A 53,744-nucleotide genomic window follows, 5' to 3' on the forward strand; every position below is an offset into this window, starting at 1 on the left:
ATTATTCCGGATGAGGATGCGGAACAATTGAAGGCCATGGGCGTCGCAAAAGTCTACACCCCCAAGAATTTCGAACTGAATTCGATCATGGGCGATATTGTGGAATTGGTGGACCCGAAAAACCTGGCCGCTGAATAACGGACGTTTTAACCAATTATTTCCCCGTTTCTATTCCCAATTCATTGGGAGTAGAGTATCGCGTTGTTTGCAATTGCGGTGCGCCTTGGCGCACGCGGTAACACTTATCAGGACGGAGACAAGATTATGGGGATAAACCTGGAAACGATGTCGCGAAAAGAGCTGGTATCTCTGCGCGAAAACGTCGAAAAAGCCCTTGTAAACGCTGAGAAACGTGAACGTCAGGAAGCGCTGAAAGCGGCGGAAAAAGCAGCCGCTGAATTTGGCTTCTCGCTATCCGAATTGTCCGGCGACGCGCCGCGTTCCGTAAAAGGAAGCAAGGCACAGGCCAAATACCGCAACCCTGCAAATCCGGACCAGACATGGACAGGTCGTGGCCGGAAACCGCAATGGGTTCATGATGCGCTTAAATCGGGCGCGGATATTTCCGATCTGGAAATCTAATCAGGACAGGTGCCGAAATGACGATTCATATTGGCGCGGAAAAAGGTGAAGTCGCCGAAACCGTTCTTTTGCCCGGCGATCCGTATCGCGCGAAATGGGCCGCTGAGACGTTTCTGGACGATGTAAAGCAGGTCAACAACGTTCGGGGCATGTTGGGCTTCACCGGCAGCTGGAAGGGCAATCCTGTCACCATTCAGGGCAGCGGTATGGGAATGCCGTCTTTGTCGATCTACGTGAATGAACTGATCCGGGACTATGGCGCGAAAACGCTGATCCGCATCGGGTCCTGCGGTGGGATGCAGGACAGCGTGAATCTGCGCGACGTCATTCTGGCAATGACTTCGACAACGCTCAGCACCCCTTCGCGGGGCATCATGAAAGAGATGAATTTTGCCCCCTGTGCGGATTGGGATTTGCTGCAGGCCGCCGCAGTGGCGGCCAATGCAAAAGGCACGCCCACCCATATCGGCGGCATCTATTCCTCGGATGTGTTCTATGACGAACGCCCTGATCTGAACGAACAGATGGTGCGTCACGGCATTCTGGGCGTCGAGATGGAAGCGGCCGAGCTTTACATCCTCGCCGCCCGCCACAAATGCCGGGCCTTGGCCGTTTTGACCGTGTCCGATCATCTGCTGACCGGTGAGGCGCTGCCCTCATCCGACCGCGAAAGCAGTTTTGGTGATATGGTCGAGATTGCCCTGCACGCCGCCTTTCCGGACGCGGGCTAAACTGGAACGGGCAGAGGACCCCTCTGCCCGGTTTCTATCGGCCTGAAGACTGGCGCAAACATTGGGTTGGGCTGTCAGAACTTTCCGTTTTTGCGCCGCAATAGGCGCAGACCCACAGACCTTCATCGCGATGTTGCCGCCATCGGCACTCGCGCGTCAGTGAAGACGTGCGCGACCGCCAGAAGAAATAGGCAAAGACCCCGGCGGCCAGAAGTATCAAGAGAACGGGCATGGTTCTGTTTCGCCCATACCGTCGGCTACTGGCAAGCCGTCAGGCGGCGTTTGCGTATTCAAACAGCTCGGGCTCTCGCGCCTTTAGGGCCAGCGCCGGTTCCGGCGTGTAATAGGCCCAGGCCTGCTCAAGCATGTCCAGCGTTTCTTTGGCGGTCACTTTCGGGGTTTGTGGTTTTGTTGTCATCGGAGTGATCCTGATTTGATCCCATCACTCCTCCCTACTGCAAATCTAGACCGTGTCGCGCCGGGCTGCATCGCCTGATTTTGCAATAGCGGCATGCGCTTGCCGCAACCCGGCAAGCGCTGATTCAAAAACGCCTTAAACCGAGCGTTCGATCATCATTTTCTTGATCTGCGCAATCGCAGCCGCCGGGTTCAGACCCTTGGGGCAGGTCTTGGCGCAATTCATGATCGTGTGGCAGCGATACAGCTTGAAGGGGTCTTCCAGCTCGTCCAGACGCTCACCCGTGGCCTCATCCCGGCTGTCAATGATCCAGCGATAGGCGTGCAGCAGGGCGGCGGGGCCAAGGTAGCGGTCGCCGTTCCACCAGTAGCTGGGGCAGGATGTCGAGCAGCTGGCGCACATGACGCATTCATAAAGACCATCCAGTTTCTTGCGGTCTTCGATGGATTGCTTCCACTCTTTCGCCGGGCGGTTGGTCTTGGTTTCCAGCCACGGCATGATGGATGCGTGCTGAGCGTAGAAATGGGTCAGATCGGGGATCAGGTCCTTGACCACCGGCATATGCGGCAGCGGATAGATTTTCACGTCCCCCTTGATCTCATCCATACCGTAGATACAAGCCAGCGTGTTGATTCCGTCGATATTCATCGCGCAAGAGCCACAGATCCCTTCCCTGCACGAGCGGCGGAAGGTCAGGGTCGGGTCGATCTCGTTCTTAATCTTGATCAGCGCGTCCAGGATCATTGGACCGCAGTTGTCCATATCGACAAAATAGGTGTCGACGCGCGGGTTTTGCCCGTCATCCGGGTTCCAGCGGTAAATCTGGAACTTGCGCAGGTTTTTCGCACCCTCCGGTTTGGGCCAGGTCTTGCCGGTGGTGATCCGGGAATTCTTGGGCAGGGTCAGTTGAACCATGTCAATTCTCCATTCAGCCTGTCCGGGCGCGCTTGGACGCGCCGCGATTATAGTGCCCCCAATGGGCAATGTTCACGTCAAAATCCGGAGACAGCCAGTCGGCAACGGCCTTGGGGTCGTCCCGGTCGATATCAAATCGCAAAAACCTTGGGTTTCCGTCGAAATAGTCCTGCACTTCGGCATGGTGCACGTCGTACATATGCGCCCAGCCCTGTTTCACTTCGTCCGCCGACTGACCGTTGGCCTGACAGCAACGGTCCAGATACCGGCCCTGGTTGTGGCGCACGCGGGATGTGATCCAGTCGTCCCGATTGCGCGTGTTCAGCAGGAAATAGGCATCCGGGTAGCCCGCGTGCAGCTCGCGAAAGAACCGTGCTCCGTCCAGCATGAAGCGGACATTGACAAAGGCAATGTCGGTAAAAGCCCGAACAGCGCCAAACCCGTCCAGAGGTTTGCGGCCCATGGAGATATTTGTCACCATGCGATGCGCCAGGTTTTCGCCCTGCTCGTCCACCCAATGCACCGACGGGATGCCACTGTCCTGAAACAGCCGGTGCAACGAGGTCGTCGCACAGCGGTTGAGACCGACCAGAATGATCTTCGGATCGGCCTGAGCAGAGCGTAACGCCTGAACCGTCATACCAGCCCCCAGACACAGCACAGTGTCCAACGGCCATAGGTCGCAGCGTTGTCCGTGGGTATTTGGCGTTTGCACACCATTGCCTGGTCAATACGCTCCTTAGAAGGTCCGCGCCTTGGGCGCGATTTTCTTGAGGCTGATGCCGCCTTCGTCCTCGTTGGTCAGCGGATCGACGATGACCGGACGATAGCTGAGCTCGACCTTGTTGCCCTCGACCCGGCTGACAGTGTGAACGCGCCAGTTTTCGTCATCGCGTTCGCTGAAATCCTCATGCGCGTGGGCGCCGCGGGATTCCTTGCGCGCCTCGGCGCCGACGATGGTGGCCAGCGCGCTTGGCATCAGGTTGGTCAGTTCCAGCGTCTCCATCAGGTCGCTGTTCCAGACAAGGCTGCGGTCGGTGACTTTCAGGTCGTCCATCTTGGCGGCGATGGCGGTCATCTTCTCGACGCCCTCGGCCATAGTCTTGGCGGTACGGAACACGGCGGCGTCGGCCTGCATGGTCTTCTGCATCTCAAGCCGCAGATCGGCGGTTGGGATCGCACCGCTGGCGTTGCGGACCGTGTCGAAGCGGTCAAACGCCTTATCAACCGACGCCTGGTTCAGAACCGGGTTCGGAGCATCGGCATCGACAACCTTGCCCGCCTTGATCGCCGCCGCGCGGCCAAAGACCACAAGGTCGATCAGCGAGTTCGACCCCAGACGGTTCGCGCCGTGGACCGAGGCACAACCGGCCTCACCCACAGCCATCAGGCCGGGAACAACCGCCGTCGGGTCATCGGCGGTGGGGTTCAGAACCTCACCCCAATAGTTGGTCGGGATACCGCCCATGTTATAGTGCACGGTCGGCAGAACCGGGATCGGTTCTTTGGTGACATCGACACCGGCGAAGATCTTGGCACTTTCCGAAATGCCCGGCAGACGCTCGGCCAAAGCTTCCGCAGGCAGGTGGCTGAGGTTCAGGTGGATGTGATCCCCTTCGCCGCCAACACCACGGCCTTCGCGGATTTCCATGGTCATCGAACGCGAGACATAGTCGCGCGGCGCGAGGTCCTTGTACTGGGGCGCATAGCGCTCCATGAACCGCTCGCCTTCCGAGTTGGTCAGGTAACCACCTTCGCCCCGTGCGCCTTCGGTGATCAGGCAGCCCGAGCCGTAGATGCCGGTCGGGTGAAACTGCACGAACTCCATATCCTGCAGCGCGAGACCCGCGCGGGCCACCATGCCGCCACCGTCGCCGGTGCAGGTATGGGCCGAGGTGGCGCTGAAATACGCCCGACCATAGCCGCCGGTCGCCAGCACCACCATCTTGGCGTTGAAGACATGCATGGTGCCGTCGTCCAACTTCCAACAGACAACGCCCTGACATTGCCCGTCCTCGGACATGATCAGGTCGATGGCGAAATATTCGATGTAGAACTCGGCATTGTTCTTCAGCGACTGGCCATACAGCGTGTGCAGGATCGCGTGGCCGGTCCGGTCGGCGGCGGCACAGGTGCGCTGCACGGCGGGGCCTTCGCCAAACTCGGTGGTGTGACCGCCAAATGGGCGCTGGTAGATCTTGCCTTCTTCGGTGCGGCTGAACGGAACGCCGTAATGTTCCAATTCATAAACCGCCTTGGGCGCTTCACGCGCGAGGTATTCCATCGCGTCCGTGTCACCCAGCCAGTCCGAGCCCTTGACGGTGTCGTACATATGCCACTGCCAGTGGTCCGGCCCCATGTTCGACAGAGATGCCGCGATACCGCCTTGTGCTGCAACCGTGTGCGAGCGGGTCGGGAAAACCTTGGTCACACAGGCCGTGCGCAGGCCCTGTTCCGCCATACCCAGCGTTGCGCGCAGACCGGCGCCGCCTGCCCCGACAACCACGACGTCATATTCGTGGGTTTCATATTCATATGCTGCTGTCATTTTCTCTGATCCTTAGCGCGTCATCACAGGGCCAGCTTGACGAGGGCAAACAGCCCCGCAGCCATCAGCGTGTAGCCAAAGGCCCACATCGCAACGAGTGTGATCTTTTCCGCGATCCCGTGCACGTAATCCTCGATGGTTTCCTGCGCCTCATACATGAGTTGCAGCAGACCCACGACCAAAGTCAGACCGGTGACAATGGCCGGGAAGGGACGGGCGAAATAGGCCAGAACCTCTTCGTAGGTTCCGCCGATGCCATAGCCAAAAGTGAAGATGAACAGGGGCACCAGAATGGCCAGGATCATCGCCCGGATCATGGTGCGCCAATGTGTTTGCGTTCCGGATTTCCCCGCGCCCAGGCCTTGCGCGCGTTTGCGGTCGGTGAGGTATTGCATCGCCATTCTCCTTACACCAACAGCATGGTGATGATGGTCAGAACGGTCGCCCCGACAAACATGCCAATGCCCATCTTCTCGGACACATCAACGTCGAGGCAATAGCCGAAGTCCCACACCACGTGACGCAACCGCCCCAGCGTGTGGTACCACAGTGCCCAGACCCCACCCGTCAGGATGAGTTGACCGAACCAGCTGCGCAGAAAGCCGTCGATGCCAGCAAATGCGGCCTCGGACGTGGCCGCGGCAAGCAGCCACCAAACCACAAGTGCTGCGATGGCAAATACCGCAAGACCCGACAGTCGAACCATGATCGACGACAACGAGGTCATCTGCGGGCGGTAGATCATAATATGTGGCGAGAGCGGGCGATTGCCCCGATTGACATCGGCCATGGCGGCTCCTCTTACTTTGGCTACCAGTCGTTTTACCTTTTTTTCCTGTGCTGTCACGTGCTGCACCCGCAAAAACGGGTAATTTTAGTGCAAAATGGACGTTTTGCCCCATATGTGATCACACTAAATAATACTGTGATCACAAATCACATGCAGCCATCTCAATGTTAGCGTTTTCACTGATCAATCAATGTGATCACGAATCTTCCCCACCTATTCCAGGGCGGCAGATTGCTGGGTGACTTCGCGCAGCAGCTTTTTGCGAATGCGTTCGGGGTAGTCCGCAAACCTGGCTGCGGACACGACAAACGCCCCTTCTCCGACTATTACGTTTTCGTAGAAATAGGCTGTCAGATCAGGCTCACTTTCTTCAATGGCGATGGCATTCACGGTCACGCCGCGATCCTTCAGCAGCCCATGGATTTGCGTGGGTTCGACCCCTTCGTTCGAGATTCCGTCGCCCGAGATGTCGATCAGCAGCCGCTTGCATTCCGACACCGTATCAAATCTGGAAACCGTGGTCTCCAATGCCTCACCAATCGCGGTTGAAAAATTGCGCCAGACGCGTGGATCTTGCGCCACCTGATCGGCAAACCGGTCGAGCGCATCGAAACTGTCGATCCGGGTCCAGGGGATCGTTACCCTTTGGCGCGATGCCCCGGTCCACTGCACCAGCATCAACTGGGCCTGCCCACGCACCAATGCCTCGGACACAATCGGGTCGCGCAGACCAGCCGCCAACCCATCCATCTGAATGCGGAACTCGTTGCTGTCCACAGACCCCGAGACATCCACCGCCAGCGCCAGCGCCAGATCACAAGACCACGCAGGGGGCGCAAGGCAAAGGCAGGCGGCAAGTGTGCGAAGCAGGGTCATGCCGCCAACCTAGCACGGAAATTCAACGCTGTACTCACATCAGCGTCATCAGACCCGCGCGATCTCACCGGGTCACATCACATTGGGATCAGGGCCCAGTAGTCGAGGTCCAGCAACACATCCGGGTGATACTTGCCGTCTTCATTGCGCAACTCAAACGGCGCGCCGCCTTTGGTCGCGACCAGCCGCAGGCGAAGGGCACCGACGCCCGGAACATCGGTTTCGGCTTTGTCCAGAACCTCGGACCAGGCCTTGATCGTGTCACCTGCAAAACACGGGTTTGCATGCGCACCACCGTTCAGACCCACGATCATCTGCGCATTGGCCAGACCGTTGAAAGACAGGGTCCGCGCCATCGAGATCACGTGACCGCCATAGATCAGCCGCCCTTCGGGCCGGAAGGTCAGGTCGAAATGCACCTTGGCGGTGTTCTGCCACAGGCGAGTTGCCAGCATATGCTCGGCTTCTTCGACGGTGACGCCATCCACGTGGTCGATCTTTTCTCCGATCTCATAATCGCCCCAGCGATGGGGTTCACCCGACTGCATGAAATCGTAGTTCGAGAAATCCAGCCCCTCGGGTACAACCAGATCCTGTGGCTCCAGAACCTTTTTCAGCTCGGGCACAACGGTGTCCGGCGCGGGTGCATCCAAGTTCGACTTACGAACCATGACCCAACGCACATAGTCGATGACAACTTCATCCAACTGGTTCAGGCCACGGGTGCGCACCCAGACCACGCCGGTTTTTCCGTTCGAGTTCTGCTTGACCCCGATCACTTCGGAAACCGAGCGCAGCGTGTCGCCGGGATAAACCGGCTTCAACCAGCGCCCTTCCGCATAGCCCAGATTGGCGACCGCGTTCAGCGACACATCCGGCACGGTTTTGCCAAAGACCACATGAAACGCCGCCAGATCATCAAGCGGGCTTTCCGGCAATCCGCAGCTGCGCGCAAATTCGTCCGAGGAATAAAGCGCATGCCGCGCCGGATACAGCGCATGATACAACGCCCGTTCGCCATCCGTTACGGTGCGGGGCACTGCATGAGTCAGCACCTGCCCGACGGAATAATCCTCAAAGAAGCGGCCCGGATTGGTTTTTGCCATTATTGCTGTCCCAGTTTCATTTCAGGGGAATAGTCGCCTTCGACCTCTTTGGTCACGGCCTGCGCACAGCGCATGACACTGTTTGCCGTGTCATAGGCATAGGATGGGTCGCCATACAGCTCCCACCCTTTGGCCAATGCGTCCGACACTTTGTGGCAGAAGGCGGATGTGTCTTCTTCCGTCAACAGACGATAAAGCTTTGCCATTATTTCAGTTCCTTATCCGCCGAAGGGGGACGGGCCGACCAGCCCGTGGATATAACCGATGATGCCCAGCAAGACGATCGAGGCGACAAAGAACATCGCGTCCTTGCCATAGGTGCCAGGCTCGCCCGGGGTCCAATCAGGTTCGGACTTGTTGATCACGATCACTTCGACCACCGCCCAGGCCAGCAATCCACCGAACAGGACAATGGACGCCAAATCGCCATTGACCAGCAGATGCGCAAAAGCCCACAGCTTGAACCCGCCCAGCATCGGGTGGCGAACCTTGTTCAGCAGGCGACCTTTCGCGCCGGCCGGGCTCATCAGATAGATCGCGATCAGCACCAAGAGGTTGTTGACGTGGATCAGAAAGGTCGGCGGGGCCCAGACATGGATGAAATCGGTCATGCGATAACCGAAGATCATCAGCAGGATCGCCGCGACCAACGCCAAGGCCACCGCGCCCTTGCCCGCATCGCCCAACGCGGCGCGTTGGTCCGGCATGACGCGTTTGAACAGATGTGCGGCCCACCAAAGCGCCACCCCGAGGATCAGAAGTACAAAACCCATTGCTGGCTTACCCCGCTTGCAAAGCTGTAATCGCCTCCGCTTTTGCCAGAATTTCACGTGCGGTTACAACATGCAGGTTTTCGACAATCTTGCCGTCCACGACAGCAACGCCCTGCCCTTGCGCCTCGGTCTCTTCAAAGGCGGCGATCTGACGGCGGGCCAGATCGATCTCGGCATCCGATGGGGCGAAAGCCTCATTCGTGACCTCGACCTGCGCCGGGTGGATCAGAGTTTTGCCGTCAAAGCCCATATCCCGGCCCTGTGCGCATTCTTCGGCCAAACCTTCGGTGTCTTTGAACGCATTATATACGCCGTCCACAATGATCAGACCTTCGGCCTTGGCGGCCAGCAGGCACAGGCCCAAAGACGTCATCAGCGGCAGGCGATCCGGGCGGAAGCGTGTCTGAAGCTCTTTCGCCAGATCGTTGGTGCCCATGACAAAACCCGCCATCAGGGGATGGGCTGCAATCTCGGCGGCGTTCAGCATCCCGCGCGGGGTTTCCATCATCGCCCAGATCGGCAGATCCCCGGTGATTGCGGCCAAAGCGTCGACATCAGCGGCCGAGCTCACCTTGGGCAGCAGAACCACATCGGCATCCATGTCCCGCACGGCCTCGGCATCGGCGCGGCCCCATTCGGTGTCCAGCCCGTTGATTCGAACGATCTTGACCCGCGAACCATACCCGCCAGCGGCCAGGGCTGCCTTGAGCGTCTCGCGTGCATTCTCTTTCTCGTCCGCTGCAACTGCATCTTCCAGATCGAAGATGATCGCATCAACAGGCAGAGTGCGTGCCTTGTCCAGGGCCCGATCACGCGAGCCGGGAATATACAGAACCGAACGATACGGGCGTTGACGCGGATCCATCGATGCCTCCCTAAGAAATAAAGTTGCGCGGAATGGGCCATTTTTTTCGGGAAACTTCAAGGTCAAAATCGCCGCAATGCAGCATTCGACCCGCCGCGTGACGCAACGCACTTTGGTTTAACCGGATTTCCGGTCCCCCCCCCGCAAGCTGACTTGCACACCAGACAAAAGGGGTCGGAGATGAAAAAGACAGTTGCGAATATGACCATCGGGCTTGGGATCATGGTGTTGGCGGCCCAACAGGTGCAGGCGCAGAACCGCAACTGCGCCCCGCGCGCGGACGTGATCGAGCGTCTGGCCGGAACCTATGGCGAAACCCGCAAGGGGATCGGCATTGCCCGTCAAGGCGCGGTGATGGAGGTGTTTGCCTCGGACGAGACGGGAAGCTGGACGATCACCGTCACCCTGCCGGACGGCATGACCTGCCTTGTGGCCTCGGGCCAGTCTTACGAGGCGCTTGCCGAAGCCCTGCCGCCCAATGCCTAAGTCAAAGCGTCCCAGATCAGTTTTGATCCGGTCAGGGTCAGCAAAACATAGGTGATGCCAAAGAACACGCGTTCGGACAGCATAAAATGCGCCCGAACGCCGAGCCAGGCCCCTAAGACGGCAAACGGAGCCAGCAGAAGATTGGCCCAGGCCGTTTGCAGGGTGAAAAGCCCCAGATAGGCATAGGGCACGAACTTCACGATATTGATGACCCAAAAGACCAGCACGGTCGACGCCTGAAATTCGGTCTTCGTCAGGCGCTGCGACAGCAGATAAACCGCGGCAGGCGGTCCCCCGGCATGGCTGACGAAGCTGGTGAAGCCTGCCACCACACCGGCAAACACCCCGGCGGATGGCGGTAAACGGTCTGCAAAGCCGCGAATCCAACCTCGGACCTGTGCGATATGCCAAACCACAAACGCAACCGAGATGCCGCCGATCAGCAACCGCAGCACGTCGTCATTCGTCAGGTGGAAAAGGCCCATTCCCAGCAGCACACCGGGTATGCCGCCCTGTATCAACAGGCGGCAATCCGGCCAGCTCCAACGTTTCCAATAGGGGCCAAGCGTTGCCACATCGATGATCATCAGGATCGGCAACATCAGCGCCACGGCCTGCGCCGGGCTCAGGATCAGCGCCAGAATCGACGAGGACGCAAAAGCCACGCCCGAACCGAACCCGCCTTTTGAAATACCGGCAAAGATCACCGCAGGGATCGCCACGGCAAAAAACATCAGGTTCAGTTCGAACATGCGGCGGCCTGCGAATTGGCTTGTCTCACAAGCCGTTTAGCGCAATCAACACGGGCAAGGCAAACGGTATGCGGTGGCATGCCGCGCCGCAGGACCCTTGCGCAATTGCCATTTAGCGACTAGCACAACCGCGATTTCAAAACCGACCGGAGAATTCCAAATGGCCAGACCCAAGATTGCGCTGATCGGCGCGGGGAACATCGGCGGCACGCTTGCACATCTGGCAGCTGTCAAAGAACTGGGTGACGTTGTCCTGTTTGACATCGCAGACGGACTGCCGCAGGGCAAGGCACTCGACATCGCAGAATCCGGCCCTTCGGAAGGCTTTGACGCTTCGATGAAAGGCACCAGCGACTACGCCGACATCGCAGGCGCGGATGTGTGCATCGTCACCGCAGGCGTCGCCCGCAAACCGGGGATGAGCCGCGATGACCTGTTGGGCATCAACCTGAAAGTCATGAAGTCCGTTGGCGAAGGCATCGCTGCCCACGCGCCCGACGCCTTCGTGATCTGCATCACCAACCCGCTGGACGCGATGGTCTGGGCCCTGCGCGAATTCTCGGGCCTGCCCCACAACAAGGTCTGCGGCATGGCAGGCGTGCTGGACTCGGCGCGTTTCGCACACTTCCTGTCGGAAGAGTTCAACGTCTCGATGCGCGACGTCACCGCCTTTGTTCTGGGTGGCCACGGCGACACCATGGTTCCCTCGGTCCGCTATTCGACCGTTGCCGGTATCCCGCTGCCCGATCTGGTCGAGATGGGCTGGACCACGCAAGAGAAACTGGACGCCATCGTTCAGCGCACCCGCGACGGTGGTGCCGAGATTGTTGGCCTGCTGAAAACCGGCTCGGCCTATTACGCGCCTGCGACTTCGGCGATCGAAATGGCCGAAGCCTATCTGAAAGACCAAAAGCGCGTTCTGCCCTGTGCCGCCTATTGCAGCGGTGAACTGGGTGTCGATGGCCTGTATGTCGGCGTCCCGACCGTGATCGGCGCAGGCGGTGTCGAGCGCATCGTGGACATCAAGCTGAACGCGGACGAACAGGCCGGTTTCGACAACTCGGTCAACGCGGTGAAAGGCCTGATCGAGGCGTGTAAGGGCATCGACAGCTCGCTGGCGTAAGCCGCACCTCTGCACACGCATTCCAAACCGGCCTTCTTGCGAGGCCGGTTTTTTTGTGGCTTTCGATCCGGCTGATTTCCGGTCGCTCCTGTTATCGCAAACGTCGCAAACTCTGCTTTTTGAATGTGATTTTATCGGTCTACCGGCAGGATCGAATCAAACGCCAGCTCGTTCAGATTTTGTGATCACACCCCAAAAACCTGTGATCACAAATACTGAAAATCTTCCACAAAAACTCGTGACACGTCAAAAAACCCTTTAAACTTGCCCTCTAGACACGCCTATAACGGTTCAATCGTAGTCAAACGGGACAGTTTCGATGAATATCCACGAATATCAGGCCAAAGCGCTTCTTCGCAGCTATGGCGCTCCGGTCTCTGAAGGTCGCGCGGTTCTGCGCGCCGAAGAAGCCAAAACCGCAGCCGGTGAACTGGACGGCCCGCTTTGGGTGGTCAAGTCGCAGATCCACGCAGGCGGTCGCGGCAAGGGCTCTTTCAAAGAGGCAGACGCCGGTGAAAAAGGCGGTGTGCGCCTGACCAAATCGGTCGAGGAAGCCGCCGAAGAAGCCAAGAAGATGCTGGGTCGCACGCTGGTCACGCATCAGACCGGCCCGGCGGGCAAACAGGTCAACCGCATCTACATCGAAGCCGGTTCCGGCATCGAAACCGAAATGTATCTGGCCCTGCTGGTGGACCGCCAGACCAGCCGCATCTCGTTCGTCTGCTCGACCGAAGGTGGCATGGACATCGAAGAAGTGGCCGCTGAAACGCCCGAGAAAATCCTGTCGTTCTCGGTCGACCCCGCGACCGGCTATCAGCCCTATCACGGCCGCCGCATCGCGTTCTCGCTGGGTCTGCAAGGCGCACAGGTCAAGCAATGCGTCAAGCTGATGGGTCAGCTGTACCAGGCCTTCGTCGAGAAGGACATGGAGATGCTGGAGATCAACCCGCTGATCATCACCGATGGCGGCGACCTCAAGGTGCTGGACGCCAAGGTCAGCTTTGACGGCAACGCGGTCTACCGCCACCCCGACATCGCCGAACTGCGCGACACGACCGAGGAAGACCCCAAGGAACTGGAAGCCTCGAAATACGACCTGAACTACATCGCGCTGGATGGTGAGATCGGCTGCATGGTGAACGGTGCCGGTCTGGCCATGGCAACCATGGACATCATCAAGCTGTATGGGGCAGAGCCTGCCAACTTCCTCGACGTAGGTGGTGGTGCAACCAAAGAGAAAGTGACCGAAGCCTTCAAGATCATCACCTCGGACCCGAACGTCAAGGGCATTCTGGTCAACATCTTCGGCGGCATCATGCGCTGTGATGTGATTGCCGAGGGCGTTGTCGCCGCAGTGAAAGAGGTCGGCCTGCAGGTTCCGCTGGTTGTGCGTCTGGAAGGCACCAATGTCGAGAAAGGCAAAGAGATCATCAACACCTCTGGCCTTGACGTGATCGCGGCGGACAACCTGAAAGACGGTGCCGAGAAGATCGTGAAGGCGGTTAAGGGCTAAGTTCATGGCATCCGCTGTCGAAGGCAAAGCAATCAAAATCACGGAACGGAATGTGAAAAATAATCACATCCCCATTGCGCACGTCGCGGATTTGTTTCCGGCTGACTGCTTCGGCGGAAGCCGCAAGGCAGCGGCAGCAGCCCCGATAGATGTGATGCTAGACGGCATAAGCACTTTCGAGACCGACATAGCAGAAGACAAAAAAATCCTCCGCATCCGCGCGAATGGTGCAGTTGGAGAGTTTTACAAACGCAGCCATGCGAAAGAAGGAACAAGAATCTTCTTCGAGAAGATTGGGCCTCGCTTATTTCGCATTACGGCTTTCAACTAAAGGAACCATATCAAATGGCAGTCCTCATCGACGAAAATACCAAAGTGATCTGTCAGGGCTTTACCGGCTCGCAGGGCACATTCCACAGCGAACAGGCCATCGCCTATGGCACCAAGATGGTCGGCGGCGTGACCCCCGGCAAAGGCGGGATGGAGCATCTGGGCCTGCCCGTGTTCAACTCGGTCCACGAAGCCAAGCATGTGACCGAAGCCAATGCCTCGGTGATCTATGTTCCGCCGCCCTTCGCGGCTGATTCGATCCTCGAAGCGATTGATGCCGAGATGGAAGTGATCGTCTGCATCACCGAAGGCATCCCGGTTCTTGACATGATGAAGGTAAAACGCGCGCTGGAAGGCTCGAACTCGCGCCTGATCGGCCCGAACTGCCCCGGTGTCATCACGCCCGACGCCTGCAAAATCGGCATCATGCCCGGCCACATCCACAAGCGCGGCTCGGTCGGCGTTGTATCCCGCTCGGGCACCCTGACCTATGAGGCGGTCAAGCAGACCACCGATGTGGGTCTGGGCCAGTCCACCTGCGTCGGCATCGGCGGCGACCCGATCAAAGGGACCGAGCATATCGACGTGCTGGAATGGTTCCTGGCCGATGACGAAACCCACTCGATCATCATGATCGGTGAGATCGGTGGCTCGGCCGAGGAAGAAGCCGCGCAGTTCCTGGCGGATGAGGCCAAGAAGGGCCGCAAAAAGCCGACCGCCGGTTTCATCGCAGGCCGCACAGCCCCTCCGGGCCGTCGCATGGGCCACGCGGGCGCGATTGTCGCCGGTGGCAAAGGCGGTGCCGAGGACAAGATCGAAGCCATGCGCTCGGCCGGTATCGTCGTGGCCGAAAGCCCGGCGCAGCTGGGTGAGGCCGTGCTGGAAGCGATTGGGTAAGCGCGATGGAGCGCCAAAGTATATGCTTTGCGAAGCGGGGGAAAAAGTTCCCTCGCTTTCGGCATGTTTTGGCTATTGTTCTTGGCTGCCTGTACTCTGCATCAACAACTGGTGCAAACGCATCGCCCGACTTCTCCAAGCCAACAAAGGACGTAATCGAACTTTGTACTTGGTCGACTGAGGATTCCGTAGCTATTTCTCAAAAGTTTCTTGATAGAGGGTGGAAGCGCTTCCGAGCACCCTTCACTGACTCGATGCTGGGGCTCGTCGCAGATGGGTACTTACTGCCTGCTTTTACGTACAAGGATCACAACCCGCTCGAGTTGGATCTGGAAACTGGTGTGTCCACTAACCTTCTCGATCATGTAAACACAATTTCTGAAGGGGCCGAATTAGGACACTATGAAGTGTTGTGGACGGACCAACACCCCAGCGCATTCTTGTTGCTATCTGATCGCAAAGACGAAACTGCTTCCAGCGATAGTTTGGGTTGTAACTATTTTAGCACTTCGACCCATGACGCAACAAAAATAAGAAATGCCATCTGGGCATTCAATATCGAGGACCTAGGCGAAACTCGCGAACGTAAGTACGGTCCTTCTAGGTGCCTTTCGGCGACGACTTGGGGATACCCACCAGTCCAAACTAATCTGGAAACGCAGGGTTTGGACAGAAAACCCGTCGAATTGATAAATCGCCCACTTCCAGAACCCGACTTGGGTGCCGGACCCGCCAAAATTTGGTTTTGGAGTTTTGACGAAACAGAATTCAACGAGGCCTTCGGAAGAACGCCTAACACTGCCTTAGCTCTGAACATAACACGTTGTACGATAAGGCAAAAACAATGACCTTCTCTGACGCCATCCGCACCTGTTTCTCCAAGTTCTTCACCTTCTCGGGTCGGGCCTCCCGCCCCGAATATTGGTTCTTTTTCCTGTTCATCGTGATCTGGAGCATTCTGGCCGGGATCATCGATGCGCGGTTCTTCACTGAGGTGTTGGTCAGTGAAAGCGATGAGGTCAAAGCCGCCGCCGCGACATCCCGCCAACCAGTGCAAAGCATCGTCAGTCTGATTGTCTTCTTCCCGCATCTGGCCGTCGCGTGGCGGCGGATGCATGATAGCGGGCGCAGCGGGCTTTATGCTCTGCTGCCGATCCTGCTGATCCTCGGGGCCTTTGCGGTCCTGATATTTGGCATTGGCATTGCCAGCCAGTTCCACGGTGGCACTCTGGACATTCTGTTCACACGTGCCACTTTGCTGATCGTCATTCCGACACTTATCGTCCTGTTTGTGTCGCCCCTTCTGGTGCTCTGGTGGCTGGCCCGCCCCAGCCAACCCGGCGCCAACCAATACGGTCCCAACCCATATGAGGTAGCCCAATGACCGAACATACGCCCAACTCTGCCTTTCATGCCTCAAGCTTTATGCAGGGGCACAATGCCGAGTATCTGGAACAGCTTTATGCCCAGTACACGAAGGACCCGAACGCGATAGACGCGGCCTGGGTCGATTTCTTCCGGCAGATGGGCGACGCCACGCCCGACGTTCAGAAAGAGGCAGAAGGGCCGTCCTGGGCGCGGACCGACTGGCCGCCGATGCCGGCCGATGATCTGACCGGCGCGCTGACCGGCGAGTGGGCCGAGATCGACGCCAAAGCGGCAGGCAAAAAGATCAAGGAAAAGGCAGCTGACACGGGCGTCAAGGTCAGTGAAGATCAGGTCAAACGCGCCGTGCTGGACAGCCTACGCGCCCTGATGCTGATCCGGGCCTATCGGATCCGGGGCCATCTGGCTGCCGATCTGGATCCGCTGGGCATGCGCGCGGCCAGCACGCACCCGGAACTGGATCCAAAGACCTACGGCTTTACCGAAGCCGATATGGACCGTCAGATTTTCATCGACAACGTGCTGGGCCTGCAGATGGCCAGCATGCGCCAGATCGTCGAGATCGTGAAACGCACCTATTGCGGCACCTTCGCACTGCAATACATGCATATCTCGGACCCCGAACAGGCCGCCTGGCTGAAAGAACGGATCGAAGGCTACGGCAAGGAAATCGCCTTTACCAAGGAAGGCCGCAAGGCGATCCTGAACAAGATGGTCGAGGCCGAAGGCTTCGAAAAATTCTTACATGTCAAATACATGGGCACCAAGCGGTTCGGTCTGGACGGCGGCGAAAGTCTGATCCCGGCGATGGAGCAGATCATCAAGCGCGGCGGTGCTCTGGGCGTTCAGGACATCGTGATCGGCATGCCGCATCGCGGGCGTCTGAACATCCTCGCCAACGTGATGGGCAAGCCTTACCGCGCGATTTTCAACGAATTCCAGGGCGGCAGCTTCAAGCCCGAGGATGTGGATGGCTCGGGCGACGTGAAATATCACCTTGGCGCCTCCAGTGACCGCGAGTTTGATGGCAACAGCGTGCACCTGTCGCTGACCGCCAACCCCAGCCACCTTGAGGCGGTAAACCCGGTTGTTCTGGGCAAGGTCCGCGCCAAGCAAGATCAATTGAAAGACGAAGACCGCACCAAGGTCATGGGCATCCTGCTGCACGGCGATGCGGCCTTTGCCGGTCAGGGTGTGGTGGCTGAAGGGTTCGGCCTGTCCGGCCTGCGCGGTCACAAGACCGGCGGCACAATGCATATCGTGGTGAACAACCAGATCGGTTTCACCACCGCGCCGCATTTCTCACGCTCCAGCCCCTATCCCACGGATATTGCGCTGATGGTTGAGGCGCCGATCTTCCACGTGAACGGTGACGACCCCGAGGCCGTGGTGCATGCGGCGAAGGTGGCGACCGAGTTCCGTCAGAAGTTCCACAAGGACGTGGTCATCGACATCTTCTGCTATCGCCGGTTTGGTCATAACGAGGGCGATGAGCCCATGTTCACCAACCCGATCATGTACAAGAAGATCAAGACGCATAAGACCACGTTGTCTCTGTACACCGAGCGTTTGGTCAAGGACGGTCTGATCCCCGAGGGCGAGATCGAGGACATGAAGGCCGCCTTCCAGGCCCATCTGAATGATGAGTTCGAGGCTGGAAAAGACTATAAACCCAACAAGGCCGACTGGTTGGACGGGCGCTGGTCGCACATGGACAAAAGCAAGGAAGAATATGTGCGGGGCGAGACCGCCATTTCTCCGGACACGCTGGCTGAGGTTGGCAAGGCACTGACCCATGCGCCCGACAATGTGGCCCTGCACAAGACCGTGGGCCGCCTGCTGGATCACAAAAAGCAGATGTTCGAAACAGGCACAGGGTTTGACTGGGCCACGGGCGAAGCACTGGCCTTTGGCTCATTGCTGACCGAAGGCTACCCGGTGCGCCTGTCCGGGCAGGACGCAACGCGCGGGACGTTTAGCCAGCGCCATTCCGGCTTTGTCCATCAGGAAAGTGAAGAACGCTATTACCCGCTGAACAATATTCGCTCGGGGCAGGCGCAGTACGAAGTGATCGACTCGATGCTGTCCGAATATGCGGTTCTGGGTTTCGAATACGGCTATTCGCTGGCCGAACCCAACGCCCTGACCCTGTGGGAAGCGCAGTTCGGCGATTTCGCCAACGGGGCGCAGATCATGTTCGACCAGTTCATCAGCTCGGGCGAAAGCAAGTGGCTGCGGATGTCCGGTCTGGTCTGCCTGCTGCCGCACGGGTTCGAAGGGCAAGGGCCGGAACACTCGTCTGCCCGTCTGGAACGGTTCCTGCAAATGTGCGGACAGGACAACTGGATCGTGGCGAACTGCACGACGCCTGCAAACTATTTCCACATCCTGCGCCGTCAGCTACACCGGACCTTCCGCAAGCCGCTGATCCTGGTGACGCCGAAATCGCTGCTGCGCCACAAGCTGGCTGTCAGCAAGGCAGAAGAATTCACCACAGGCTCCAGCTTCCACCGGGTTCTGTGGGACGATGCGCAGCACGGAAACTCGGACACCAAGCTGGTCAAGGACGACAAGATCAAGCGGGTCGTGATGTGTTCCGGCAAGGTTTACTACGACCTGCTGGAGGAACGCGACACGCGTGGGATCGACGATGTCTACCTGATGCGGATCGAACAGTTTTATCCGTTCCCGGCGCACTCGCTGATCAATGAGCTTGAGCGCTTTAAGGGTGCGGAAATGATCTGGTGTCAGGAAGAGCCCAAGAACCAGGGCGCCTGGACCTTTATCGAGCCCAATATCGAATGGGTGCTGACCCGCATCAAGGCCAAGCATACCCGGCCGCGCTATGTCGGTCGCGCAACATCCGCCTCACCCGCGACGGGTCTGGCCAGCCAACACAAAGCCCAACAACAAGCGCTGGTGAACGAAGCGCTGAGCATTGAAGGAAAGTAAACGATGACGATTGAAGTTCGTGTTCCCACGCTTGGCGAATCGGTAACCGAAGCGACGGTTGCGACCTGGTTCAAGAAACCCGGCGATGCGGTCGCCGTAGATGAAATGCTGTGCGAGCTTGAGACCGACAAGGTTACGGTCGAAGTGCCCTCGCCCTCTGCCGGTGTGATGGGCGAAATCGTCGCCGCCGAAGGTGAAACCGTTGGCGTTGACGCCCTGCTGGCCACAATCACCGCGGGCGAAGGCGCGGCTCCTGCGCCTGCCGCCGCTCCGGCCCCGGCAGCCGCCCCGGCTGCGTCGGGCGGCAGCGTGGACGTCATGGTGCCGACGCTGGGCGAATCCGTGACCGAAGCAACCGTTTCGACATGGTTCAAACAGGTCGGCGACAGCGTCGCGCAGGATGAGATGCTGTGCGAATTGGAAACCGACAAGGTTTCGGTCGAGGTTCCGGCCCCCGCTGCGGGTGTGCTGGCTGAAATCGTGGCCCCCGAAGGCGCGACCGTGGATGCCTCGGCCAAGCTGGCGGTGATCTCGGGCGCGGCGGCTGGGGCTGCTCCGGCTCCGGCAGCAGCCGCGGCGGCGGCCCCGGCAGCGGCCAGCACAGGCAAGGATATCGCCAATGCGCCGTCAGCCGAAAAAGCCATGGCCGAGGCTGGCCTGTCGGCCGATCAGGTCACTGGAACCGGTCGCGATGGCCGGATCATGAAAGAAGATGTGGCCCGCGCCGCTGCAGCACCGTCGGCCCCCGCACCGGCCCCGGCGGCCCCTACCCCGGCACCAACCCCACGCGCGCCTGTGGCTGCCGCAGATGCCGGGCGCGAAGAACGGGTACGCATGACCCGTCTGCGCCAAACCATCGCCAAGCGCCTGAAGGATGCGCAGAACACCGCAGCGATCCTGACCACCTATAACGAGGTGGACATGACCGAGGTGATGGCCCTGCGCAACCAGTACAAGGATCAGTTCGAGAAGAAGCACGGCGTGCGTCTGGGCTTTATGTCCTTCTTCACCAAGGCCTGCTGTCATGCGCTGAAAGAAGTGCCCGAGGTGAACGCGGAAATCGACGGCACCGATATCGTCTACAAGAACTTCGTGCATATGGGCGTTGCCGCCGGTACGCCGCAGGGTCTGGTGGTTCCGGTGATCCGCGATGCCGACAGCATGTCCTTTGCCGCGATCGAGAAGGCGATTGCCGAAAAAGGCCGACGCGCCCGTGACGGCAAGCTGAGCATGGAAGAGATGCAGGGCGGCACCTTCACCATCTCAAACGGTGGCGTCTACGGCTCGCTGATGTCCTCACCGATCCTGAACCCGCCGCAGTCGGGTATTCTGGGAATGCACAAGATCCAGGACCGTCCGATGGTTATCAATGGCGAAATCAAGATTCGTCCGATGATGTATCTGGCCCTGTCCTATGATCACCGCATCGTGGACGGCAAAGGCGCGGTGACGTTCCTTGTCCGCGTGAAAGAGGCGCTGGAAGATCCGCGCCGCCTGTTGATGGATCTGTAATCATGGCGACTCATGTCCTTTGGCAAGCCGATGTGGCGGATTTCGATGCCTGGCTGACCGTGTTCCGCGAAGACCAGAAAATGCGTGAGGCTGCGGGAATCCGCGACCTCCATATCTGGCAGGACCCAGCTCAGAAGGATCACGCCGTGGCCCTGTTCGAAATCACCGATCTGGACCGCGCGCAGAGTTTTCTGGAATCAGAAGAGCTGGCGATGCACCACGAACGCGGGGGCGTTGCGCATATCCAGGTCAAAGTTCTGAACCCTGTCTAAACAGTGCTGCCCGGATCAGACATAATCCCAACTGGCCGCCCGACCCATCATAGGGTGGGCGGCAAAAATGAAGGTGTTCCCCTGTGACACCCGAGTTGACTGCCCTGACATTGGCCGCACTGTTGCAGATCATCCAATATGCTCTGATTGCGATACCGGCCAATCTGGAACTGGGTCCGGGCAAGACCATGTCCGCGCGCGACCGCAGCCGGTTGGGTGGTGCGCTCGAAGATCAGCTGTCCGATGAAACGGCCCGTCTGTATCGGGCGCTGAACAATCACTTCGAAGGGCTGATCCTGTTCACCATCGGCTGTGTGGTCGTGACCCTCAGCGAGACGGGCAACGGCTTCACCGCGACCTGCGCCTGGACCTACCTGATGGCGCGCGCCCTTTACGTGCCCGCCTATTATTACGGTTGGAAACCCTGGCGCACCCTGATCTGGTTCGCCGGGTTCCTGACCACCACCTTCATGCTTTTGGCGGTGCTATTGTGACGCCGCTGATGTACAACCTGTTCAGAGGTTTACGCCCTGTGACAGCCCGAATTCTCAAGGAGACCCTCAATGGCAAGTTATGACGTCATCGTAATCGGCTCAGGCCCCGGCGGCTATGTGTGTGCCATCCGTTGTGCCCAGCTGGGCCTGAAAACCGCCTGCGTTGAAGGACGGGACACATTGGGCGGCACCTGTCTGAATGTGGGCTGCATCCCATCCAAGGCGCTGCTGCACGCCAGCCATCAGTTGCACGAGGCCGAGCATAACTTTGCCAAGATGGGCCTGAAGGGCAAATCGCCTTCGGTCGATTGGAAACAGATGCAGACCTACAAGGACGAGGTGATCGAAGGCAATACCAAGGGCATCGAGTTCCTGTTCAAGAAGAACAAGATCGACTGGCTGAAAGGCTGGGGCTCGATCCCCGCTTCAGGTCAGGTCAAGGTTGGTGATGAGGTGCACGAGGCGAAGAACATCATCATCGCCTCGGGGTCCGAGCCGTCCTCGCTGCCCGGTGTCGAGGTGGATGAGAAGGTCGTTGTAACCTCGACCGGAGCGCTGTCGCTGGGCAAGATTCCGAAGAAGATGGTCGTCATTGGCGCAGGTGTGATCGGGCTTGAACTGGGTTCGGTCTATCAGCGGCTGGGTGCCGAGGTCACGGTGATCGAATTCCTCGACGTGATCACGCCGGGCATGGACCCCGAGGTGCAGAAGACCTTCCAGCGTATCCTCAAGAAACAGGGTTTGAAGTTTGTCATGGGCGCAGCGGTGCAAAAGACCGAAGCCACCAAGACCAAAGCCAAGGTCACGTACAAGCTGCGCAAGGACGACAGCGAGCATGTGGTCGAGGCGGATACCGTACTGGTCGCCACCGGGCGCAAACCGTATTCGGACGGGCTGGGGCTGGACGCCCTAGGCGTCGAGATGACGCCGCGTGGTCAGATCAAAGTTGGGGCCGACTGGCAGACCAACGTGCCCGGCATTTACGCCATCGGCGACGTCACCGAAGGCCCGATGTTGGCGCATAAGGCCGAGGATGAGGGCATGGCCGCCGCCGAACAGGTCGCGGGCAAGCATGGTCATGTCAACTACGGCGTCATTCCGGGCGTGATCTACACCTGGCCCGAGGTCGCCAATGTCGGTGAGACCGAAGAGACGCTGAAAGAACAGGGCCGCGCCTACAAGGTCGGCAAGTTCATGTTCATGGGCAACGGTCGGGCCAAGGCCAACTTTGCCGCCGACGGGTTCGTGAAGATTCTGGCCGACAAGGAAACCGACCGTATTCTGGGCGCACACATCATCGGCCCCGGCGCTGGCGATCTGATCCACGAGGTCTGCGTCGCCATGGAATTCGGAGCCTCAGCCGAAGATCTGGCCCTGACATGCCACGCCCACCCGACCTATTCCGAAGCCGTGCGTGAGGCTGCCTTGGCCTGCGGCGACGGACCGATCCACAGCTAAGTCCGGTGGCCCCGGCGACAATCAGCGCGCCGGGGTCAGCCACGCATCCAGATAGGTTTCCAGCCTGTCCGTGAACGTCGTTGCGGAATGCAACGCGCAAAATCTTAGTGACATGGCCTGAATCGCAAAGGCCTGCACACCTTCTGCCAAAAGCTCGGGCGGCACATCCTTGCGCATCTCGGCAGCGTCAAGCCACATCATCACGACGCGGAAGTACCGCTCAAAGCAATAGGCGATCGGGCCCACCTCCGCGATTGCCGCCGCGCCGGAATACCTGATCAACAGATCGAACACATACCGCTCGGACGTCATGAAACTGTGGGCGGGCTCCAGCGCGGCGATGATTTCGGCGACGGTTCCGGGCGGCGGGCCGGACTCGGCCTGATCCAGGCACGCGTTCAACCTGTCAGCGATCAGAATTTCCATCATCGCGTCTTTGTCGTGGAAATGCGCAAAGAACGTCCCCTTGGCCACACCGGCGGCCTTGACGACATCTTCCACCCTCAGCGCCTCATACCCGCTGTCCTGAATCAACGCCTCGGACGCCGCCATAAGGCGGGCGCGGGTATTCAGCGTACGTTTTTGAACTGTCTTCTGCATAAGGCTAATTTGCACGTTTTCTGACCGTGGTCAAATTTTTTATTGACCGTGGTCATTTTTTGATTCTATAAACTGACCACGGTCATTTTTAGGAGAACCCCGATGCAGCCGAAGAAAATTCTGATCCTTGATGGACACCCTGCCGAAAGCAGCCTGTCCCGCACCTTTGCGCAAACCTATGGCGACGCCGCCCGCGAAAACGGCCATGATGTCCGCCTGATCCACCTGAGCGATCTGCAGTTCGACCACGATTTCGGTCAGGGCAATTACCACGACTTCAAGCCGTTAGAGCCCGTGCTGGAACAGGTTCTGCAGGATTTTGAATGGAGCGATCATCTGGTCCTGACAGCGCCAATGTGGTGGGGCGGTCTGCCTGCGAAACTGAAGGGTCTGATTGACCGCATGTTCATCCCGGGGCGTACTTTCGATACGCGAAACACGACCAAGATGGGTTTCCCGGCCCCGATGCTGACAGGTCGCACCGCCCGCGTCATTCTGACGTCGGACACGCCGGGCTGGTTCATGCGCCTGATCTATCGCCAGGCACTGATCCGGCAAGTACGCGATCAGATCCTGGGCTTTGTCGGCTTCAAACCAACACGGTTTACCTATTTCGCAGGGGCCAGCTACCCCAAGCCCGGTCATGTCGAGCGCTGGATTTCCAAGGTCGCCAGGATTGGCGCAGCGGCAGTGTAACCGCCGTGACTACCACATGGTTTTAGCGGCGCGCGCGCCCCATTCGCGATCATAGCGTGCGCCGCCTTCGTCCCCGTCCGACGCCTCGGCCAGAATTTCACCGATGGTTGGAAGAGGCGCGGACTCATCACCGCAGGTCCAGGTTCTTGCCCGCATCAGCGCCCGCGCGCATTGAGTGTAAACCTCGTGAAGTTCAATCACGATCACAGTCGCCGGTCGCTTGCCCTGCTTTTCGAACCGCGCACGCAATTCGTCATCCGCAGTCAGACGCGCCGTCCCGTTCACCCGCACCACGTTGTTGGAACCGGGCACGATGAACATCAATGAAACACGTGGATCGCGCACGATGTTTCGCAGCGAATCCAAGCGGTTGTTGCCCCGCCAATCCGGCATCGCCAGAGTCTTTGGATCCAGCTCCAGCACCACCGGGCCATCGTCACCGCGCGGGCTGCCGTCGACACCTTCCGGCCCGACCGTGCTGAGGATGCACAGGCGCGAGGCCATGATCCATGTCCGATACAGCGGCGTCAGGCTGTGTGCCACTTTGCGCAAGGACGGTGCGCCCGGGGTGCCATAGAGCCCCGCAAGCGTCTCGGTATCTTTAATGAACTCCATCCGGGTCAAACCCCACTTCTTTCATCAACGCGGTCGAGCGGGTCTCGATCACCTCTTCCAGCCGTCCAAGGAACGCATCACGCGCGACGCCCGGCTCGATCGGGTCGAGGAAATCGACAATCGCCAGGCCGGGTTTGCGCAAGATGCCCGTGCGCGGCCAAAAGACGCCCGCGTTTGTGGCAACAGGGATGCAAGGCACGCCAAGCCCTTCGTACAGAACCGCAGTGCCTACCTTATAGGGCTTTTTGGCCCCCGGTGCGACGCGGGTGCCCTGAGGGTAGATGACCAACTGGCCGGGTTCGGTGAATTCCTTGGCGACATCCTTGACCATCTTGGCCACCGCCGCACCCTTCTTGCCCCGGTTGACCGGGATACATCCCAATCGGCGCGCATATAGGCCAATGACCGGGGTCCACAAAAGCTCTCGCTTCATGATGAACTTGCCATGCGGGATCGCGTTGAAGATCAAGAGAATATCAAGAAACGACTGGTGCTTGGCCCCGATGACAACCTCGCCCGTGGGCACTGCGCCGCGCACCTCAGAGCGAATGCCAACCATCCAGCGCGCAAGCCAAATGGTACTGCTGGCATAGGCTTTGCAGGCCCGCAACGCGCCGCGTTTGGTGAAGATCGCGTAAGGCAGGTACAGAATGCCAAGGATCAGCATCCAAAGGTAGATCACAAACATGAAGACCAATGAGCGGACCCACTGAATGGCCATGGACATCACGAAAGCTCCTTCAACTTGCGGCGCGCGGCGGCCCAGGTGGCGAAAAAGGCGACGGCTGCGCCCAGAATGGGAATGGCCACGGGCAAAATCCAGTCACGGCCCTGAAACCCGACGCCCGACAGGAAACCCCCGGCATCCGAGGCTTCGGGCAACAGCAGAACGCCTGTCATGCCCAGCAGCGTGCCCACGGCTGCGCCAAACAGCGCGCGGTAGGTAAAGCGGCGCACGAAGGCTCCTGCGATAAACCGGTCGCGGGCCCCAACCTGACGCAACACCTCGATGATCTTTGCATTCGCCGCCAGTGAGGCATTCGCGGCCAGAGTGATCATGGCCGCCGTCGCCCCACCGATCAGCAGGATCGAAATCCAGCCCAATCGCCGCAGGGACATGGCGGCCTCGACCAAAGGTTCGCGCCATCTGGTGTGGTCATCCAGAACCGCGCCCGGCACCTCGGCCCCAAGACGCAGGCGCAGACCGGCGGCGTCAAGGCCTGGCTCGCCTTCGACAATCTCGATCAGTTGCGGGATGGGAAGCGTGTCCAGTGGCAGATCGGGTCCGAACCAGGGCGACAGCAGGGCCGCCTGTTCCTCGGTCGTCAGCGCACGGGCCGAGGCGACGCCGGGCGTTTGGCTCAGCACGGTCAGGGCAGCCTTGGTCTGGGCGGCCAGCTGCTCGGCAGGCGCGTTGATGCGCAGGGTGGCGGCCCCGGCCAGTTCCGTTGCCCATCGGTCGGCAATCCGGCCCGAGGCCAGCGACAGGGCCAAAGCAAAAACGGTCAGAAATGCCATCGCGCCCGAGACGAAAAGGGTCAGATGCGCGGTATAGCCTGTTGGCGGCACCACCCGGTCGGCCCGAGAATCCCGTCGCAGCAGGTTTCGGATATCGCCCCGGCTCATAGATCCGCCCCCGCCAATTGCAGACGACGCTGCGAGATGCGCAGAACACGCGCCTGAACCTGACTTTTCGCGGCACGGATCAGACTTAGATCATGGGTGGCGATCAGGACGGTTTTGCCCATCCGGTTGAGTTCGACCAGCAGGCGCAGCAGGCGCTGCGACATCTCCCAATCCACGTTGCCTGTGGGTTCATCGGCCAGCACCACATCGGGCGACAGGATCACCGCCCGGGCCAGCGCGGCGCGCTGCCGTTCGCCGCCCGACAGCTCTGGCGGATGCGCTTCAAGGCGGGACCCCAGACCGACCCAGCCCAGCAACTCGGTCAGATTGTCCTGCTCATCCGCTTCAACCCGGCCTGAAACCATCAACGGCAGCGCGACGTTTTCGGCCAAGGTCATATGGTCCAGAAACTCGCAATTCTGATGAACCACGCCGATCCGGCGGCGCAACAGGGCCATCTGATCGCGATCCAGCGTGGCTATGTCCTGATCAAAGGCGCTCAACCGCCCGGATGTGGGCAACAATGCGCCGTAGCATAGTTTCAGAAACGTGGTCTTGCCCGCACCCGAAGGCCCCGTCAGAAAGTGAAACGAACCCGGCTGCAATTGCACCGAGACATCGCTCAGCAATTCGCCGTCACCATAGGTGTAGCTGACATTTTCCAGCTCGATCACACGTGCCCCCATTTATTATGCCGCTCTTCTTGCCCCAGTGCGGGTGTGGTTTCAATGCCTGTACCGAGTCCAATTGGTGACACTTGGACCGTGAAACCGAAAACGCGCTTTGCTGTTGGGTCTTAACGGAATATCATGCCTGAAAAAACTATTATCGGCCGGATTGCACGGCCGGGGAGGCAGCATGCGTCTTACATGTCCGAATTGCAGTGCCCAATATGAGGTCCCGGACGAGGTCATCCCCGAGGAAGGCCGCGATGTCCAATGCTCGGCCTGCGATCATACATGGTTTCAGGCCAAACATCCTGTAGCGGAAACACCAGAGCCCGCCCCGGCCGAAGCCGACACGCCGGAACCCGAAACGGTCGAGCCTGAGGCCGCCGAAGACCCGCAACCTGAAGAGGCTGCGCCGGTTGTGGCCGAGATCGCCCCAGAACCCGAGCCTGAGCCTGAGCCGGAACCGGCAGATGCCAAACCTACCGGCAACGTGGACCCTGCCGTGGCCAATATTCTTCAGGAAGAGGCCGCGCGCGAGGCTGACTTGCGGGCTCAAGAGGGCAGCAGCCTGGAAACGCAACCGGATCTGGCGCTGGATGTCGCGCCGACGCCCAAGGTCGAACCACGGCGCCCTACCGCCTCGGAAACGTCCGAGGATGCCGGTCAGAAGGATGCTCTGCCGGATGTTGAGGCGATCAATTCCAGCATGCTCAGCGACGAGGGTGAGACCGAACAGCCGGCGCGCAAATCCGGCGGCTTTGTGCGTGGGTTTGCGCTGATGCTGATCATCGGCGTGATTCTGTACCTGATCTACGGCAACGCCCAGCAGATCAGCGAAGCTGTGCCGCAGGCGGATCCGGTGCTGAATTCCTATGTCTCGCTGGTGGATCAGGCGCGTGTCTGGCTTGAGAGCCAAGCCGGATCCGGCGCGCCTTAGACCTGACGTCGTCAGAACCGTTCGAGCAGACGTTTCAGATATTCCAGTTCAATTGTGGGCCGGTCGCTTTCGCCGGTCCGGCGGCGGATTTCGTCCAGCAACTCACGCGCGCGGCGATACACATCCTCGCCCTGCAACAGGTTTTCCTCGGTCGAGATTGACCCGGCAGCGCCCGGATTGCGGCCCAGCGGATCGCGGTTATTGGCCTGCGCTTCACCCTCCTGCGCGCCCTGACCGGGCTGGTTCTGCTGGTTCTGGGCCAAGGCCTCACCCAGCGATCGCATGCCCTCGCGCAGGGCTTCCATCGCCTCGGACTGGCGGTCTATTGCCTCGGCCAGATCATCGCCGCGCAGGGCCTGTTCGGCCTCGTCCATCGCGCGCCCTGCCCGGCCCAACGCATCACGCGCGGCCTCGCCTTCCGGCGTTCCTGCACCGGGCAGACCTTGCTCCTGCCGCCGCAACTCATCCCGCAGGGCCTGCTGACGGTCGGCAAGGTTACCCTGTCCGGACTGGCCTTCCCCGGCCTGATCCGAATCCTGCCCCTGACCGCCCTGGCCCTCGTGGCTTTGTCCACGGCCCATGCCGCCACTACGCCCTTCATTGCCCTGGCTCTCACCCGACTGCGCACCGGGGTTGAATTGTTCCTGCAGGTCGCGGAAGGCCTGATCGCTAAGGCCCTGTTGTTCGCGCAATGTCTCGGCCAAGCCTTCCATGGCCTGTTGCCCTTCGGACTGGCCGCCCTGACCTTGCCCTTGGGTGACGCGCATATTCTCCATCATCTGCTGGAATTCTTCCAACGCCTGCTGCGCCTCGGCCATGCGGCCCTGTTCCATCAGTTCCTGAATGCGGTCCATCATGGCCTGCAGGTCGTCCTGCGTCATCTGCATGGATTCGCCGTTCTGGCCCTGCTGCCGCTCGCCGTCTTCGCCGTTCTGCTGTGCCAGACGCTGCAGCTGTTGCAAATAGTCCTGAGTCGCCTCGCGCAATTCCTGCATCAGCTCGGCAATTTCCTCGTCGCTGGCACCGTTCTGCATTGCCTCGGTCAAACGTTCCTGCGCGCGGCGCATCCGTTCCAAAGCATCCGCAAGCGTGCCGTCCTCGATCAGAACCGCAAGGTCCCACAGCGCCTGCGCAATCTCCTCTTGCTGAGGCGGCTTCAGGCCATATTCCGTGAACGTCTCCAACCGCCGCAACAGAACGCGAAGCCGCAGATAGGCCGTGTCCGAGCGGAACAGATCTTCGGGGCGATGGGACACCGCGCGCAATACCTGCGCAACCCGCGCGCCATTGTCGCGCGACCACAGCAAATCACGACGCTGTTCGATCACCGCCGCCGCCAGCGGGTCAAAGAACCGACGCGCAGGCAAGGCGGTCAGATACGGTTCGGATTCGGACTGCTGATCTGCGGCATCCCGCGCCATCAACGTGATGCGCACCGGCAGATGCGCCCACGGGTGCTGCGAGAAATCCTCGATCAGATCTTCGGTGAAATCGGCCCGGTCGCCGGTAATCGGCATGGGCAACTCGATCTGAATCACCTCGCGCGGCTCAGGCTCTGTGGTCAGGCCATAGCGGCGATCAACGGCAGCCAGATCCAGTTCGATCAGGGCCGAGCCCGAGACGACACCGTAATCATCGCTGGACTGGAAGGGCAATTTCATCTGCCCACCGGCTTCGGCCTCGGCCACGCCTGCAACGCTGATCCGGGGCGCGGCATCGCCAACCACATCCAGCGTCCAATCCCGGCCTGCGGGCCCTTCGATCCGCAACTGGCCCGACCGATCGACCACGAATTCCTGTTCCGGCGCGGTGGCGGCTTCTGTTCCCAGAACAGAGCTTGTTTCGGTCAGGCTATGCGCCCCAACCTCGCCGTAAAAGCGCAGCGTAATGTTACTGCCCTGCGGGACAGACAGGGTCGGACCGGACTGATCCGCCAGATACAGGGTCGGCAGGCCGGTATAGCGCGGCGGCTCGACCCAGCCTTCCCAGGTCGGCCCTTGCCCGGCGACAGCCGTGCCGGGCGTCATCTCCGCGACCGAACCGATGCGCCAGAAGGACCCGAACAACACAGCCACCACCAGCGCCAGCAGCGCGGCGTAGCGCAAAGCATACGGGTCACGCGACGCAAGTCGCAGATCGGGTTTGACTGCCTTGGCTGTCGAGGCTCGCTGCGCCATACGGGCCTTGTGCGCGTGCCACAGCGCAACCGAATCCGCATCCGTGGCCCCAATTGCCTGATCATCCATCAAGGCCTGTATGGGCCGCCCCGGAAGGGTTTCATCCAGACGCGCCAGCGCCTCAATCCGCGATGGCAGATGGAATCGACGAATCCCAAGAACCGCAGCCACACCCAGCGCAATCAGGCCAAGCGCGCCGATACCCCAAACAAGCTCGACCCGGACCTGATCCTGCAGGCCCAGCATCAACGCGGCCAAAATGCCCATCAGAATCGAGAAAAACGGCCAGAATGCGCGCAAAACCTGCTCGGCCAGCAGCCCCGCATGGGTCAGCCAAAGCGAAAGTCTTGGAATCGGCAGTTTCAATCTGTCGCGCAATGCGGGCCTCCTGATCGGGCCTGCACGCTTATCGCGTCAAAGCCACTCAGGTATGGTATCGCGGTTTATGATTTCGTCAAAGCCTGGGCGTTCACGAATAACTGCAAATTGATCCTCATGCACCAGAACCTCGGGGATCAGGGGGCGGGTGTTGTATTCGCTGGCCATCACCGCGCCATAGGCCCCGGCGCTGCGGAAGGCGACCAGATCACCGGGCGCAAGCGGCGGCATGGTGCGCTGCTTGGCAAAGGTATCGCCGCTTTCGCAGACCGGGCCAACGATGTCATAGGGTTGCTGTTCAACTCCGGGGGCAGGTTCCTGCACCGCGATAATGTCGTGATGTGCCTCGTACATTGCGGGACGGATCAGGTCGTTCATCGCACCATCGAGGATCAGGAAATCGCGGCCTTCGCCCGATTTCACATAGATCACCTTGCTGACCATCAGCCCCGCATTGCCCGCGATCAGACGACCCGGTTCAATCTCGATCTCACAGCCCAGATGGCTCAGCGTTTTCTTGATCAAAGCGCCGTATTCCATCGGCAGCGGCGGCGCTTCATTCGACCGCGCATAGGGAATCCCCAAACCGCCCCCCAGATCCAGCCTGCGGATATTATGCCCCTCGGCGCGCAGTTGTTCGGTCAGCTCGGCGACTTTGGCATAGGCCAGCTCGAACGGCTCCAGTTCGGTCAATTGCGAGCCGATATGGACGTCGATACCGATCACGTCCAGCCCCGGCAGGCTGGCGGCCAGCGCATAGACCTCGGACGCGCGTGAGATCGGGATGCCGAACTTGTTCTCGGATTTGCCGGTCGCGATCTTGGCATGGGTCTTGGCGTCCACATCCGGGTTCACGCGCACGGTGATCGGCGCGATCACGCCGAGTTCCAGCGCGACCGCGTTGATCACCTCCATCTCGGGTTCGGATTCGACGTTGAACTGACGAATGCCACCGGTCAGCGCCGTGCGAATCTCATCCGCCGTTTTGCCGACGCCCGAAAACACGATCTTGTCGCCCGGAACGCCAGCGGCCTTGGCCCGCAGGTATTCCCCGCCCGAAACCACATCCATCCCCGCGCCCGCCTGCGCCAGCGTTTTCAGGATCGCCTGATTGCTGGCCGCTTTCATCGCGTAGCAGACAAGGTGATCGGTGCCCTCTAGCGCGTCGTCGAACAGCTTGAAATGCCGCAACAGGGTCGCCGTCGAATAGACATAGAACGGGGTTCCGACCGCAGCTGCGATTTCGGAAATCGGGACATCCTCGGCGTAAAGCGCGCCGTCGCGGTAGAGAAAGTGATCCATGACGCCGCGCTTAGACCAAAAGGGGGATACGGATCAATGGATTCCGGCACTCAACGCGCCTATCGGTCGCTCAGGACCCGGTCGAAACACCAACCCGCGCATAACCGGACACGGAAACGCCGGATCCGCTGGGTTCTGGCTTGGGTTCCGGGCGCGGTGCAGATGTGGGTTCGCACGCCGCCAGAACAGCAAGCGTCAGGATCAGGCCAAGAGTTCGCATAAATTCAGTTTTCCCAAGATGATGCGGCCCGACAGACATGGGCCTTGTTTGCAACATTGCAATGGCGCAGGGCTCAGACGCCCAGATAGACACCTAGGCCGCCGCGGCGGAAGCCAACGCCGCCGCCGACATGAGTGCCGCTGGATCCGACGCCGATCCCGAGGCTGGCGGTGGGCTGCACCGGCTCTCCATCCGCTCCGCAAGCGACCAGGGCAAACCCGGCCATAATCAGAAGAATGACCCTGAAGATATACATCACACCAATGCCTTCCATCGTTCGATCTGCGCACGCACCTGATCGGGGGCGGTACCGCCGTAGGACTGGCGCGAGTTTACCGAGTTTTCCACGGTAAGGACAGAATAGACGTCATCGGTGATGTCTGCATGGACCGATTGCATATCCTCCAGCGTCAGGTCCGGCAGGTCGCAGGCTTTCTGTTCAGCCATCGCAACCAGCGATCCGGTGACATGGTGCGCGTCGCGGAAGGGCAGCCCCAGCACCCGCACCAGCCAGTCGGCCAGATCGGTAGCGGTCGAAAAGCCCGACCCGGCAGCGGCGGCAAGGCTGTCGCGGTTGGCGGTCATGTCCTTGACCATGCCTTCCATCGCCGCCAGCGCCAGCATCCAGTTGTCGGCGGCGTCAAAGACCTGTTCCTTGTCTTCCTGCATGTCCTTGGAATAGGCCAGCGGCAGGCCCTTCATCACCATCATCAGCGCGGTGTTGGCCCCATAGATCCGCCCCACCTTGGCGCGGATCAACTCGGCGGCATCGGGGTTTTTCTTCTGCGGCATGATCGACGAACCGGTCGAGAACCGGTCGGACAGGGTGACGAACCGGAACTGGGCCGAAGACCAGATCACCAGCTCCTCGGCAAAACGCGACAGGTGCACGGCGCAGATCGACGCGGTGGACAGGAACTCGAGCGCGAAATCACGATCGCTGACGGCATCCAGCGAGTTCGCGGCGGGGCGGTCAAAACCCAGCGCTTTGGCTGTCATTTCCCGGTCGATGGGGAAGGATGTTCCAGCCAATGCAGCAGCGCCCAAAGGCGATTCATTCATCCGGGCGCGGGCGTCGCGGACGCGGGACAGATCGCGGCCGAACATCTCGACATAGGCCATCATGTGATGGCCCCATGTCACCGGCTGCGCCGTTTGCAGGTGGGTAAAGCCGGGCATGACCCAATCGGCCCCGGCCTCGGCCTGCGCCAAAAGCGCGCGGATCAGGGCCAGAAGACCCGATTCCGCCGCGTCCAACTGATCGCGCACCCATAGCTTGAAATCGGTCGCAACTTGGTCATTCCGCGAACGACCGGTATGCAGACGGCCCGCAGGCTCTCCGATCACCTCTTTCAGCCGCGCCTCGACATTCATGTGGATGTCTTCCAACGCGGTCGAGAACTGAAATTCACCATTCTGGATTTCTGACAAAACGGTGAGCAGCCCTTCCCGAATGGCCTGCGCATCACTATCAGTAATAACGCCTGTGGCAGCCAGCATGGCGGCATGGGCGCGCGAGCCTGCGATGTCCTGGGCTGCCATCCGCTGATCGAACCCGATCGAGGCATTGATCGCCTCCATGATCGCGTCTGGACCGGCGGCAAAGCGGCCGCCCCACATCTGGTTCGAGGATTGATCGGTCATGTTGGAAAACCCGGAGTTGATATGCGCCTTATTCGTCTGATCCCCCTTTATATGGCCCTTGCGCTGGGTGCAAACGCCGCTTTGGCCGCCGATGCCGAGACGCTCGCCCCCTTGCGCGAGGATAGCCTGAAGCGTCTGATCCTGCATTCACAACCCAAGCCGGTGACGCCGGTGGACTTCGAGCTTGAGGATGACGGCGGCACAGCCTCGCTGGAGGATTACAAAGGCAAATACGTTCTGCTGAACTTCTGGGCCACATGGTGCGCGCCGTGCCGCAAGGAAATGCCCCAGATCGCCGAGTTGCAGGCAGAGTTCGGAGGCGACAAGTTCGAAGTGCTGACGCTGGCCACCGGGCGCAATTCGCCTGCCGGGATCAAGAAGTTCTTCGAAGAAAACGGCATCGACAACCTGCCCCGCCATCAGGACCCTTCACAGGCCGTTGCGCGCGAGATGGGTGTGATCGGCTTGCCCATTACAGTGATCATCGACCCCGACGGCAATGAAATCGCCCGTCTGATCGGCGATGCCGAGTGGAATTCCGACAGCGCCAAAGCGATTATCTCGACTCTGGTTGCGGCCGAAAGTTAACGCGTTTAGCAAAATCGCGGAATTGTGTTACCCTCCCACGCGTTAAGAGTGGGAGGTTTTTTTATGAGACGTATGAAATTAGTTTTAGCAATTTCCGCAGCACTGGTGATCGCCGGTACCGCGCATGCCGATTACAAAAGGATCAAAACCGCAAAACAGTTCAACGCTGACATTGTCGGAAAGAAGCTGGTCGACGAGCAGGGCAATGTGTTTGTTGCAAATGCCGACGGCACAATTTCTGCCAAACTGAAAAGCGGCAAGACGTTCAGCGGAACCTGGGTCTGGAACAAGAAATTCTGGTGTAGGAACGGCGTTCTGGACGGCAAGGCCCTGGGCACCGATTGCCAGCTTTGGGAAATTGACGGAGCCTCTGCCCGGATGACCCGTGAAAAAGGCAAGGGCAAAACGACTATCTATTCGGTCAGCAACTAACAGACCCGATCCGGTTCCATCTCGTGATATACTGTCTCTGCCCTGCCGGGCAGGGCCTGTTTTGTAGTCGACATGGAGGCAACGATGAAACCCGTTGTACTGCTGATCGGACGCTTACCGAATGTGATCGGAGATGTTGCGCGGCAGCTTGATCACCTTCCGATCCAATGGCTGGGTGCACATGACCCCGATGAGGTGCGGCGGCAACTGGATGCTGAACCCCGGATCGCCTGTGCCATCATGGGGGCCGGGCTGGATGATATGATACGCGGTGAATTGGTGGGCATCATTGCATCCCGCCGCCCCGATATCTGCATCCATCTGAAAGACCGAAGCTCGGGCCCCGAAGGCCTGGTGCCCTTTGTGCAGCGCGTGGTGCAGCATGAAATCCTGGACCGTCTGGAACACGGCTGACGCAACGCCACCTTTGACAGAGTTCTTCCCGCTTTGCACTCTGCCAGTGGGGAGAGAACTATGCCACTTGAAATATTGCTTGTACTTGTGGTCGGGGGGATTGCCGCAATAACGCTTCTGTTGCACCTGAGCGGGCGGTCCCAGCGGCGTGTTCTGACACGGGAAACCGCGCTGGCGGATTGGCAGCGCCACTTTCCCGACGATGTGGTGATCGATGTCACCGTCTCACACGACGCCCACGCCGCTCTGGTTCGGACCGAGACAGGGCCGGGCCTGCTGTGGTCCTTTGGCGCGGATACGGTGGCGCGGCACCTGCTGGATTTCGACTGGATCGAACAGCCGGGCGGGTTCGAGTTCCAGTTTCACGACTTCACCACACCCAGGGTGGTCATTCACCTTGACGAAATCGAACGCCAGCACTGGCAAAACCTGATGGACCTTTCATGACCGATCACATCAGCTTTCCCGACGCCGTCCAATGGGCTGTCCCGTTTTTTATCGCCGCCATCCTGGCCGAGTTCCTGTGGATCACGGTCAAAGGGCGTGGCGGCCGGTATGAGACGCGCGATGCCGTGACCTCATTGATCATGGGGGCGGGCAATATCGCCTCGGGCTTTTTGCTGGGGTTCATCGCCTATGGGTTCTTCATGTGGTTGTGGCAGGTTACACCGCTGAACCTTGGGACCTCGATCCCAGTTATCATCCTGTGTTTCGTGCTGGACGACCTGCGGTACTATTGGGTGCATCGTTTCGGGCACCGCATCCGCTGGGTCTGGGCCAGCCATGTGAACCACCACAGCTCGCAACACTACAACCTGACGACCGCGCTGCGGCAGACATGGACCTATACGTTCACCTTCATGATGGTCGTCCGGGCGCCCCTGATCCTGCTGGGCTTTCACCCCGCCATGGTGCTGTTCGTTGGCGGGCTGAACCTGATCTATCAGTTCTGGATCCATACCGAGGCCATCGGCAAAATGCCCCGCTGGTTCGAGGCGATCATGAACACGCCCAGCCATCACCGCGTGCATCATGGCCGCAACGCGCGCTATCTGGACTGCAACTATGCAGGTGTTTTCATCATCTGGGACAAGATGTTCGGCACCTTTGTACCCGAACAAGAGGATGAGCGGGTCGATTACGGGCTGGTCCACAATATCGGCACCTTCAACCCGCTGCGCGTGGCCTTTCACGAATGGGTCGGCATCTGGCGCGACGCCACACAGCCCGGCCTGACCCTGCGCCAGAGGCTCGGCTATTGCTTCGCCCCGCCCGGCTACAGCCATGATGGTAGCCGGGACAGTTCAACGCAGATCAAAGAAAAGCATCTGGCGCGCCACCCCGAAGATCGCGGAACGCCCGGATTCGAGCATATGGACAAGAACGTGCCCAATCGTCAGGCGGAACAGGTCTGACGCACGTAGTGCGACAGGGGTCTCAACTTGAAATTCCAGCCTTCGACGCCATATGAGGGGACAGGTGCAATGTAACGAGTGGCCGGAGACCAGAAATGACCCGTTTAACAACTGTTTCGACCGTGGTTGGTCTGATGGGTCTGACTTTGGCCATGATCGCCGCTTTGGCAACTGCGCTGACAGGCCTGATTGCACTGGGTTTTGTCATGATGATCATGGGTGTCACCGGTGCCGTGATCGGAGCCGCAGCCTCTCTGACCCGCGCGTGGCAATCTGCCCGCTGAAACTTTCCCGACCTTAACCGCAGATTCACCTGTTTGACCTGACACTGGGCCGGACCTTTGTTCGGAATCACTCAGGGAACCGGCGCTCATGCGGGACAAGAAACGTGCGGATATACCCGAAGGATCGGAAAGCCCGTTGAACTCGGCCATCTCGGCGCGGGACAGATCCGTGGTGAAAATGGCGACCGAAGCGGTCAAGCACAAACAATGCAAGCTGGCGTTCCAGCCGGTTGTGCAGGCCGACCCGCCATATGCTGTCGCATTCTACGAAGGCTTCATCCGGGTTCTGGACGAAACCGGGCGGGTGATCCCGGCGCGCGAGTTCATGCCGCAGCTGGAAAACACGCCTTTAGGCCGGGAACTGGATTGCATCGCACTGGAACTGGGGCTGCGTACGCTTGCCCGAAACCCCTCGATCCGGTTGTCCATCAACATGTCGGCCCGGTCGATCGGGTTCTCGCGCTGGACCCGGGTGCTGGACCGCTTTCTGAAACGCGACGCGGGTTTGGGGGAACGGCTGATCCTTGAGATTTCCGAACAATCCGCCATGCAGGTGCCCGAGCTTGTGATCGACCTGATGGACCGCCTGCAGGAACGCGGCATCGCCTTTGCGCTGGACGATTTCGGTGCCAGCGATTTCAGCTTTCGCCATTTTCGCGAGTTTCTGTTCGACGCGGCCAAGATCGACGGTCAGTTCATTCGGGGGATCAGCGAGCAGCCTGACAATCAGGCGCTGGTCCGCGCTTTGATCGCTGTCGCGCGGGAATTCGAGATCCTGGTGACCGCCGAATCGGTCGAAAACCGGGCGGATGCCGCGTTCCTGACCGCCAGCGGCGTCGATTGCCTGCAGGGATTTCTGTTTGGCGCGCCCGCGGTTTCACCTCCGTGGAAGCAGGAAAAGAAATCCAAAACAGGCTCTTAGGCAAAAACCCGCTCGCGACAGCAAATCCTGTCCAACGCTGAGACAAGCTGTCCGTTGCTGCAATTGCAGCATTGCGGTATTGCAAAAGGTGCTGGAGCGGGGAACTTGGGGCGCTCTTGTACTGTCAGAGAGCCTCTCTGCCACCTGCGCCGTCAGATTTCCCTTTGGACCATGACGGTAAAGGACTGATTATATGACCAACGTAGTAATCGCATCCGCCGCACGCACAGGCGTCGGCAGCTTTAGCGGTTCGTTTGCGAACACCCCTGCACATGATCTGGGCGCTGCCGTCCTGGAAGCAGTCGTAGAACGCGCCGGAGTAGAGAAGGGCGAAGTAAGCGAAACCATCATGGGTCAGGTGCTGACCGCCGCTCAGGGCCAGAACCCCGCCCGTCAGGCGCATATCAATGCCGGCCTGCCGCAGGAAAGCGCGGCTTGGGGCATTAACCAGGTGTGTGGCTCGGGCCTGCGCGCGGTTGCGCTGGGGGCTCAGCACATTCAGCTGGGCGATGCCGACATCGTTGCCGCCGGTGGACAAGAGAACATGACCCTGTCGCCCCACGCCGCCGCCCTGCGTGCCGGTCACAAGATGGGTGACATGAAATATATCGACACAATGATCCGCGACGGTCTGTGGGACGCCTTCAACGGCTACCACATGGGTCAGACCGCCGAAAACGTCGCCGAGAAATGGCAGATCAGCCGCGATCAGCAGGACGAATTCGCCGTTGCCTCGCAGAACAAGGCCGAAGCGGCTCAGAAAGCGGGCAAGTTCGCGGATGAAATCGTGCCCTTCACCATCAAGACCCGCAAGGGCGATATCGTGATGGACAAGGACGAGTACATCCGCCACGGCGCAACCATGGAAGCCATGGCAAAGCTGCGCCCGGCCTTCACCAAGGACGGCTCGGTCACGGCGGCAAACGCATCTGGCCTGAACGATGGTGCGGCGGCAACCCTGCTGATGTCGGCCGAAAACGCCGAAAAGCGCGGGATCGAGCCTCTGGCCCGTATCGCGTCCTACGCGACCGCTGGTCTGGACCCGTCGATCATGGGCGTCGGCCCGATCTACGCCTCGCGCAAGGCGCTGGAAAAAGCGGGCTGGTCGGTTGACGATCTGGATCTGGTCGAGGCCAACGAAGCGTTCGCCGCGCAGGCCTGCGCCGTGAACAAGGACATGGGCTGGGACCCGTCCATCGTGAACGTCAACGGCGGCGCAATTGCCATCGGCCACCCGATCGGTGCCTCGGGCTGCCGTGTCCTGAACACGCTGCTGTTCGAAATGAAACGCCGCGACGCGAAAAAGGGTCTGGCGACCCTGTGCATCGGCGGCGGCATGGGCGTCGCCCTGTGCGTGGAGCGCGACTAAGTGCGTTGACACCCAAATAGAAAAGGGCGCTCTACCAGCGCCCTTTTTTGTTACAATCGAAGCATATCCGTTAGATGCGACAATATCGCCAAACAGAAAGTCGAAAACGATCACGAAACGATATTGCGCACCAATCTCCCTCAGAGTAACAGAATTACCAAGACGACTAAATTTGGAGGATTCCTAAATGGCACGTACAGCACTCGTAACCGGCGGCTCTCGCGGCATTGGCGCAGCAATTTCCAAGGCGCTCAAGGCCGAAGGGTACAATGTTGCGGCCACCTATGCAGGAAACGATGAAGCCGCCGCGAAGTTCACCGAAGAAACCGGCATCGCCACCTATAAATGGAACGTCGCCGACTATGACGAGTCCAAAGCGGGCATCGAAAAGGTCGAGGCCGAGGTTGGCCCGATCGACATCGTTGTGGCCAACGCAGGTATCACCAAGGACGCACCGTTCCACAAAATGACGCCCGAGCAGTGGCATCAGGTCATCGACACCAACCTGACCGGCGTGTTCAACACCGTTCACCCCGTCTGGCCCGGCATGCGCGAGCGCAAATTTGGCCGCGTGATCGTCATCAGCTCGATCAACGGTCAGAAGGGCCAGTTCGCACAGGTGAACTATGCCGCGACCAAAGCGGGTGATCTGGGCATTGTGAAATCACTGGCGCAGGAAGGTGCACGCGCGGGCATCACCGCCAACGCAATCTGCCCCGGCTACATCGCAACCGAAATGGTGATGGCGGTACCCGAGAAGGTGCGTGAATCGATCATCAGCCAGATCCCTGCTGGCCGTCTGGGTGAGCCGGAAGAGATTGCCCGTTGCGTGGCCTTCCTGGCCTCGGACGAGTCGCAGTTCATCAACGGCTCGACCATCTCGGCCAATGGCGCGCAGTTCTTCGTCTAGACCCGAAGCAGTGCAACGAAATCGGGCCGGTCCTTTTGGGCCGGCCCTTCTTTATCCCGTAAGCCCGCGCGCGCTGCGGTCAGCGGGAACCGAATAGCCAACCCCAGACCTGATGGACCATCTTGCTGCGTTCTTCATGCGCGCGACGGATCGCATCCTGAACAGACGGGTTTGTCGTCATCTCGATCATGGCATATCCCCTTTGGCTAAAGCTGAACTTGACTTGCCTTCAACATGGCGTTTGATTTCAAAACGTACAAACGAGAGTTTTCGACGGTTCGGACAAGAAATTCTTAAGCGACATGAGCGACAGACTTCCCCCTCTTACCGCCTTACGGGCCTTTGACGCCGCCGCGCGCCATATGTCTTTTGCCAAGGCAGCGGATGAACTGAACGTGACCCCCGCTGCGCTGTCCTTCCAGATCAAATCGCTGGAGGAGCATCTGGGCCACCCCCTGTTCAAACGTCTGAACCGCGCGGTGGAACTGACCGAAGCTGGCAAAGCGCTGGCCCCCGGCGCGGCCGAAGGCTTTGCCGCGCTCAAATCCGCATGGGCCGCGACGCGCAGATTGCAGGACAACACCACGCTTACGGTCACGGCTGGGCCTGCCCTGACGGCGAAATGGCTGGCCCCACGCCTTTATGACTTTGCCCGCGCCCATCCGGAGATCGACCTGAGATTCTCGGCCACCTTGCGCAATATGGATCTTGAGCGGGACGATGTGGATGTCGCAATCCGCTTTGGCTATGGCCAGGATGACGGCTTGTATTGCCTGCCCGTGCGCAAGGAATGGCTGACCCCGGTCATGACGCCGGAGCTGGCCGAGCAATTCACGACGCCTGAAAGCCTGCGCGATGCGCCGCTGATCCATGACGATTCAATCGCGTTTCTCAAGCCGCCCGCCGACTGGCCCACCTGGTTTCGGGCGGTTGGTGTTGATTTCACGCCGACCCATGGCGCGCATTTCTCAAACGCGGATCACGCGATTGATGCGGCGGTGGCGGGGGTCGGTGTTGCCTTGGGTCGGCGCGCGATGATCATCAAGGACATGACCGAAGGTCGGTTGGTTGCGCCGTTCAAAACCGCCATTGAAACCAAGGGGCGGTTCCGGTTTCTGTGCCTGCCCGGTGCGGAAAACCGGCCACAGATCGCTGCATTCCGCGATTGGTTCGCGGCCGAGATTGAAAAGACCGCCCATATCTCGGATGAATTCACGATCATTCCTGTAGAAGACATATCCCCGAAATGACCAGAAATCGCGCCACTGCCATCGGATTTATCGCCGTCCTGCTTTGGGCCCTTCTGGCGCTGTTCACGGTTGGCTCGGCCCCAACGCCGCCTTTGTTGCTGAACGCCATATGCTTCAGCATCGGCGGGTCCCTGGGGTTGATATGGACATGGCGGTCAGGCGGCTTTTCCAAATTGCGCAGCATCAGTTGGAAGATCTACGCTTTCGGCACAGTGGGCCTGTTCGGCTATCACGCGCTGTATTTCTCGGCCCTGCGCATGGCCCCTGCGGCCGAGGCGGGGCTGATCGCCTATCTCTGGCCCTTGCTGATCGTTCTGTTCTCGGGGCTGCTTCCCGGCGAGCATTTGCGCGCCGGCCATCTGATCGGGGCCTGTCTGGGCTTTGCCGGGGCCGCGCTGATCATCACCGGTGGCGGCAGCGCGGGTTTTCAGGTCGACCACCTGCCCGGATACGCGCTGGCCTTCCTCTGCGCGCTGACTTGGTCGGGTTATTCGGTTCTGTCCCGCAGACTGGGTGAAACGCCGACAAGCTCGGTTGCGGTCTTCTGCGTGCTGACGGCGATCGCGTCATGGGCGCTGCACTTTGCGCTGGAAACAACCGTCTGGCCGGGTACGACGCTTGGCTGGGCATCAACCCTGGCCCTTGGTCTGGGGCCGGTGGGGCTGGCGTTTTACGTGTGGGATATCGGGGTCAAACAGGGTGACATACAAATGCTGGGAACCAGCTCATACGCGGCGCCCTTGTTGTCCACCGTGGTTTTGGTACTTGCCGGGATCGCCATGCCGACATGGACATTGGCGATCGCGGCTTTACTGATCACCGGCGGTGCGTTGATTGCGGCACGCGCCAGCCTGAAAGGTTAAGTTGACAGGCGCTCGATCTCTTCCTTGAGCTTTAGTTTTTGCTTCTTGAGCTGGGCGATATGGAGATCATCGATGCCTGGCGAGCGTTGGGCTTGTTCCACTTCGAGACCGAGAGATTCGTGCTTCTTCTTCAGTTCCGTCAGATGTGCGCTCACGCTCATGGCGATCCTCCTTGGTTGCGAGTGTATATGTCACGTAAGAAGTTGAGCACATCGTTTCCACCCTGTCACGCTGCAGACGCACAGATTCTGTAATAAATCCGACAAATTCGGCTGGTCATTGCCTAAGGCTGTGAAACGGACCCAACGCAGCCCCGTCCCGAAGGGCCGCGGAAACATCCGGGGTGTAGCTTTCCCCGTCCTTTTCGTGCCGCGCGCCCATATGCAAGATCAACGGCGCATGCAGGCGAAACGCGGCCCGGCCGCCTTTGCGGGCGCGCAAAATCACCAACTCAGCCTCGCGGCCCGCGCGTGCCGCAAGCGGCAGCACCTCGACCGACCCAAGCTGATCCTGACAGGCCATCAGCATGTCCGGCAGGCGGTCGGCCTTTTGGACCATGTGCAGATAGCCACGCGGAGCCAGCCGTCTGGCTGCCACGTCGATCCAATCAGCCAGGGGCGTTTCCTCGCCCAAGGCCACGCTGCGCCCGGTATCTGTGGCCGGGCTATGGGCACCGGCGCGGTAATAGGGTGGATTCGCGATCACATGGTCGAAATGGCGTTGTTTCAAATCCACCGGAAGTGCGGACAGATCGGATGTCACCACATCCAGCACGATATTGTTATCGGCGGCATTACGGCGGGCCAAATCCGCATAGGCCGGTTGCAGTTCGACCCCGCACATCTGCAAACCAGGCACCCGCGCGGCCAGACACAGGATCGCAGCCCCTGCCCCGCATCCAAGCTCCAACACCGATTGGCCACTGGTTGCAGGCACCGAAGCGGCCAGCAAAACAGGGTCTACACCGGCGCGATAGCCTTTTGTCGGCTGCCAAAGGCGCACCCGACCGCCCAGAAAATCGTTCCGGCTTAGTTCATGGTCGGCGAAACCTGTCATCGCCCCAGCGGGATCTCATTGTCGCGCATCACCCGTTCGGCGCGGGTCAGGTCATCGGCCCGCACCATCAGGCGGCGGGGGAAGATTCCAATGCCGCCTTCGAGGATGCTCATATTTACGTCCATCTGAAAGCAGTCTATATCCTCGCCTTCAAGAAGAGCGGATGCAAAGGCCAGGATTGTCGGATCGGTGCTGCGCAATAGTTCTTTCATGGGGATGGATGTAAGGGCAAGGCAGGACAGAAGTCGAGCCTTGTATCAGGAGTGTGATGGACATCAGCACAATCTCGAAACCGCATGAGCGGCTCGCCGAAATTCTGAGCGCTGAGATGGAGGCGGTGAATACGCTGATCCAGACGCGGATGGCATCAGAGCACGCGCCCCGCATCCCCGAGGTCACCGCGCATCTGGTCGAAGCGGGCGGCAAACGTCTGCGCCCGATGCTGACATTGGCGGCAGCGCGGTTGTTTGGGTACACGGGCGAGCATCATGTGCGTTTGGCCGCGACGGTTGAGTTTATCCATACCGCAACCCTGTTGCATGACGATGTGGTCGACGAAAGCGCCCAGCGGCGTGGACGGCCCACGGCGAACCTGCTCTGGGACAATAAATCCAGCGTGTTGGTGGGCGATTATCTGTTCTCCCGCAGCTTTCAGTTGATGGTCGAAACCGGATCGCTGCGCGTTCTGGACATTCTGGCCAACGCTTCGGCCACGATTGCCGAAGGTGAAGTACTGCAAATGACCGCCGCCACCGATCTGGGCACCGATGAGGGTGTTTACCTGCAGGTCGTGCGCGGCAAGACAGCGGCGCTGTTTTCAGCCGCGACCGAGGTAGGTGGCGTCATCGCCGGGGCCTCGGACCCGCAGGTGCAGGCCTTGTTCGACTATGGCGATGCGCTGGGCATCGCCTTCCAGATTGCCGACGATCTGCTGGATTATCAGGGCGACAGCAAAACAACCGGCAAGAATATCGGCGACGATTTCCGCGAGCGGAAGCTGACCCTGCCGGTAATCAAGGCAGTCGCGCAAGCCACGGCGGATGAGCGCGCTTTCTGGGAGCGCACCATTGAAAAGGGCCGCCAGCAAGAGGGTGATCTGGACCACGCGCTTGGCCTGATGGACAAGTACCAGACGCTTGAAGCCACCCGCCAGGACGCGTTGGGATGGGCCAACAAGGCCAAGGCATCGCTGGACGCGCTGCCGGATCACGAGGTTCGCACCCTGCTGCGCGATCTGGCGGATTACGTGGTGTCGCGGCTTAACTAAGCCGGGTCGCGCGGCACCACCAATCGGGATGGGCCGCACCGATCTCATAGGCCGCGAAATGGGCCGCCTTCATCGACGGAAAAAGCGCAAAGCAGGTCGAGCCTGAGCCGGACATTCGCGTCAGCAACACATCGCGCGTGGCCGCCAATTCCTCTAGCACCCGCCCGATTTGTGGGGCAATGGCCACAGCGGGACCTTGCAAATCATTTCGCTGGGCGGACAGCCAATCGGCGCACGCCCCAACGTCGTCAAACGCGGGAATATCATCCGGCATCCCCGGATTGTTGCGGGTTTCCATGGCCTTGAAAACAGACCCCGTAGGGACTTCAACGCCGGGATTCACCAGCAATGCAGGCAACACAGGCAGGACCATCGGCGCAACCTGCTCGCCAATACCACGCATCCGGGACGCTTGGGCGACCATGCAAACCGGAATATCTGCACCAAGCGCAACTGGCAGCTCTGCGGGGATATCGATGCCCTGACCCGCCGCATGGCGCAGCATGGCCGCAGCGTCAGATGAGCCACCGCCAATCCCGCCGCCATGCGGCAGGACCTTGTTCAACGAAACATGGCCCGTCCACCCCACAGCCTCGGCCGCTTTCCAGATCAGGTTGCGATTGTCGGTGGGAACGCCTGCTGCGTGCTCTCCGGCAACCGAGATCGACAGGTCAGGCCCCGGCGCAAATTCCAACTGATCCCCCACATCCGCGAAAGCCACAAGGGAATCGAGCAGATGATAGCCATCCGCGCGCTGGCCGGTGGCATGCAGGGTCAGATTGATTTTGGCGGGCGCGAAGGCCTCAGTTGCCATTGGCGACCTTCAATGGATCAGCGCCTTCCTCGGCCAGAACCACGTCCAGCCCAACCTCAAGCTTGCGGCGGATGCGTTCGGGATCGGCCTCGCTGTCGGTATCTTCGGGGTCGATGAAAGACAGTGCCCGTTTCCATTGAAACTCGGCCTCGCGCGCACGACCGACAGCCCAATAGACATCGCCCAGATGGTCATTGACCACCGGATCGACCGGCATCAGTTCAACGGCACGTTCCATATGCTCGACCGCTTCGTCATAGCGACCAAGGCGGAACAGGACCCAACCCAGACTGTCGACGATATAGCCGCTGTCCGGGCGCGCAGCCACGGCGCGCTCGATCATATCCAGCGCCTCGTCCAGCTTTTCGCGCCGTTCGACCAGCGAGTAGCCGAGATAGTTCAATACCTGCGGCTGATCGGGGTTCAATTCCAACGCACGCCGGAAATCGGCCTCGGCCTGATCCCATTGCTTGAGACGCTCGTGCGAGATCCCACGAGCGTAATGCAAAAACCAGTTGCCGCTGGATTCCGTCTCGGTCAGGTCAATGGCCGTGTCGTAGGAGTCTACCGCCGCCGCGTAATTCTCTTCCCGGCGCTGAATATCCGCCAGCGCGACATGAACGCCCGGCAGGTCGGGCTTTTGCGCGGCCAGATTCTGCAGCACTTCGATGGCGGCATCCGTTTTGCCGGATCGCCCCAGAACCTCGGCCCGGCCCAGTTCAGCGGCATGATGGTCATTGCTGTCTGCGGGCACCTGACGATAAGCATCCACCGCCAGATCGTATTGGTTCAGCTCGTCCAGCAACTCGGCGCTCAGCAAAATGGCATCGACGTGATCGGGGCGCAGGAAGCTGGCCATGCGCGCGTAAAGCAAAACGTAATCGGGCGAGGCCTCGGCGTTCAGTGCCGCGCCGACCGAGAAAAACACCTCAGCCATCCCATCACGTGCCGATCGCACATGGGTGAAAGGCAAGGTTTCACCGGCTGTGAGACGGCTGATGTAGTCCTCGATGGACGGATCGCTGCCCGCCGCAAAGACGTCATCCAGAAACGCCAATGCGTCGGCGTTGCGGTCCAGTTGTGACAAGACCTCGACCCGCGCCATCGCAGCGCGACGGGAAAACTGCGCAATAGCGCCGTCATTTTCCGCAAAAATCGCCTCGGCCCCTTCGAAATCCCCAATCGAGGCCAGCGCCATGGCTTTGTGGTAAAACGCAAACTCACGCAATCCGTTCTGGGTCGAGACTGTATCGAACTGCTCCATCGCTTTGGTCATCTCACCCTGACCCAGATAGGCCCAGGACATCATCAAACCATCGACCAATGGCCCAACACCCTGAGTTTCAGGATCGCGGGCCAACAGTTCGGCCAGATTATCATCGGCGATCAGGTTGGCGGCGACCACCATCCGCGCAGCCTGACTGGGCAGGTTCGCCTCTTCAATGGACTGCGCAACGGGCAGGGCGCGCTCGATCTCACCCAGCGCAAGCCGTGCGACGACAACGCTTTCCAGAAGCAGCGCGTTCTGGGGGTCGAATTTCAGTGCCTGAGCATAGTATTTCTCGGCCGCCGCATAATCGCTTTCATAGATCGCCTGACGCCCGGCCAGATAAGAGCCTGCGCCTGTATCCGCAGACACCGGAACCGCAACGGAAGAAGAGAGCAACACGGCCAATACCGTGCGACGAACAATGGAAATCACCAAAAGCCTGCCTTGCTGTCATTGACTGGGCGATAAGCTAGGGCCTTGGCCAGCAAGAGGCAATGGCAGAGCCTTCACGACCCTGCCAGTGCCCGTGTTTTTGCTTACATGTTGGGATAGTTCGGGCCATCCCCACCCTGCGGCGTGGTCCAGGTGATGTTCTGGCTTGGATCCTTGATGTCGCAGGTTTTGCAATGGACGCAGTTCTGGAAGTTGATGACGAATCGCGGACCGTTTTCATCCTCGACCATCTCATACACGCCCGCGGGGCAGTAGCGCTGCGCCGGTTCGTCGAACTTGGGCAGGTTGACCTTCACCGGGATCTCGGGGTCGGCCAGGCGCAGGTGGCAAGGCTGGGCTTCCTCGTGGTTGGTGGCCGCGAAGGACACGTTGGTCAGGCGGTCAAAGGACAGCGTGCCATCGGGTTTGGGATAGTCGATGGGCTTGTGCTTGCTGGCATCCTCGGTGGAATCCGCGTCGTTCTTGCCGTGGCCCAGCGTGCCGAACAGCGAAAAGCCCAGCGTGTTGGTCCACATATCCAGACCGCCCAGCATCAGCGAGGCGGTCAGGCCCCATTTCGACCACATCGGCTTGACGTTGCGCACCTTCTTCAGGTCGCTGCCAATAGCACCATCGCGCACGTCGGTCTCATATGCGGTCAGCTCATCCCCCGAACGGTCATCTTTGATGGCGTCAAACGCAGCCTCGGCTGCGGCTTTGCCGGACAGCATAGCGTTGTGGTTGCCCTTGATGCGCGGCACGTTGACCATACCCGCCGAACAGCCCAGCAGCGCCACGCCCGGCGCGACCAGTTTGGGCATCGACTGATAGCCGCCCTCGGTGATCGCACGGGCACCGTAGGCGACGCGCTTGCCGCCCTTCAGCAGCTCGGCCACCATCGGGTGATGCTTGAAACGCTGGAATTCCATGTAGGGGTACAGGTGCGGGTTCTTGTAGTTCAGGTGAACCACGAAACCGACATAGACCTGATTGTTTTCAAGATGATAGATGAAGGAACCGCCACCTGCGTTGCTGCCCAAAGGCCAGCCCATGGTATGGGTGACGCTGCCTTCTTTGTGCTTGGCCGGATCGATCTCCCAGATCTCTTTCATGCCGACGCCGTATTTCTGCACTTCCTTACCGGCCTGCAGGTCGTATTTGGCGATGACTTCCTTGGACAGCGAACCGCGCACACCTTCCGACAGGAATACATATTTACCGTGCAGTTCCATGCCCGGCTCGGTGTTCGGGCCATAAGAGCCGTCGGCTTCCAGACCAAAGACACCGGCGACCACGCCTTTGACTTCGCCATTGTCGCCATAGACCAGCTCGGAACAGGCCATGCCGGGGAAGATTTCCACGCCCAGTTCCTCGGCCTGCTCGGCCATCCAGCGGCAGACATTGCCCATCGACACGATGTAGTTGCCGTGGTTGTTCATCAGCGGCGGCATCGGGAAGTTGGGGATGCGGATCTGACCGGCTTCGCCCAGCATGTAGAAATTGTCTTCATGCACCGGCACGTTCAGTGGCGCGCCTTTTTCCTTCCAGTCCGGGATCAGCGCGTCCAGCCCGCAAGGGTCAAGCACCGCGCCCGACAGGATATGCGCACCCACTTCCGAGCCTTTTTCCAGAACAACAACGTTCAGGTCGGCATCAAGCTGTTTCAGACGGATGGCCGCAGACAGACCCGCAGGGCCAGCGCCCACGATCACTACGTCGTATTCCATCGCTTCGCGTTCAATCTCGGCCATCGCGGGCTCCTTAGCTAACTTTCCGAATTGGCGCTTTCACTGCGTGGTCTGCGCAATTTTGTTTCACGGGTGATTACCCGGTCCGAAAGACCTTGGTCAATCAAAACACGGCGTAACATTGCTGCAATGCGGCAGTTATGTATCCGGAGCATCCCCCATCAGGTATCTGGGACCGCTACCATGGGACTTGGCCCGGTCATCAGGATTGTAAAGCGCGCATTTCGGCAGGCTCAGGCAGCCACAGCCGATGCACCCGTCCAGATTGTCGCGCAACCGCATCAGAGTATCGATTCGCTGATCCAGCCGGGCGCGCAGGGTGATGCTGATATCCTTCCAGTCCTGCGGCGTGGGCGTGCGGTTGCCCGGCAGGCCGGACAGAACCTCGCGAATTTCCGGCAGGGTCAGGCCGAACTGCTGCGCGATCATCACAAAGCTCAGCCGTCTTATATCGGCCCGCTGATAGCGCCGCTGCCCGCCTGCATTGCGCCAGGGCGCGATCAGGCCCTGCGCCTCGTAATACCGGATGGCCGACACCGCCAGCCCCGTGCGCCGGGCCAATGCGCCAATTGCCAGCCCTTCGGAAACCGCCATAGAACCCTCGCAAAAAATATCTTGACCTAAAGTTAGGTTTAGAAATTACGCTGAGTCGTGACAAGCAATAAATTCGCAAAGGAGATCCCATGATGGCGACGCTTGAACACACCAATTTCACCGTCCGCGACCCGCAGGCCTCGGCGGCTTGGATGCAAAAGGTCTTTGGCTGGAAGACCCGCTGGGAAGGCCCCGCCATTGCGGGCGGCTATACGGTGCATGTCGGCAGCCAGCATACCTATCTTGCGCTTTATGCCCCCGGAAACCCGAAACCCGCAGGCGAAAGTAGCTATGACATCGTCGGCGGGCTCAATCACGTGGGCGTTCTGGTCGAAGACATCGACGCGACCGAAGCCAAGGTGCGCGAGGCCGGGTTCACACCGCATAACCACGCCGATTACGAACCGGGCAGACGGTTCTATTTCGACGATGACAACGGCATCGAGTTCGAAGTGGTGCAATATGATTGATATGCTGTGGCTTTGCACCCCTTCGCGCCGCTGGCGGCGCAACAAGCCCCCGGATCACCGTCACAGGCGCGAACCGGTTCCGCCTGAACGGCGCTAAGTCGCGAATCGAACGCTGACTGCCCCTTGGCCTCTTGCAATTCACGCCCCATTTGGGTCAGGTACTGAACGACCCATCATTCGCCCCGACGCTTTCCCTGCGGCGGGGCGGCTCAATTTATGCGTGGACCACAAGACTATGGAAAAGATTCCAATGACGCCTGCGGGCAATGCCGCGCTGGCAGCAGAGCTGAAAAACCTCAAATCCGTCGAGCGTCCGGCGATCATCGAAGCCATCGCTTCGGCGCGGGAACTGGGTGATTTGAAGGAAAACGCCGAATACCACTCGGCCCGCGAAAAGCAGGGCTTTATCGAAGGCCGCATCAAGGAACTGGAAGGCATCCTGTCGCTGGCCGACGTGATCGACCCTGCCAAATTGTCCGGTGCGATCAAGTTCGGCGCCAAAGTCACGCTGGTCGATGAAGATACCGACGAAGAAAAGACCTGGCAGATCGTCGGAGAGTATGAGGCCAATATCGAAAACGGCCTGCTGAATATCAAATCGCCCATGGCCCGCGCCCTGATCGGCAAGGACGAAGGCGACAGTGTCGAGGTTCGCACCCCCGGTGGTGTGCGGTCTTACGAAGTTCTGAGCATCGAATACGCCTGACCGGAGCGTCTGATATGTCGGGGACCCAACCTGACCAGGAAACCGAACGGCCGACCTCTCTGGGCATCTATGATCGCCCCGAGCGGACTGGCGTGACCTCGATCGAAATCGCCGCAGGTGTGCTCAGCGTCATCTGGCTGGTGGTGTCGGTTGTGTTTCTGGTGCTGCCCGACCAGACGCAAGGCAGCGGGTTCATCGTAACCTTCCTGGCGGTGTTCATGCCGGTGGCGATGATCTGGGTTGCGGCCACAGCGATGCGGGCCAGCCGTGTGATGCGCGAGGAAAGCGCGCGGTTGCAGACGGCGATTGACGCGATCCGACAAGCCTATGTCCTGCAACAGCAGCGGGCGGCCAGTTCCGTTGAGCCTGCGGTTGCCAAGAAACTGGACGAAATCGCCGCTGCCACGAAGAAGGCCGAGGATGCTCTGGCCACCTTTTCGACCAAACGGCGAGAGCCTGCGTCGGGCGGCCAGCCCACGCTGGCTCCGGGCGATCAGACATCTTTGGCGCTTGGCACCACCGCCGAAGACATCGCGCCGCCCCTGACAACCGACACCTTTATCCGCGCCCTGAATTTCCCCGAGACCGAGAAAGACACCGAAGGCTTCAATGCCCTGCGAATGGCGTTGAAAGACCGCAAGACCGCGCAACTGGTGCAGGCCTCGCAGGATGTGCTGACCCTGCTCAGCCAGGAGGGCATCTATATGGACGACCTGCGCCCCGACATGGCGCGGCCCGAAATCTGGCGGCAATTTGCCCAAGGCGCGCGCGGGCGGTCCGTTGCGGCCCTGGGCGGGATCCGGGACCGGTCTTCGCTGGCACTGACCGCCGCGCGAATGAAACAGGACCCGATCTTCCGGGATGCAGCCCATCACTTCCTGCGGCGCTTCGACAATATGATTGTCGAGTTTGAACCTGATGCCAGCGACGCGGAACTGACCGCGCTTGGCGACACCAGAACGGCACGGGCCTTCATGCTGGTGGGCCGCGTTGCGGGGACCTTCGACTAGGGTCAGGACCCTAGGCAGGCGTGACCGCCCAGCTCATCTTGGTGGCACTGCTGAACCCGAACAGATGGCGGAACGGACCGGTTTTTTCATAGCTCACCGGCTTGAAACCTTCGCGTTCATACAAGGCCTGTGCGCGCGGGTTGGTGTCAATCACGTCCAACTGCACCTCGGCCATGCCCCTGTTGCGCGCCTCGTCCTTGATCGCGGATAACAGCATCGTCCCGACGCCCTGCCCGCGCGCCTCGGCGGCAACAAAGATGCCGTCCATCTGAAACACGCCGGGTTTCAGGTCCCGCTCCAGCACGCTCAGCACCATGCCGCGCCACAGCGCGCCAAACCAGCCATAAACGCGCGCGAGGTCCGACAGACTTCCGCCCGCCAACCCGCCCTCGGTCGTCTTGAACCCCGCAAGGCCCAGCAACCGGCCAGACGAATCCCGCGCGACCAATGCAAAGTCCGGGGCCAGCGCGCGTTCGAAAAAGGCCAGCCCCTTGTCATCGGGGCCCATGACCTTGTGCAGTTTGGCTGCAAATGCCTGCCAGAACAGGGCTGCGGCCTTGGATCGTTCCGCCTCGGTAAATCCTTGCGAGACGGTTACGGTCATAGCCCGAAACTGCCGTAGGGAATGAACCGCACCGGATCGCCCGGCTGGATGTGCCGTGCGCCGTCTTCGATTTCGACCAGCCCCTCGGCCCAGCTGAGCCCGCTGATCCGGCCCGACCCTTCCGAGTGAAAGACCTCGACCTTGCCCTCGCGCAGGCGCGCGCGCAGGTATTCGCGACGACCGGGTTTCTTACGCTTCTCAAACGCGGCGGGCACGTCGAAGCCTTGCGGATCGATCCAGCCCTCGCCCGACATCAGGCACAAAGCCGGGCGGGCGAAGATCAACGTGCAGACCATCGCGGCCACGGGGTTGCCGGGCAAGCCAAAGACCGGCGTGTCCGACCACATGCCCAGCGCCAGGGGGCGTCCGGGTTTCAGCGCAATCCGCCATTCCTGCATCGCGCCCGCTTCGCGCAACAGGGCCGAGACGTGATCCTCATCCCCCGCCGATGCGCCGCCGCTGGTCAGAATGGCATCCGCATGTTCTGCCGCCTCATCCAGCCGCGCGCGCAACACATCGCGGTCGTCTGCCACGCGACCCATATCGATGGGCTCAAACCCCATCCGCTCCAACAAGGACAACAACATCGGGCGGTTCGCATCGAAAATCTGACCCGCACCCACAGCATCGCCCGGCTCGACCAGTTCATCACCGGTGGACAGAACTGCGACGCGCAGGGGTTTGCGAACGGGAACCTCGGCGATACCGACGGCGGACAGCAGAGCCATATCCGCCGGTGTCACCCTGCGCCCGGCGGGCAAGGCGGTGTCACCCTGCGCAACGTCCTCGCCAGCGCGGCGGGTGTTTGCGCCCTTTTTCATAGGCCCGTGAAAGGCGATATGGCCGTCCTGAACGGTCACGTCCTCTTCCAGAACAACGGTATCAACACTTTCGGGCAAAGCGGCCCCGGTCAGAATGCGCAGCGCATGACCCGCAGGCACAGACCCGTCAAAGGGAATGCCCGCAGCCGCGCGGCCCTCGGTCAGGGGCATCACCTGCGCGCCGTCTGCAGCGGGACCTGCAAAGCCATAGCCGTCCACCGCCGTATTGGGTTGCGGTGGGTTCGAGCGTTGCGCCTCCACGTCTTCGGCCAGAACCCGACCCATCGACTGCGCCAAGGGCACCGTCTCGGCCCCCGTTACCGGTCGCAACCGATCCCGCAGCAGCGCCAATGCCTCATCCACCGGGGTCCAGTTCACCCCTGCAGGCAAGGCGAAACAATCGTTTCGCAACGGCGGTGGCGCTATGGTCGGTTTGCTTTGCGGTACACCCAAAATCCACCCCTCCTCTGGGGCTGTGACAGTCAACTGTTCTGCCAATTCCTGATCCGTCAAGCGCGACAGTGTCAATGCGACCTGTTCAACCTGCCATGCATCCTTGATCCGATCCGCCGGAGCCTTCCCCAGCTTGAGCGAGGGCCAGATCTCGACAAAAGCCACGGGCCTGTCCAGCGGCTGAAACGGCCACACAGCAATCTTGTCCGCATAAGCGTGCCGCAAACGGCTCAGAACCGGCAGACCCATCATCACCTGACCGCCAACCGCGCCCGCCCCGGCCATCTGCCAACAGGTGAAGCTGCCTTTGGCCAGCGTCTCAACACCGCGGCGATCCGGGAATGGGTTGTGATAGTCCTGTTTGGTGCGCGGCAATCCATCAACCTCGCGCCGCAGGGCGTTCATCC

General features: G+C 60.1%; 63 protein-coding genes (2 of these 63 running past the window's edge). 32 read left to right on the top strand and 31 right to left on the bottom strand.

Features of this window, described 5'->3' with window-relative positions:
* The 3 genes from ACR0LW_RS08395 to deoD form a co-directional block, all read left to right on the top strand.
* Positions 1–138: the end of a methylmalonyl-CoA mutase family protein gene (locus tag ACR0LW_RS08395; RefSeq protein WP_480882243.1), read on the top strand. Its footprint begins 1,830 nt before the window's first position; the window shows 138 of its 1,968 coding nt (coding positions 1,831–1,968); the start codon falls outside the window, past its left edge; it ends in the stop codon at positions 136–138.
* Between the two features lie 126 nt (positions 139–264).
* On the top strand, positions 265–582 hold the full coding sequence (locus ACR0LW_RS08400) for an H-NS histone family protein (RefSeq protein WP_170455626.1): 318 nt from the start codon (positions 265–267) through the stop codon (positions 580–582).
* Between the two features lie 17 nt (positions 583–599).
* The gene (deoD, locus tag ACR0LW_RS08405) at positions 600–1,313 is read left to right on the top strand and encodes a purine-nucleoside phosphorylase (protein WP_480882245.1); all 714 of its coding nucleotides are present in this window, start codon (positions 600–602) and stop codon (positions 1,311–1,313) included.
* 271 nt (positions 1,314–1,584) lie between these two features.
* On the opposite strand, the gene ACR0LW_RS08410 is transcribed toward deoD, so the two are convergent.
* The 11 genes from ACR0LW_RS08410 to ACR0LW_RS08460 form a co-directional block, all read right to left on the bottom strand.
* Complete coding sequence (locus ACR0LW_RS08410) at positions 1,585–1,731, bottom strand: hypothetical protein (protein WP_480882246.1); 147 nt, start codon at positions 1,729–1,731, stop codon at positions 1,585–1,587.
* Between the two features lie 135 nt (positions 1,732–1,866).
* Positions 1,867–2,646: a succinate dehydrogenase iron-sulfur subunit gene (locus tag ACR0LW_RS08415; protein ID WP_170455629.1), complete on the bottom strand. Its 780-nt coding sequence runs from the start codon at positions 2,644–2,646 to the stop codon at positions 1,867–1,869.
* Positions 2,647–2,659: 13 nt separating this feature from the next.
* Positions 2,660–3,286 carry a sulfotransferase gene (locus ACR0LW_RS08420; protein WP_480585707.1) on the bottom strand — a complete coding sequence of 209 codons (627 nt, stop codon included), beginning with the start codon at positions 3,284–3,286 and terminating at the stop codon, positions 2,660–2,662.
* 99 nt (positions 3,287–3,385) lie between these two features.
* A complete protein-coding gene (sdhA, locus tag ACR0LW_RS08425) occupies positions 3,386–5,194 on the bottom strand; it encodes a succinate dehydrogenase flavoprotein subunit (RefSeq protein ID WP_170624009.1) in 1,809 nt (602 codons plus the stop codon).
* Positions 5,195–5,217: 23 nt separating this feature from the next.
* Positions 5,218–5,589 (bottom strand): succinate dehydrogenase, hydrophobic membrane anchor protein, encoded by a 372-nt coding sequence (locus ACR0LW_RS08430; protein ID WP_480882247.1) that lies wholly within the window; start codon positions 5,587–5,589, stop codon positions 5,218–5,220.
* Positions 5,590–5,600: 11 nt separating this feature from the next.
* Positions 5,601–5,984 (bottom strand): succinate dehydrogenase, cytochrome b556 subunit, encoded by a 384-nt coding sequence (gene sdhC, locus ACR0LW_RS08435; RefSeq protein ID WP_480874617.1) that lies wholly within the window; start codon positions 5,982–5,984, stop codon positions 5,601–5,603.
* Between the two features lie 213 nt (positions 5,985–6,197).
* Positions 6,198–6,860, bottom strand: coding sequence for a DUF1194 domain-containing protein (locus tag ACR0LW_RS08440; RefSeq protein WP_170737214.1), 663 nt, complete (start codon positions 6,858–6,860; stop codon positions 6,198–6,200).
* Positions 6,861–6,937: 77 nt separating this feature from the next.
* Entirely contained in the window at positions 6,938–7,966 is a 1,029-nt protein-coding gene (locus tag ACR0LW_RS08445; protein ID WP_480882248.1) for a MaoC family dehydratase, read from the bottom strand.
* A complete protein-coding gene (locus ACR0LW_RS08450; protein WP_170455640.1) occupies positions 7,966–8,172 on the bottom strand; it encodes a DUF1737 domain-containing protein in 207 nt (68 codons plus the stop codon). Before ACR0LW_RS08450 ends, ACR0LW_RS08445 begins: the two co-directional genes overlap by 1 nt.
* Before the next feature lie 12 nt (positions 8,173–8,184).
* Positions 8,185–8,739, bottom strand: coding sequence for an NnrU family protein (locus tag ACR0LW_RS08455; protein ID WP_480585698.1), 555 nt, complete (start codon positions 8,737–8,739; stop codon positions 8,185–8,187).
* Positions 8,740–8,746: 7 nt separating this feature from the next.
* Positions 8,747–9,604 (bottom strand): HpcH/HpaI aldolase/citrate lyase family protein, encoded by an 858-nt coding sequence (locus tag ACR0LW_RS08460; RefSeq protein WP_170522258.1) that lies wholly within the window; start codon positions 9,602–9,604, stop codon positions 8,747–8,749.
* A 180-nt stretch (positions 9,605–9,784) separates the two neighbouring features.
* Between ACR0LW_RS08460 and ACR0LW_RS08465 the strand changes: the two genes are divergently transcribed.
* A complete protein-coding gene (locus tag ACR0LW_RS08465; protein ID WP_170522256.1) occupies positions 9,785–10,090 on the top strand; it encodes a hypothetical protein in 306 nt (101 codons plus the stop codon).
* Here the strand turns inward: ACR0LW_RS08465 and ACR0LW_RS08470 are convergent.
* Positions 10,087–10,842: a sulfite exporter TauE/SafE family protein gene (locus ACR0LW_RS08470; protein WP_170522254.1), complete on the bottom strand. Its 756-nt coding sequence runs from the start codon at positions 10,840–10,842 to the stop codon at positions 10,087–10,089. The two genes, ACR0LW_RS08465 and ACR0LW_RS08470, sit on opposite strands and share 4 nt — an antisense overlap.
* Before the next feature lie 160 nt (positions 10,843–11,002).
* On the opposite strand from ACR0LW_RS08470, the gene mdh reads away from it, so the two are divergent.
* The 11 genes from mdh to lpdA all read left to right on the top strand — a co-directional run bounded on the left by mdh (position 11,003) and on the right by lpdA (position 22,779).
* A complete protein-coding gene (gene mdh / locus ACR0LW_RS08475; RefSeq protein ID WP_170522252.1) occupies positions 11,003–11,965 on the top strand; it encodes a malate dehydrogenase in 963 nt (320 codons plus the stop codon).
* A 319-nt stretch (positions 11,966–12,284) separates the two neighbouring features.
* The gene (gene sucC / locus ACR0LW_RS08480; protein WP_170522250.1) at positions 12,285–13,478 is read left to right on the top strand and encodes an ADP-forming succinate--CoA ligase subunit beta; all 1,194 of its coding nucleotides are present in this window, start codon (positions 12,285–12,287) and stop codon (positions 13,476–13,478) included.
* Positions 13,479–13,482: 4 nt separating this feature from the next.
* Positions 13,483–13,809, top strand: coding sequence for a hypothetical protein (locus tag ACR0LW_RS08485; protein ID WP_480882251.1), 327 nt, complete (start codon positions 13,483–13,485; stop codon positions 13,807–13,809).
* 14 nt (positions 13,810–13,823) lie between these two features.
* Positions 13,824–14,705 (top strand): succinate--CoA ligase subunit alpha, encoded by an 882-nt coding sequence (gene sucD / locus ACR0LW_RS08490; RefSeq protein WP_170455655.1) that lies wholly within the window; start codon positions 13,824–13,826, stop codon positions 14,703–14,705.
* A 5-nt stretch (positions 14,706–14,710) separates the two neighbouring features.
* Positions 14,711–15,553 carry a hypothetical protein gene (locus ACR0LW_RS08495; RefSeq protein WP_480882252.1) on the top strand — a complete coding sequence of 281 codons (843 nt, stop codon included), beginning with the start codon at positions 14,711–14,713 and terminating at the stop codon, positions 15,551–15,553.
* A complete protein-coding gene (locus ACR0LW_RS08500) occupies positions 15,550–16,089 on the top strand; it encodes a DUF805 domain-containing protein (RefSeq protein ID WP_170624029.1) in 540 nt (179 codons plus the stop codon). Before ACR0LW_RS08495 ends, ACR0LW_RS08500 begins: the two co-directional genes overlap by 4 nt.
* Entirely contained in the window at positions 16,086–19,043 is a 2,958-nt protein-coding gene (locus ACR0LW_RS08505) for a 2-oxoglutarate dehydrogenase E1 component (RefSeq protein WP_170455661.1), read from the top strand. The genes ACR0LW_RS08500 and ACR0LW_RS08505 overlap by 4 nt, the downstream gene beginning before the upstream one ends.
* A 3-nt stretch (positions 19,044–19,046) precedes the next feature.
* Positions 19,047–20,555, top strand: coding sequence for a 2-oxoglutarate dehydrogenase complex dihydrolipoyllysine-residue succinyltransferase (odhB, locus tag ACR0LW_RS08510; RefSeq protein WP_170455663.1), 1,509 nt, complete (start codon positions 19,047–19,049; stop codon positions 20,553–20,555).
* 2 nt (positions 20,556–20,557) lie between these two features.
* Positions 20,558–20,827: a hypothetical protein gene (locus ACR0LW_RS08515; RefSeq protein ID WP_170455665.1), complete on the top strand. Its 270-nt coding sequence runs from the start codon at positions 20,558–20,560 to the stop codon at positions 20,825–20,827.
* An 83-nt stretch (positions 20,828–20,910) separates the two neighbouring features.
* Positions 20,911–21,321 (top strand): MAPEG family protein, encoded by a 411-nt coding sequence (locus ACR0LW_RS08520; protein ID WP_480882253.1) that lies wholly within the window; start codon positions 20,911–20,913, stop codon positions 21,319–21,321.
* Positions 21,322–21,390: 69 nt separating this feature from the next.
* Positions 21,391–22,779 carry a dihydrolipoyl dehydrogenase gene (gene lpdA / locus ACR0LW_RS08525; protein WP_480882255.1) on the top strand — a complete coding sequence of 463 codons (1,389 nt, stop codon included), beginning with the start codon at positions 21,391–21,393 and terminating at the stop codon, positions 22,777–22,779.
* Positions 22,780–22,800: 21 nt separating this feature from the next.
* On the opposite strand, the gene ACR0LW_RS08530 is transcribed toward lpdA, so the two are convergent.
* A complete protein-coding gene (locus ACR0LW_RS08530; RefSeq protein WP_480882257.1) occupies positions 22,801–23,379 on the bottom strand; it encodes a TetR/AcrR family transcriptional regulator in 579 nt (192 codons plus the stop codon).
* Between the two features lie 102 nt (positions 23,380–23,481).
* Between ACR0LW_RS08530 and ACR0LW_RS08535 the strand changes: the two genes are divergently transcribed.
* A complete protein-coding gene (locus tag ACR0LW_RS08535) occupies positions 23,482–24,075 on the top strand; it encodes an NAD(P)H-dependent oxidoreductase (RefSeq protein WP_170455673.1) in 594 nt (197 codons plus the stop codon).
* Between the two features lie 9 nt (positions 24,076–24,084).
* On the opposite strand, the gene ACR0LW_RS08540 is transcribed toward ACR0LW_RS08535, so the two are convergent.
* Genes ACR0LW_RS08540 through ACR0LW_RS08555 form a run of 4 tightly spaced genes read right to left on the bottom strand, consistent with a single transcriptional unit; the run spans position 24,085 to position 26,990 of the window.
* A complete protein-coding gene (locus ACR0LW_RS08540) occupies positions 24,085–24,690 on the bottom strand; it encodes a pyridoxamine 5'-phosphate oxidase family protein (RefSeq protein ID WP_480882258.1) in 606 nt (201 codons plus the stop codon).
* Entirely contained in the window at positions 24,677–25,417 is a 741-nt protein-coding gene (locus ACR0LW_RS08545) for a lysophospholipid acyltransferase family protein (protein WP_480585670.1), read from the bottom strand. Before ACR0LW_RS08545 ends, ACR0LW_RS08540 begins: the two co-directional genes overlap by 14 nt.
* Positions 25,417–26,316, bottom strand: coding sequence for a cell division protein FtsX (locus ACR0LW_RS08550; protein ID WP_480882259.1), 900 nt, complete (start codon positions 26,314–26,316; stop codon positions 25,417–25,419). Before ACR0LW_RS08550 ends, ACR0LW_RS08545 begins: the two co-directional genes overlap by 1 nt.
* On the bottom strand, positions 26,313–26,990 hold the full coding sequence (locus tag ACR0LW_RS08555; RefSeq protein ID WP_480882260.1) for a cell division ATP-binding protein FtsE: 678 nt from the start codon (positions 26,988–26,990) through the stop codon (positions 26,313–26,315). The genes ACR0LW_RS08550 and ACR0LW_RS08555 overlap by 4 nt, the downstream gene beginning before the upstream one ends.
* 184 nt (positions 26,991–27,174) lie before the next feature.
* On the opposite strand from ACR0LW_RS08555, the gene ACR0LW_RS08560 reads away from it, so the two are divergent.
* A complete protein-coding gene (locus ACR0LW_RS08560; RefSeq protein WP_480882262.1) occupies positions 27,175–27,924 on the top strand; it encodes a zinc-ribbon domain-containing protein in 750 nt (249 codons plus the stop codon).
* An 11-nt stretch (positions 27,925–27,935) separates the two neighbouring features.
* Here ACR0LW_RS08560 and ACR0LW_RS08565 read toward each other — a convergent pair whose 3' ends face one another.
* The 5 genes from ACR0LW_RS08565 to argH form a co-directional block, all read right to left on the bottom strand.
* A complete protein-coding gene (locus tag ACR0LW_RS08565; RefSeq protein ID WP_480882263.1) occupies positions 27,936–30,479 on the bottom strand; it encodes a TIGR02302 family protein in 2,544 nt (847 codons plus the stop codon).
* Between the two features lie 36 nt (positions 30,480–30,515).
* Positions 30,516–31,781 carry a diaminopimelate decarboxylase gene (gene lysA, locus ACR0LW_RS08570; protein ID WP_480882265.1) on the bottom strand — a complete coding sequence of 422 codons (1,266 nt, stop codon included), beginning with the start codon at positions 31,779–31,781 and terminating at the stop codon, positions 30,516–30,518.
* A 70-nt stretch (positions 31,782–31,851) separates the two neighbouring features.
* Positions 31,852–32,001, bottom strand: coding sequence for a hypothetical protein (locus ACR0LW_RS08575; RefSeq protein ID WP_170522212.1), 150 nt, complete (start codon positions 31,999–32,001; stop codon positions 31,852–31,854).
* A 73-nt stretch (positions 32,002–32,074) separates the two neighbouring features.
* Positions 32,075–32,257, bottom strand: coding sequence for an argininosuccinate lyase (locus tag ACR0LW_RS08580; RefSeq protein WP_170455689.1), 183 nt, complete (start codon positions 32,255–32,257; stop codon positions 32,075–32,077).
* Positions 32,257–33,645, bottom strand: coding sequence for an argininosuccinate lyase (gene argH, locus ACR0LW_RS08585; RefSeq protein ID WP_480882266.1), 1,389 nt, complete (start codon positions 33,643–33,645; stop codon positions 32,257–32,259). The genes ACR0LW_RS08580 and argH overlap by 1 nt, the downstream gene beginning before the upstream one ends.
* Before the next feature lie 21 nt (positions 33,646–33,666).
* On the opposite strand from argH, the gene ACR0LW_RS08590 reads away from it, so the two are divergent.
* From ACR0LW_RS08590 to yddG, 11 genes are all read left to right on the top strand, one after another.
* The gene (locus ACR0LW_RS08590; protein WP_171233127.1) at positions 33,667–34,233 is read left to right on the top strand and encodes a TlpA disulfide reductase family protein; all 567 of its coding nucleotides are present in this window, start codon (positions 33,667–33,669) and stop codon (positions 34,231–34,233) included.
* 63 nt (positions 34,234–34,296) lie between these two features.
* On the top strand, positions 34,297–34,665 hold the full coding sequence (locus ACR0LW_RS08595; RefSeq protein WP_480882268.1) for a hypothetical protein: 369 nt from the start codon (positions 34,297–34,299) through the stop codon (positions 34,663–34,665).
* An 84-nt stretch (positions 34,666–34,749) separates the two neighbouring features.
* A complete protein-coding gene (locus ACR0LW_RS08600) occupies positions 34,750–35,079 on the top strand; it encodes a hypothetical protein (protein WP_170522204.1) in 330 nt (109 codons plus the stop codon).
* A 60-nt stretch (positions 35,080–35,139) separates the two neighbouring features.
* Positions 35,140–35,526 carry a hypothetical protein gene (locus tag ACR0LW_RS08605; RefSeq protein WP_480882269.1) on the top strand — a complete coding sequence of 129 codons (387 nt, stop codon included), beginning with the start codon at positions 35,140–35,142 and terminating at the stop codon, positions 35,524–35,526.
* Complete coding sequence (locus ACR0LW_RS08610) at positions 35,523–36,494, top strand: sterol desaturase family protein (protein WP_480882271.1); 972 nt, start codon at positions 35,523–35,525, stop codon at positions 36,492–36,494. The genes ACR0LW_RS08605 and ACR0LW_RS08610 overlap by 4 nt, the downstream gene beginning before the upstream one ends.
* A 95-nt stretch (positions 36,495–36,589) precedes the next feature.
* Entirely contained in the window at positions 36,590–36,778 is a 189-nt protein-coding gene (locus ACR0LW_RS08615) for a hypothetical protein (RefSeq protein ID WP_170453155.1), read from the top strand.
* A gap of 88 nt (positions 36,779–36,866) precedes the next feature.
* Positions 36,867–37,700 carry an EAL domain-containing protein gene (locus tag ACR0LW_RS08620; RefSeq protein WP_480882272.1) on the top strand — a complete coding sequence of 278 codons (834 nt, stop codon included), beginning with the start codon at positions 36,867–36,869 and terminating at the stop codon, positions 37,698–37,700.
* A 193-nt stretch (positions 37,701–37,893) separates the two neighbouring features.
* On the top strand, positions 37,894–39,069 hold the full coding sequence (locus ACR0LW_RS08625; RefSeq protein ID WP_170453157.1) for an acetyl-CoA C-acetyltransferase: 1,176 nt from the start codon (positions 37,894–37,896) through the stop codon (positions 39,067–39,069).
* Positions 39,070–39,256: 187 nt separating this feature from the next.
* Positions 39,257–39,979 carry an acetoacetyl-CoA reductase gene (gene phbB / locus ACR0LW_RS08630; protein ID WP_170453158.1) on the top strand — a complete coding sequence of 241 codons (723 nt, stop codon included), beginning with the start codon at positions 39,257–39,259 and terminating at the stop codon, positions 39,977–39,979.
* Positions 39,980–40,281: 302 nt separating this feature from the next.
* Positions 40,282–41,229: a transcriptional regulator GcvA gene (locus ACR0LW_RS08635; RefSeq protein WP_480585640.1), complete on the top strand. Its 948-nt coding sequence runs from the start codon at positions 40,282–40,284 to the stop codon at positions 41,227–41,229.
* Entirely contained in the window at positions 41,226–42,092 is an 867-nt protein-coding gene (gene yddG, locus ACR0LW_RS08640; protein WP_480882274.1) for an aromatic amino acid exporter YddG, read from the top strand. The genes ACR0LW_RS08635 and yddG overlap by 4 nt, the downstream gene beginning before the upstream one ends.
* On the opposite strand, the gene ACR0LW_RS08645 is transcribed toward yddG, so the two are convergent.
* The 3 genes from ACR0LW_RS08645 to ACR0LW_RS08655 all read right to left on the bottom strand — a co-directional run bounded on the left by ACR0LW_RS08645 (position 42,089) and on the right by ACR0LW_RS08655 (position 43,360).
* On the bottom strand, positions 42,089–42,253 hold the full coding sequence (locus ACR0LW_RS08645; protein ID WP_170453161.1) for a DUF465 domain-containing protein: 165 nt from the start codon (positions 42,251–42,253) through the stop codon (positions 42,089–42,091). The two genes, yddG and ACR0LW_RS08645, sit on opposite strands and share 4 nt — an antisense overlap.
* A 115-nt stretch (positions 42,254–42,368) precedes the next feature.
* Positions 42,369–43,148, bottom strand: a complete 780-nt coding sequence (locus tag ACR0LW_RS08650) for a tRNA1(Val) (adenine(37)-N6)-methyltransferase (protein ID WP_480882275.1) — start codon at positions 43,146–43,148, stop codon at positions 42,369–42,371.
* A complete protein-coding gene (locus ACR0LW_RS08655; protein WP_037316655.1) occupies positions 43,145–43,360 on the bottom strand; it encodes a putative signal transducing protein in 216 nt (71 codons plus the stop codon). The genes ACR0LW_RS08650 and ACR0LW_RS08655 overlap by 4 nt, the downstream gene beginning before the upstream one ends.
* A gap of 56 nt (positions 43,361–43,416) precedes the next feature.
* Here ACR0LW_RS08655 and ACR0LW_RS08660 point away from each other — a divergent pair, with 56 nt between their 5' ends.
* Positions 43,417–44,415: a polyprenyl synthetase family protein gene (locus ACR0LW_RS08660; RefSeq protein WP_480882277.1), complete on the top strand. Its 999-nt coding sequence runs from the start codon at positions 43,417–43,419 to the stop codon at positions 44,413–44,415.
* On the opposite strand, the gene ACR0LW_RS08665 is transcribed toward ACR0LW_RS08660, so the two are convergent.
* The 4 genes from ACR0LW_RS08665 to soxR form a co-directional block, all read right to left on the bottom strand.
* Positions 44,408–45,229: a 4-(cytidine 5'-diphospho)-2-C-methyl-D-erythritol kinase gene (locus ACR0LW_RS08665; protein WP_480882278.1), complete on the bottom strand. Its 822-nt coding sequence runs from the start codon at positions 45,227–45,229 to the stop codon at positions 44,408–44,410. The genes ACR0LW_RS08660 and ACR0LW_RS08665 overlap by 8 nt on opposite strands.
* Positions 45,219–46,934 carry a tetratricopeptide repeat protein gene (locus ACR0LW_RS08670; protein WP_480882280.1) on the bottom strand — a complete coding sequence of 572 codons (1,716 nt, stop codon included), beginning with the start codon at positions 46,932–46,934 and terminating at the stop codon, positions 45,219–45,221. The genes ACR0LW_RS08665 and ACR0LW_RS08670 overlap by 11 nt, the downstream gene beginning before the upstream one ends.
* Positions 46,935–47,035: 101 nt before the next feature.
* On the bottom strand, positions 47,036–48,682 hold the full coding sequence (locus tag ACR0LW_RS08675) for an electron transfer flavoprotein-ubiquinone oxidoreductase (RefSeq protein WP_480882281.1): 1,647 nt from the start codon (positions 48,680–48,682) through the stop codon (positions 47,036–47,038).
* Positions 48,683–48,817: 135 nt separating this feature from the next.
* Complete coding sequence (gene soxR, locus ACR0LW_RS08680) at positions 48,818–49,273, bottom strand: redox-sensitive transcriptional activator SoxR (RefSeq protein WP_170453167.1); 456 nt, start codon at positions 49,271–49,273, stop codon at positions 48,818–48,820.
* 89 nt (positions 49,274–49,362) lie between these two features.
* Between soxR and ACR0LW_RS08685 the strand changes: the two genes are divergently transcribed.
* The 3 genes from ACR0LW_RS08685 (at position 49,363) to ACR0LW_RS08695 (ending at position 51,459) form a co-directional block, all read left to right on the top strand.
* Positions 49,363–49,743, top strand: a complete 381-nt coding sequence (locus tag ACR0LW_RS08685) for a VOC family protein (protein WP_170522176.1) — start codon at positions 49,363–49,365, stop codon at positions 49,741–49,743.
* A 235-nt stretch (positions 49,744–49,978) separates the two neighbouring features.
* Positions 49,979–50,449, top strand: a complete 471-nt coding sequence (greA, locus tag ACR0LW_RS08690; RefSeq protein ID WP_170453169.1) for a transcription elongation factor GreA — start codon at positions 49,979–49,981, stop codon at positions 50,447–50,449.
* A 14-nt stretch (positions 50,450–50,463) separates the two neighbouring features.
* Positions 50,464–51,459: a hypothetical protein gene (locus tag ACR0LW_RS08695; RefSeq protein WP_170633335.1), complete on the top strand. Its 996-nt coding sequence runs from the start codon at positions 50,464–50,466 to the stop codon at positions 51,457–51,459.
* A 10-nt stretch (positions 51,460–51,469) separates the two neighbouring features.
* Here the strand turns inward: ACR0LW_RS08695 and ACR0LW_RS08700 are convergent, their stop codons facing one another.
* Both ACR0LW_RS08700 and ACR0LW_RS08705 read right to left on the bottom strand, forming a co-directional pair.
* The gene (locus ACR0LW_RS08700; protein ID WP_480585614.1) at positions 51,470–52,063 is read right to left on the bottom strand and encodes a GNAT family N-acetyltransferase; all 594 of its coding nucleotides are present in this window, start codon (positions 52,061–52,063) and stop codon (positions 51,470–51,472) included.
* Positions 52,060–53,744, bottom strand: partial view of a molybdopterin-binding protein gene (locus tag ACR0LW_RS08705; RefSeq protein ID WP_480882284.1) — the 3' portion only. Its footprint extends 385 nt past the window's final position; the window shows 1,685 of its 2,070 coding nt (coding positions 386–2,070); its start codon lies beyond the right edge, outside the window; it ends in the stop codon at positions 52,060–52,062. The genes ACR0LW_RS08700 and ACR0LW_RS08705 overlap by 4 nt, the downstream gene beginning before the upstream one ends.

The sequence above is a fragment of the Ruegeria sp. N4 genome (assembly GCF_056531425.1).

Coding starts and splice junctions, on each gene's coding strand:
- ACR0LW_RS08450 (WP_170455640.1), bottom strand. CDS start 8,172: ATGGCAAAGCTTTATCGTCTGTTGACGGAAGAAGACACATCCGCCTTC.
- ACR0LW_RS08575 (WP_170522212.1), bottom strand. CDS start 32,001: ATGCGAACTCTTGGCCTGATCCTGACGCTTGCTGTTCTGGCGGCGTGC.
- ACR0LW_RS08660 (WP_480882277.1), top strand. CDS start 43,417: ATGGACATCAGCACAATCTCGAAACCGCATGAGCGGCTCGCCGAAATT.
- mdh (WP_170522252.1), top strand. CDS start 11,003: ATGGCCAGACCCAAGATTGCGCTGATCGGCGCGGGGAACATCGGCGGC.
- ACR0LW_RS08605 (WP_480882269.1), top strand. CDS start 35,140: ATGCCACTTGAAATATTGCTTGTACTTGTGGTCGGGGGGATTGCCGCA.
- ACR0LW_RS08410 (WP_480882246.1), bottom strand. CDS start 1,731: ATGACAACAAAACCACAAACCCCGAAAGTGACCGCCAAAGAAACGCTG.
- ACR0LW_RS08620 (WP_480882272.1), top strand. CDS start 36,867: ATGCGGGACAAGAAACGTGCGGATATACCCGAAGGATCGGAAAGCCCG.
- ACR0LW_RS08645 (WP_170453161.1), bottom strand. CDS start 42,253: ATGAGCGTGAGCGCACATCTGACGGAACTGAAGAAGAAGCACGAATCT.
- ACR0LW_RS08610 (WP_480882271.1), top strand. CDS start 35,523: ATGACCGATCACATCAGCTTTCCCGACGCCGTCCAATGGGCTGTCCCG.
- argH (WP_480882266.1), bottom strand. CDS start 33,645: ATGACCGATCAATCCTCGAACCAGATGTGGGGCGGCCGCTTTGCCGCC.
- lpdA (WP_480882255.1), top strand. CDS start 21,391: ATGGCAAGTTATGACGTCATCGTAATCGGCTCAGGCCCCGGCGGCTAT.
- ACR0LW_RS08600 (WP_170522204.1), top strand. CDS start 34,750: ATGAAACCCGTTGTACTGCTGATCGGACGCTTACCGAATGTGATCGGA.
- ACR0LW_RS08655 (WP_037316655.1), bottom strand. CDS start 43,360: ATGAAAGAACTATTGCGCAGCACCGATCCGACAATCCTGGCCTTTGCA.
- ACR0LW_RS08430 (WP_480882247.1), bottom strand. CDS start 5,589: ATGCAATACCTCACCGACCGCAAACGCGCGCAAGGCCTGGGCGCGGGG.
- ACR0LW_RS08675 (WP_480882281.1), bottom strand. CDS start 48,682: ATGGCCGAGATTGAACGCGAAGCGATGGAATACGACGTAGTGATCGTG.
- ACR0LW_RS08595 (WP_480882268.1), top strand. CDS start 34,297: ATGAGACGTATGAAATTAGTTTTAGCAATTTCCGCAGCACTGGTGATC.
- ACR0LW_RS08545 (WP_480585670.1), bottom strand. CDS start 25,417: ATGTCCATGGCCATTCAGTGGGTCCGCTCATTGGTCTTCATGTTTGTG.
- deoD (WP_480882245.1), top strand. CDS start 600: ATGACGATTCATATTGGCGCGGAAAAAGGTGAAGTCGCCGAAACCGTT.
- ACR0LW_RS08515 (WP_170455665.1), top strand. CDS start 20,558: ATGGCGACTCATGTCCTTTGGCAAGCCGATGTGGCGGATTTCGATGCC.
- ACR0LW_RS08440 (WP_170737214.1), bottom strand. CDS start 6,860: ATGACCCTGCTTCGCACACTTGCCGCCTGCCTTTGCCTTGCGCCCCCT.
- ACR0LW_RS08650 (WP_480882275.1), bottom strand. CDS start 43,148: ATGACAGGTTTCGCCGACCATGAACTAAGCCGGAACGATTTTCTGGGC.
- ACR0LW_RS08665 (WP_480882278.1), bottom strand. CDS start 45,229: ATGGCAACTGAGGCCTTCGCGCCCGCCAAAATCAATCTGACCCTGCAT.
- ACR0LW_RS08550 (WP_480882259.1), bottom strand. CDS start 26,316: ATGAGCCGGGGCGATATCCGAAACCTGCTGCGACGGGATTCTCGGGCC.
- phbB (WP_170453158.1), top strand. CDS start 39,257: ATGGCACGTACAGCACTCGTAACCGGCGGCTCTCGCGGCATTGGCGCA.
- odhB (WP_170455663.1), top strand. CDS start 19,047: ATGACGATTGAAGTTCGTGTTCCCACGCTTGGCGAATCGGTAACCGAA.
- ACR0LW_RS08540 (WP_480882258.1), bottom strand. CDS start 24,690: ATGGAGTTCATTAAAGATACCGAGACGCTTGCGGGGCTCTATGGCACC.
- ACR0LW_RS08580 (WP_170455689.1), bottom strand. CDS start 32,257: ATGTATATCTTCAGGGTCATTCTTCTGATTATGGCCGGGTTTGCCCTG.
- ACR0LW_RS08415 (WP_170455629.1), bottom strand. CDS start 2,646: ATGGTTCAACTGACCCTGCCCAAGAATTCCCGGATCACCACCGGCAAG.
- ACR0LW_RS08700 (WP_480585614.1), bottom strand. CDS start 52,063: ATGACCGTAACCGTCTCGCAAGGATTTACCGAGGCGGAACGATCCAAG.
- ACR0LW_RS08615 (WP_170453155.1), top strand. CDS start 36,590: ATGACCCGTTTAACAACTGTTTCGACCGTGGTTGGTCTGATGGGTCTG.
- ACR0LW_RS08460 (WP_170522258.1), bottom strand. CDS start 9,604: ATGGATCCGCGTCAACGCCCGTATCGTTCGGTTCTGTATATTCCCGGC.
- ACR0LW_RS08625 (WP_170453157.1), top strand. CDS start 37,894: ATGACCAACGTAGTAATCGCATCCGCCGCACGCACAGGCGTCGGCAGC.
- ACR0LW_RS08635 (WP_480585640.1), top strand. CDS start 40,282: ATGAGCGACAGACTTCCCCCTCTTACCGCCTTACGGGCCTTTGACGCC.
- ACR0LW_RS08505 (WP_170455661.1), top strand. CDS start 16,086: ATGACCGAACATACGCCCAACTCTGCCTTTCATGCCTCAAGCTTTATG.
- greA (WP_170453169.1), top strand. CDS start 49,979: ATGGAAAAGATTCCAATGACGCCTGCGGGCAATGCCGCGCTGGCAGCA.
- ACR0LW_RS08530 (WP_480882257.1), bottom strand. CDS start 23,379: ATGCAGAAGACAGTTCAAAAACGTACGCTGAATACCCGCGCCCGCCTT.
- sdhA (WP_170624009.1), bottom strand. CDS start 5,194: ATGACAGCAGCATATGAATATGAAACCCACGAATATGACGTCGTGGTT.
- yddG (WP_480882274.1), top strand. CDS start 41,226: ATGACCAGAAATCGCGCCACTGCCATCGGATTTATCGCCGTCCTGCTT.
- sucD (WP_170455655.1), top strand. CDS start 13,824: ATGGCAGTCCTCATCGACGAAAATACCAAAGTGATCTGTCAGGGCTTT.
- lysA (WP_480882265.1), bottom strand. CDS start 31,781: ATGGATCACTTTCTCTACCGCGACGGCGCGCTTTACGCCGAGGATGTC.
- ACR0LW_RS08560 (WP_480882262.1), top strand. CDS start 27,175: ATGCGTCTTACATGTCCGAATTGCAGTGCCCAATATGAGGTCCCGGAC.
- ACR0LW_RS08470 (WP_170522254.1), bottom strand. CDS start 10,842: ATGTTCGAACTGAACCTGATGTTTTTTGCCGTGGCGATCCCTGCGGTG.
- ACR0LW_RS08400 (WP_170455626.1), top strand. CDS start 265: ATGGGGATAAACCTGGAAACGATGTCGCGAAAAGAGCTGGTATCTCTG.
- ACR0LW_RS08535 (WP_170455673.1), top strand. CDS start 23,482: ATGCAGCCGAAGAAAATTCTGATCCTTGATGGACACCCTGCCGAAAGC.
- ACR0LW_RS08695 (WP_170633335.1), top strand. CDS start 50,464: ATGTCGGGGACCCAACCTGACCAGGAAACCGAACGGCCGACCTCTCTG.
- ACR0LW_RS08500 (WP_170624029.1), top strand. CDS start 15,550: ATGACCTTCTCTGACGCCATCCGCACCTGTTTCTCCAAGTTCTTCACC.
- sucC (WP_170522250.1), top strand. CDS start 12,285: ATGAATATCCACGAATATCAGGCCAAAGCGCTTCTTCGCAGCTATGGC.
- ACR0LW_RS08685 (WP_170522176.1), top strand. CDS start 49,363: ATGATGGCGACGCTTGAACACACCAATTTCACCGTCCGCGACCCGCAG.
- sdhC (WP_480874617.1), bottom strand. CDS start 5,984: ATGGCCGATGTCAATCGGGGCAATCGCCCGCTCTCGCCACATATTATG.
- ACR0LW_RS08495 (WP_480882252.1), top strand. CDS start 14,711: ATGGAGCGCCAAAGTATATGCTTTGCGAAGCGGGGGAAAAAGTTCCCT.
- ACR0LW_RS08485 (WP_480882251.1), top strand. CDS start 13,483: ATGGCATCCGCTGTCGAAGGCAAAGCAATCAAAATCACGGAACGGAAT.
- soxR (WP_170453167.1), bottom strand. CDS start 49,273: ATGGCGGTTTCCGAAGGGCTGGCAATTGGCGCATTGGCCCGGCGCACG.
- ACR0LW_RS08420 (WP_480585707.1), bottom strand. CDS start 3,286: ATGACGGTTCAGGCGTTACGCTCTGCTCAGGCCGATCCGAAGATCATT.
- ACR0LW_RS08465 (WP_170522256.1), top strand. CDS start 9,785: ATGAAAAAGACAGTTGCGAATATGACCATCGGGCTTGGGATCATGGTG.
- ACR0LW_RS08445 (WP_480882248.1), bottom strand. CDS start 7,966: ATGGCAAAAACCAATCCGGGCCGCTTCTTTGAGGATTATTCCGTCGGG.
- ACR0LW_RS08590 (WP_171233127.1), top strand. CDS start 33,667: ATGCGCCTTATTCGTCTGATCCCCCTTTATATGGCCCTTGCGCTGGGT.
- ACR0LW_RS08455 (WP_480585698.1), bottom strand. CDS start 8,739: ATGGGTTTTGTACTTCTGATCCTCGGGGTGGCGCTTTGGTGGGCCGCA.